Annotated in this window: 52 protein-coding genes and 1 tRNA gene (2 of these 53 only partly in view); 21 read left to right on the top strand and 32 right to left on the bottom strand. The window is 37.1% G+C overall.

Annotation, left to right across the window (positions count from 1 at the left end):
• From thrC to ABVM49_RS13370, 4 genes are all read right to left on the bottom strand, one after another.
• Positions 1-545, bottom strand: the 5' portion of a protein-coding gene (gene thrC / locus ABVM49_RS13385) for a threonine synthase (protein ID WP_405202366.1). 757 nt of this gene lie to the left of the window's left edge; 545 of the gene's 1302 nt are visible here — the first part of the coding sequence; the start codon lies at positions 543-545; the stop codon falls past the left edge of the window.
• Between the two features lie 211 nt (positions 546-756).
• Positions 757-1548 (bottom strand): DUF6503 family protein, encoded by a 792-nt coding sequence (locus ABVM49_RS13380; protein ID WP_405202365.1) that lies wholly within the window; start codon positions 1546-1548, stop codon positions 757-759.
• Between the two features lie 61 nt (positions 1549-1609).
• Positions 1610-1810, bottom strand: coding sequence for a helix-turn-helix transcriptional regulator (locus ABVM49_RS13375; RefSeq protein ID WP_021779432.1), 201 nt, complete (start codon positions 1808-1810; stop codon positions 1610-1612).
• Positions 1803-2261: a hypothetical protein gene (locus ABVM49_RS13370; RefSeq protein ID WP_405202364.1), complete on the bottom strand. Its 459-nt coding sequence runs from the start codon at positions 2259-2261 to the stop codon at positions 1803-1805. Before ABVM49_RS13370 ends, ABVM49_RS13375 begins: the two co-directional genes overlap by 8 nt.
• A gap of 145 nt (positions 2262-2406) precedes the next feature.
• On the opposite strand from ABVM49_RS13370, the gene ABVM49_RS13365 reads away from it, so the two are divergent.
• Positions 2407-3192, top strand: a complete 786-nt coding sequence (locus ABVM49_RS13365) for a TrmH family RNA methyltransferase (RefSeq protein WP_405202363.1) — start codon at positions 2407-2409, stop codon at positions 3190-3192.
• An 8-nt stretch (positions 3193-3200) separates the two neighbouring features.
• On the opposite strand, the gene ABVM49_RS13360 is transcribed toward ABVM49_RS13365, so the two are convergent.
• Positions 3201-3923 carry a peptidylprolyl isomerase gene (locus ABVM49_RS13360; protein ID WP_405202362.1) on the bottom strand — a complete coding sequence of 241 codons (723 nt, stop codon included), beginning with the start codon at positions 3921-3923 and terminating at the stop codon, positions 3201-3203.
• 2 nt (positions 3924-3925) lie between these two features.
• On the opposite strand from ABVM49_RS13360, the gene ABVM49_RS13355 reads away from it, so the two are divergent.
• Both ABVM49_RS13355 and ABVM49_RS13350 read left to right on the top strand, forming a co-directional pair.
• Positions 3926-4573 (top strand): NUDIX hydrolase, encoded by a 648-nt coding sequence (locus ABVM49_RS13355; protein WP_405202361.1) that lies wholly within the window; start codon positions 3926-3928, stop codon positions 4571-4573.
• A gap of 85 nt (positions 4574-4658) precedes the next feature.
• Complete coding sequence (locus ABVM49_RS13350; protein ID WP_021779427.1) at positions 4659-5462, top strand: 1-acyl-sn-glycerol-3-phosphate acyltransferase; 804 nt, start codon at positions 4659-4661, stop codon at positions 5460-5462.
• Positions 5463-5582: 120 nt separating this feature from the next.
• Here the strand turns inward: ABVM49_RS13350 and ABVM49_RS13345 are convergent, their stop codons facing one another.
• The 5 genes from ABVM49_RS13345 to ABVM49_RS13325 form a co-directional block, all read right to left on the bottom strand.
• Positions 5583-6191 carry a hypothetical protein gene (locus ABVM49_RS13345; RefSeq protein ID WP_405202360.1) on the bottom strand — a complete coding sequence of 203 codons (609 nt, stop codon included), beginning with the start codon at positions 6189-6191 and terminating at the stop codon, positions 5583-5585.
• 4 nt (positions 6192-6195) lie between these two features.
• On the bottom strand, positions 6196-6690 hold the full coding sequence (locus ABVM49_RS13340; protein ID WP_038596653.1) for an RNA polymerase sigma factor: 495 nt from the start codon (positions 6688-6690) through the stop codon (positions 6196-6198).
• 212 nt (positions 6691-6902) lie between these two features.
• Positions 6903-9563 (bottom strand): choice-of-anchor I family protein, encoded by a 2661-nt coding sequence (locus ABVM49_RS13335; RefSeq protein WP_405202359.1) that lies wholly within the window; start codon positions 9561-9563, stop codon positions 6903-6905.
• Between the two features lie 344 nt (positions 9564-9907).
• Positions 9908-10321, bottom strand: coding sequence for a DUF1801 domain-containing protein (locus tag ABVM49_RS13330; protein ID WP_405202358.1), 414 nt, complete (start codon positions 10319-10321; stop codon positions 9908-9910).
• A gap of 18 nt (positions 10322-10339) precedes the next feature.
• On the bottom strand, positions 10340-10939 hold the full coding sequence (locus tag ABVM49_RS13325) for a YdeI family protein (protein ID WP_375253089.1): 600 nt from the start codon (positions 10937-10939) through the stop codon (positions 10340-10342).
• 119 nt (positions 10940-11058) lie between these two features.
• Here ABVM49_RS13325 and ABVM49_RS13320 point away from each other — a divergent pair, with 119 nt between their 5' ends.
• From ABVM49_RS13320 to ABVM49_RS13305, 4 genes are all read left to right on the top strand, one after another.
• Positions 11059-13224: a TonB-dependent receptor gene (locus ABVM49_RS13320; RefSeq protein WP_405202357.1), complete on the top strand. Its 2166-nt coding sequence runs from the start codon at positions 11059-11061 to the stop codon at positions 13222-13224.
• A gap of 48 nt (positions 13225-13272) precedes the next feature.
• Positions 13273-13647, top strand: a complete 375-nt coding sequence (locus tag ABVM49_RS13315) for a hypothetical protein (protein ID WP_405202356.1) — start codon at positions 13273-13275, stop codon at positions 13645-13647.
• A 118-nt stretch (positions 13648-13765) separates the two neighbouring features.
• The gene (locus ABVM49_RS13310; RefSeq protein ID WP_375253086.1) at positions 13766-14566 is read left to right on the top strand and encodes a TIGR00266 family protein; all 801 of its coding nucleotides are present in this window, start codon (positions 13766-13768) and stop codon (positions 14564-14566) included.
• Positions 14567-14714: 148 nt separating this feature from the next.
• Positions 14715-14912 carry a hypothetical protein gene (locus ABVM49_RS13305; RefSeq protein WP_021779418.1) on the top strand — a complete coding sequence of 66 codons (198 nt, stop codon included), beginning with the start codon at positions 14715-14717 and terminating at the stop codon, positions 14910-14912.
• Positions 14913-14960: 48 nt separating this feature from the next.
• On the opposite strand, the gene ABVM49_RS13300 is transcribed toward ABVM49_RS13305, so the two are convergent.
• The 12 genes from ABVM49_RS13300 to ABVM49_RS13245 all read right to left on the bottom strand — a co-directional run bounded on the left by ABVM49_RS13300 (position 14961) and on the right by ABVM49_RS13245 (position 27537).
• Complete coding sequence (locus ABVM49_RS13300; RefSeq protein ID WP_038596662.1) at positions 14961-15899, bottom strand: LysR family transcriptional regulator; 939 nt, start codon at positions 15897-15899, stop codon at positions 14961-14963.
• Positions 15900-16034: 135 nt separating this feature from the next.
• Positions 16035-16451: a DUF2141 domain-containing protein gene (locus tag ABVM49_RS13295; protein WP_405202355.1), complete on the bottom strand. Its 417-nt coding sequence runs from the start codon at positions 16449-16451 to the stop codon at positions 16035-16037.
• A gap of 139 nt (positions 16452-16590) precedes the next feature.
• Positions 16591-17559 (bottom strand): Gfo/Idh/MocA family protein, encoded by a 969-nt coding sequence (locus ABVM49_RS13290; RefSeq protein WP_405202354.1) that lies wholly within the window; start codon positions 17557-17559, stop codon positions 16591-16593.
• Positions 17560-17615: 56 nt separating this feature from the next.
• Positions 17616-19331 (bottom strand): sodium:solute symporter, encoded by a 1716-nt coding sequence (locus ABVM49_RS13285; protein WP_405202353.1) that lies wholly within the window; start codon positions 19329-19331, stop codon positions 17616-17618.
• Positions 19332-19442: 111 nt separating this feature from the next.
• Positions 19443-21980 (bottom strand): PIG-L family deacetylase, encoded by a 2538-nt coding sequence (locus tag ABVM49_RS13280; RefSeq protein ID WP_405202352.1) that lies wholly within the window; start codon positions 21978-21980, stop codon positions 19443-19445.
• A gap of 75 nt (positions 21981-22055) precedes the next feature.
• Positions 22056-22634, bottom strand: coding sequence for a mechanosensitive ion channel domain-containing protein (locus ABVM49_RS13275; protein WP_405202350.1), 579 nt, complete (start codon positions 22632-22634; stop codon positions 22056-22058).
• Positions 22625-23737 carry a magnesium/cobalt transporter CorA gene (corA, locus tag ABVM49_RS13270; RefSeq protein WP_405202349.1) on the bottom strand — a complete coding sequence of 371 codons (1113 nt, stop codon included), beginning with the start codon at positions 23735-23737 and terminating at the stop codon, positions 22625-22627. Before corA ends, ABVM49_RS13275 begins: the two co-directional genes overlap by 10 nt.
• Positions 23737-24687, bottom strand: a complete 951-nt coding sequence (locus ABVM49_RS13265) for a septum formation inhibitor Maf (RefSeq protein WP_405202348.1) — start codon at positions 24685-24687, stop codon at positions 23737-23739. Before ABVM49_RS13265 ends, corA begins: the two co-directional genes overlap by 1 nt.
• A 33-nt stretch (positions 24688-24720) precedes the next feature.
• Entirely contained in the window at positions 24721-25305 is a 585-nt protein-coding gene (locus tag ABVM49_RS13260; protein ID WP_405202347.1) for a Maf-like protein, read from the bottom strand.
• Complete coding sequence (locus ABVM49_RS13255) at positions 25298-26215, bottom strand: geranylgeranylglycerol-phosphate geranylgeranyltransferase (RefSeq protein WP_380034867.1); 918 nt, start codon at positions 26213-26215, stop codon at positions 25298-25300. Before ABVM49_RS13255 ends, ABVM49_RS13260 begins: the two co-directional genes overlap by 8 nt.
• 43 nt (positions 26216-26258) lie before the next feature.
• On the bottom strand, positions 26259-26786 hold the full coding sequence (locus ABVM49_RS13250; protein WP_405202346.1) for a KdsC family phosphatase: 528 nt from the start codon (positions 26784-26786) through the stop codon (positions 26259-26261).
• Positions 26770-27537, bottom strand: coding sequence for a Rossmann-like and DUF2520 domain-containing protein (locus ABVM49_RS13245; protein WP_405202345.1), 768 nt, complete (start codon positions 27535-27537; stop codon positions 26770-26772). Before ABVM49_RS13245 ends, ABVM49_RS13250 begins: the two co-directional genes overlap by 17 nt.
• A 116-nt stretch (positions 27538-27653) precedes the next feature.
• Between ABVM49_RS13245 and ccsA the strand changes: the two genes are divergently transcribed.
• Complete coding sequence (gene ccsA, locus ABVM49_RS13240; protein WP_405202344.1) at positions 27654-30953, top strand: cytochrome c biogenesis protein CcsA; 3300 nt, start codon at positions 27654-27656, stop codon at positions 30951-30953.
• Here ccsA and ABVM49_RS13235 read toward each other — a convergent pair.
• Both ABVM49_RS13235 and fumC read right to left on the bottom strand, forming a co-directional pair.
• Positions 30950-32287, bottom strand: coding sequence for a 7TM-DISM domain-containing protein (locus tag ABVM49_RS13235; protein WP_405202343.1), 1338 nt, complete (start codon positions 32285-32287; stop codon positions 30950-30952). The two genes, ccsA and ABVM49_RS13235, sit on opposite strands and share 4 nt — an antisense overlap.
• Positions 32288-32392: 105 nt before the next feature.
• Positions 32393-33778 carry a class II fumarate hydratase gene (gene fumC, locus ABVM49_RS13230; protein WP_405202342.1) on the bottom strand — a complete coding sequence of 462 codons (1386 nt, stop codon included), beginning with the start codon at positions 33776-33778 and terminating at the stop codon, positions 32393-32395.
• Positions 33779-33926: 148 nt separating this feature from the next.
• Here fumC and ABVM49_RS13225 point away from each other — a divergent pair, with 148 nt between their 5' ends.
• Positions 33927-34109, top strand: a complete 183-nt coding sequence (locus ABVM49_RS13225) for a hypothetical protein (RefSeq protein WP_021779402.1) — start codon at positions 33927-33929, stop codon at positions 34107-34109.
• A gap of 137 nt (positions 34110-34246) precedes the next feature.
• Here ABVM49_RS13225 and ABVM49_RS13220 read toward each other — a convergent pair whose 3' ends face one another.
• Both ABVM49_RS13220 and ABVM49_RS13215 read right to left on the bottom strand, forming a co-directional pair.
• Positions 34247-37075 carry a M16 family metallopeptidase gene (locus ABVM49_RS13220; protein ID WP_405203684.1) on the bottom strand — a complete coding sequence of 943 codons (2829 nt, stop codon included), beginning with the start codon at positions 37073-37075 and terminating at the stop codon, positions 34247-34249.
• Positions 37076-37285: 210 nt separating this feature from the next.
• Complete coding sequence (locus ABVM49_RS13215; RefSeq protein ID WP_035325034.1) at positions 37286-38029, bottom strand: bacteriorhodopsin-like; 744 nt, start codon at positions 38027-38029, stop codon at positions 37286-37288.
• An 85-nt stretch (positions 38030-38114) separates the two neighbouring features.
• Here ABVM49_RS13215 and ABVM49_RS13210 point away from each other — a divergent pair, with 85 nt between their 5' ends.
• Positions 38115-38978, top strand: coding sequence for a Brp/Blh family beta-carotene 15,15'-dioxygenase (locus ABVM49_RS13210; RefSeq protein ID WP_405202341.1), 864 nt, complete (start codon positions 38115-38117; stop codon positions 38976-38978).
• Positions 38979-39133: 155 nt separating this feature from the next.
• Positions 39134-39940, top strand: a complete 807-nt coding sequence (locus ABVM49_RS13205) for an alpha/beta hydrolase (protein ID WP_405202340.1) — start codon at positions 39134-39136, stop codon at positions 39938-39940.
• Here ABVM49_RS13205 and ABVM49_RS13200 read toward each other — a convergent pair whose 3' ends face one another.
• Both ABVM49_RS13200 and ABVM49_RS13195 read right to left on the bottom strand, forming a co-directional pair.
• Positions 39941-41308 (bottom strand): alpha/beta hydrolase family protein, encoded by a 1368-nt coding sequence (locus ABVM49_RS13200; protein ID WP_405202339.1) that lies wholly within the window; start codon positions 41306-41308, stop codon positions 39941-39943.
• Positions 41309-41476: 168 nt separating this feature from the next.
• Positions 41477-41986, bottom strand: a complete 510-nt coding sequence (locus tag ABVM49_RS13195; protein ID WP_021779396.1) for a hypothetical protein — start codon at positions 41984-41986, stop codon at positions 41477-41479.
• 267 nt (positions 41987-42253) lie between these two features.
• Here ABVM49_RS13195 and ychF point away from each other — a divergent pair, with 267 nt between their 5' ends.
• On the top strand, positions 42254-43348 hold the full coding sequence (gene ychF, locus ABVM49_RS13190) for a redox-regulated ATPase YchF (RefSeq protein ID WP_405202338.1): 1095 nt from the start codon (positions 42254-42256) through the stop codon (positions 43346-43348).
• Between the two features lie 72 nt (positions 43349-43420).
• Here ychF and ABVM49_RS13185 read toward each other — a convergent pair whose 3' ends face one another.
• A complete protein-coding gene (locus ABVM49_RS13185) occupies positions 43421-43828 on the bottom strand; it encodes a BLUF domain-containing protein (protein WP_021779394.1) in 408 nt (135 codons plus the stop codon).
• 246 nt (positions 43829-44074) lie between these two features.
• On the opposite strand from ABVM49_RS13185, the gene ABVM49_RS13180 reads away from it, so the two are divergent.
• The 8 genes from ABVM49_RS13180 to ABVM49_RS13145 all read left to right on the top strand — a co-directional run bounded on the left by ABVM49_RS13180 (position 44075) and on the right by ABVM49_RS13145 (position 53040).
• Positions 44075-44162: transfer RNA gene (locus ABVM49_RS13180), tRNA-Ser, on the top strand.
• Between the two features lie 235 nt (positions 44163-44397).
• Positions 44398-45648, top strand: a complete 1251-nt coding sequence (locus ABVM49_RS13175) for a site-specific integrase (RefSeq protein ID WP_405202337.1) — start codon at positions 44398-44400, stop codon at positions 45646-45648.
• Positions 45649-45832: 184 nt separating this feature from the next.
• Positions 45833-46096, top strand: a complete 264-nt coding sequence (locus tag ABVM49_RS13170; protein WP_035325026.1) for a helix-turn-helix domain-containing protein — start codon at positions 45833-45835, stop codon at positions 46094-46096.
• A complete protein-coding gene (locus ABVM49_RS13165; protein ID WP_405202336.1) occupies positions 46096-47625 on the top strand; it encodes a hypothetical protein in 1530 nt (509 codons plus the stop codon). Before ABVM49_RS13170 ends, ABVM49_RS13165 begins: the two co-directional genes overlap by 1 nt.
• 447 nt (positions 47626-48072) lie before the next feature.
• Complete coding sequence (locus tag ABVM49_RS13160; RefSeq protein ID WP_405202334.1) at positions 48073-50259, top strand: TonB-dependent receptor; 2187 nt, start codon at positions 48073-48075, stop codon at positions 50257-50259.
• A 2-nt stretch (positions 50260-50261) separates the two neighbouring features.
• On the top strand, positions 50262-50675 hold the full coding sequence (locus ABVM49_RS13155) for a Fur family transcriptional regulator (protein ID WP_405202333.1): 414 nt from the start codon (positions 50262-50264) through the stop codon (positions 50673-50675).
• Between the two features lie 56 nt (positions 50676-50731).
• Positions 50732-51094 (top strand): DUF3703 domain-containing protein, encoded by a 363-nt coding sequence (locus ABVM49_RS13150; RefSeq protein ID WP_405202332.1) that lies wholly within the window; start codon positions 50732-50734, stop codon positions 51092-51094.
• On the top strand, positions 51091-53040 hold the full coding sequence (locus tag ABVM49_RS13145) for a heavy metal translocating P-type ATPase (protein ID WP_405202331.1): 1950 nt from the start codon (positions 51091-51093) through the stop codon (positions 53038-53040). The genes ABVM49_RS13150 and ABVM49_RS13145 overlap by 4 nt, the downstream gene beginning before the upstream one ends.
• An 827-nt stretch (positions 53041-53867) precedes the next feature.
• Here ABVM49_RS13145 and ABVM49_RS13140 read toward each other — a convergent pair.
• A complete protein-coding gene (locus tag ABVM49_RS13140) occupies positions 53868-54617 on the bottom strand; it encodes a hypothetical protein (RefSeq protein ID WP_405202330.1) in 750 nt (249 codons plus the stop codon).
• Positions 54618-54826: 209 nt separating this feature from the next.
• Between ABVM49_RS13140 and ABVM49_RS13135 the strand changes: the two genes are divergently transcribed.
• A complete protein-coding gene (locus tag ABVM49_RS13135; protein ID WP_035325018.1) occupies positions 54827-55015 on the top strand; it encodes a hypothetical protein in 189 nt (62 codons plus the stop codon).
• A gap of 549 nt (positions 55016-55564) precedes the next feature.
• On the opposite strand, the gene ABVM49_RS13130 is transcribed toward ABVM49_RS13135, so the two are convergent.
• Positions 55565-55924, bottom strand: coding sequence for a hypothetical protein (locus ABVM49_RS13130; RefSeq protein WP_405202328.1), 360 nt, complete (start codon positions 55922-55924; stop codon positions 55565-55567).
• 49 nt (positions 55925-55973) lie between these two features.
• A protein-coding gene (locus tag ABVM49_RS13125) for a type I restriction endonuclease subunit R (RefSeq protein ID WP_405202327.1) crosses the window boundary here: on the bottom strand, positions 55974-57671 show its 3' portion. Its footprint extends 1371 nt past the window's final position; only the last 1698 of its 3069 coding nucleotides appear in the window; the start codon falls outside the window, past its right edge — the gene reads right to left on this strand; the stop codon is at positions 55974-55976.

The following is a 57671-nucleotide window of genomic DNA, read 5'->3' as shown; positions in this document are numbered from 1 at the left end:
GTAATATTTTCTCCCAGCGTGGTGAGCTGTCGCTCCTGCACGTCAGACACTTTACCAGAGGGGTAGAGTATGACTACTTTTATACCAGGAACTTTATAAAAACCTCTTGCCACAGCGCCGCCAGTGTCACCACTAGTAGCCACTAGTACGGTTACTTCTTCTTGCTGGTCTTGCTCTTTAAGAAAGTGACCTAAGCATCTAGCCATAAAGCGAGCTCCCACGTCTTTAAATGCCATTGTAGGCCCGTGAAAGAGTTCAAGCGTACCTATATGGCTTGTAATGGGAACGATAGGAAAGTCAAATGATAATACATCTGCTACAATTTCTCTAAGAGTAGTCTCATCCATCGTGTCACCTACGTAAGGTTGCATCACTTGGTAAGCAATTTCTTCTTTAGACAGCTCTTCTATAGTTTCCCAAAACTGCGTAGGTAATGTAGGTATGCGCTCAGGAAAATACAGTCCTTTATCTGGTGCAATTCCTTTTATAACTGCGGTGTCAAAGGTTACCTGTGGTGCTTTATTATTGAGACTGTAATAGTGCATTATTTAGAGAATTACTTTGTTGCTATAAGGTGTATCATTAAAAAGTAAATCTAATAGGTTTTACGGGATTTTTCAGCATTTTCCGGGTAAAAGGATAGATGTTAATATAGAATTATAAACTCATTACTATTTGAATAACAGAGGTTTGTGTGAAAAAATAAACGCTATTCATAAAGAATAGCGTTTGAGATTATATTTTGTTATTGCAAGTTTACTCTGCAAATGTTCCGTCTGCAGGTTTTTCAAATAGATTTTTATCTAGTTGAGTAGCTGTGGCTGTAGGTTTTGTAAAGTTCATTGCGTTGCGCATCTCCGTAGGTTGTCCTTCCTCTACATTATACCATTGTAGCTCACTAGGGAGTTGTAATCCATTTACTTCCTGCCATTTGTCATATTTAATGTAGCTGTAACGCTCGCTCGGACCTTCCTGACCATAGGTAACTGTATATGCTAGCCACGCCATTTGGTTTGTACTAGGATCTCTATAGATGATATAATTATCATCAGACGCGTCACCTACACCGTCTTCAAAGCTAATTTTTGTGCCAGGGTAATCTACACCATCTTTAGATAGGGTAGGAGCCTCACTATACGTGATACCTTCATCACCTAGTACAAATGGCATTGCATAAAAGTAAAACATAAGATTGTGGTAAAAACGTGCTCTTTCTGGCTTAAAAGCAAGACTATCTTGCTTGAGCCATACTTTTTCTCCGTCAAAACCTAATGTATATGCTGGTGTCTCGATACGTGTTTTTCTAGATTTTAAATCTACAGTATGTACTTCTTCTATATCACCTTTAGGAAGTGTAAAGCATAGGTTGTTCATTGCATTCCAAGTGTCAATACCTCCGTGCGCTTTAAAAATAGCGGCTATACCTTCTGGATATTCTCTTAGCGGTATCTCAGCTACAGTTTCTTCTGTAATAGTAGTTTGCTTTGTTTCTGTCTTGCAACTTGCGAGCAGTACGATAGCTGCTAGTACGAGTAGATTGTTTTTCATTTTGAATTGGTTATAATTAGCCTGTTTTGTAGTAAAAATAGGCGATTACTTACAAAGGAGGTTAATCTTCTTCGGTGAGTTTAAAAAAATCGTTTACGGGTTTATTAAAAAGTGCAGATAGTTTTAAAGCAAGTACGGTAGATGGTACGTACCTATTCTTTTCTATTGAGTTAATAGTTTGTCTTGAGACGCCTATTTTTTTTGCAAGATCATCTTGAGTGAGATCTAGTATAGCGCGTTCTACCTTAAGAGTGTTAGTCATTTGCAGCGCTTTTAAAAACGTGAAAAACTAATATCTGGCAGAAGAGTAATACCCATAGCACAAAGAAGTCGTTTACCGGTTTTAGTGTTGAGCCACCATCTACTATAGTCTCAGCACCTAGCGTAATAAATGGCATAATAAGCGTTTGTATCACTCCTAGTGTAAAAGCAATCATATATGACTTCATACGCATACTCTTGATAAACTCATCTTCTATAGGTTCTTTGGCTAGAGAGACCATAAGTAAACCTATGAGCATCGTGTATTTTACAATTATTACTATTGTTGATTTTAGACTTTCATCTGTGATGATTATGCTAGATACAAATAGCGATATAAAAGAAACTATAAATAGTACCCACCCCACTTTTTTAAAATGATGTGGTAGTTGAAACTTGCTAACCTTCTCTAGACTCCTGCGCTCACACGCAATAATTTTCTTTATACTCATACTAATTTTCTTTAAGTAATTATAACTTAACTTTCCAAAATGGAAAGATAATTTGTTATAATGTCAAATATACTTTACATTTTGTAATTATTAACTATTTTGAGCAACTATTTATCTAATCTTCAGAATATTCTACATTTGCGCTATGTCAAAATATATTTCTAGTCTTCAAAACCCAACGGTAAAACGTTTACTTCAACTTCAAGAAAAGTCACGCACTCGTAAGAAGGAAGGTGGTTTTATAATAGAAGGTAAACGTGAGATTGAGCTGGCTATCGCTGGCGGCTATACGATTACTGAGGTGTATTATGACGAGCAACTCATAACGCCATTTTCGGTAGAAGAACTTGTGGGGAGTACAGTACATCTTACGTGCCTAGCAACAGAGGTATACAAGAAAGTAGCTTACAGAGCAGGTACTGAGGGGGTGATCACTTTCGCGAAAGCAAAAAAAACCACATTATCAGAATTACAATTACCAGTAAATCCACTCATACTAGTTGCCGAAGCACCAGAAAAACCTGGTAACATAGGCGCACTACTTCGCACAGCAGATGCTGCCGCGGTCGATGCCGTTATTATAGCAAACCCCAAAACAGATTTGTATAATCCTAACATCATACGTTCCAGCGTGGGGTGTGTGTTTACAACACAAATTGCTACTGGGAGTACGGAGGAGGTTATCTCTTTCTTGCAAGAAAAGGATGTCGCTATATATAGCGCGATATTACAAGAGGCGGTAGACTATGCAACGCAGGCATATACAGGTGGTAGTGCTATTGTGGTGGGTACAGAGGCTACCGGTTTATCTCCAGAGTGGAGAACGGTGGGTACAAATATTAAAATCCCTATGCGTGGTAAAATAGACTCTATGAATGTTTCTGTAGCAGCGGGAATATTAATTTTTGAGGCTAGAAGACAGCGCTCTTAGAGTAAAGATTATTCTATAATCTCAATAGTCATATACACATTTTCTAGTGGCCACTCACTGCCGTCTACTTCGAGTTTATTAATTTCATCTATCACGCTCATACCTTTAGTCACGTGGCCAAAAACGGTGTGATCTCCATCTAGGTGATGTGCACCGCGAGAAGGTTGTACTATAAAAAACTCAAAAGGAGCGGTTGCATTACTTACATTTTGCTCGGTGTATTTAGCAGAAGAAAAAGCCCCTCTAGTATGCGTGTGTGAGGAATTTGCCTCATTAGGAATCAAGTAACTCCCAAAGCTTGACCGGTTGCGCGCAGTACCTTGTGTGTCATTATTACCACCCTGCACAACAAAGTTAGGAGAGACTCTATGAAACTGTGTTGTGTTAAAATAACCATTCTTAACCAGCATAATAAAATTTGCTCTGTGTAGTGGCGTGTCCTCATAAAGTTGTACCTCAATATTTCCAAAACGAGTTGTGATTCTCACCTTACTCTCAGGGTTGTTTTCTCCATAGGTAGTAAAGAAATCAATAACGTCTTCTTGCCCTTTTATAGTAGGCTCTTTTATGGTACCCATATCTGGTGAAGGATCTTGTTCATCAAGAGTTTCTATAGGTGTGATGGTATCTTGTATCACAACCTTTTTGGCTACAGATTTACTTTCAGATTTCTTATCTTGACAACTTGTGCTTAGAGCAAAAATTATAATAATCCAGAGAAAGGTGCGCATATATGAAGTTTGAGTCATTTTTAGAATTAGTTTCAAAAATAAGAAAACTACCGCTTCCCGGGCGTGATGTACAGCTTGAGATGGCACCACAAGAGCGGCTTAAAGAGCTAAAGGAAGAAGATATTGCAAAGCACAACCCTAGACAAGCTGGTGTGATGTCCCTTTTTTACCCTAATAAGGAGGGGGAGACAGAGCTTATACTCATACTACGTAAAACCTATAAAGGAGTACATTCTAATCAGGTAGGGTTTCCTGGAGGGAAAGTTGAGCAAGAAGATAGAGACCTCGCACATACTGCCTTGCGTGAGACAGAGGAGGAGGTAGGTGTTGCTCAAGATGCGGTCACACTCGTGCGAGAACTTACTAATATTTATATACCACCCAGTAATTTTTATGTACAATCATTTATAGGCTACGTGCAACATACTCCCTCTTTTAAAGCGCAAGAAACAGAGGTAGAAGATCTCATCCCCGTACCACTCTCAGAATTCTTGTCTGATGAGGTTGTAATTACCCAGCGCCTCACTACCTCGTATATGGATGAGGTAGAAGTACCAGCCTATATGTTGCAGGGTCACGTGGTGTGGGGAGCTACTGCAATGATGCTCAGTGAGGTAAGAGCTCTTGTTAAGAAATCTTTAATATTGTAAGGTCTTTTGTATATTTACAAGCTGTTTGTAACCAAGTACGCTTTCGCGAAAGCGCACTCAAACGCACACAACTTTAAACTATTAAATGGGGCTATTCAAAAAAAATCCATTTGGACATATTCTATTCTTAAAACGCTGGCTCATTCGTATTGCAGGAGCAATGACACACAGGCGTTATCGCGGCTTTAATGAGCTGCAGATAGAAGGTTCAGAGATACTCACAAATTTACCAGATACTAACGTGCTTTTTGTGTCTAACCATCAGACCTACTTTGCAGATGTGGTATCGATGTTTCACGTATTTAATGCGAGTCTAAGCGGTCGTACAGATTCTATAAAAAATATAGGTTACCTCTGGAGGCCAAAACTTAACTTATACTATGTTGCGGCAGGCGAGACAATGAAGGCTGGTTTATTACCGCGCATACTGGCTTATGCAGGAGCCATTACCGTGAGTCGTACCTGGAGAGAAAAAGGAAAAGAGATAGAACGTCAAGTAAACCTCAAGGATACAGAAAACATAGGTATCGCTCTAGATGATGGCTGGGTAATCACCTTCCCACAAGGAACCACAAAACCGTGGAAACCTATTAGAAAAGGAACGGCGCACATTATTAAAAATTACAAGCCTATTGTAGTGCCTATCGTGATAGATGGTTTTAGAAGAAGTTTTGATAAGAAAGGTTTGCGTATTAAAAAACGTGGCATCTTGCAGTCTTTTGAGGTAAAAGAACCACTAGAGATAGATTATGAGAACGACTCTGTAGAGAAGATTGTAGAGCAGCTAGAATATGCAATAGAGCAACATCCTTCTTTCTTAAAAGTGATCCCTACAGAAGAGATAGAGGCAGAAGAAGCACTCAATAAGAAAAGACAGTGGGAATACTAGCCTAGTCTAGAAGTCAAACTAAAAAAGTAAAGCGAGAATACCAGTAGGTATTCTCGCTTTTTTTATGGTAAGGCAACAGCTTGACCTATTGCCTTGTATAGAAATTTAAACCCCCTACAGTTAAATTTCTAATTTCTTAAGTTCTCTATAATTTCTATTGAGCTTTCTTAATAATAACCCATAAATAATTCTATAAAGTCCCCATAGTAATCCAAGGGCTATAGTTATTACAACAATAAATTTGAGTGAGAGGTAAAGTAAATTCTCATCTGCAAGGGCTGGGTTATTTTGTATCATAATTGCATAAGCAATAGTAGAGGCAATTGCTACAAATGCCATACTAAACCATATGTAGTACTTTACCGTATTACGCGTTTTGATAATATTTTTCATTAATACTTTTGCAGAGTCTGTCGCTTGTATTTTTTTGAAGTTTTTATAAAACCACACGGCAAAAACGACAAGAGCCGTAAGATGCACAACAAGTACGATAGTATCAAAGGTTTGTAACCCAAACTGTTTTTCAAAAGCTTTTGTCTCATTATCGTTAAAAGCAAATGAGAGTACAATCCAAAAAGCAAATTCTATAAGACTTATAATAAATATAAGCTTCACTATAGAAGAAGACTTCTTAAGGAGCATAGGGTACAAATCTTCCTTTGTGTATTTAGGAAGGGTGTCTTCTTGTTTTTGCCAATCTTTTTTTAGCAACTCTAATTCGTCTACCATATGATTATGGGTTTAATATTTTCTTGAGCTTTTTCTTCACTCTATTCATCTTTACTCTAGCATTTACCTCTGTGATACCTAAGGTTTCTGAGATCTCGCTATAATTTTTATCTTCTAGATATAAAAACACAAGTGCTTTGTCTATATCGTTAAGCTCCTTTACGGCGCTGTACATTAACTTTAATTGTTGCTCTACCGTATCATCATACTCCTCAGAAGAGATGCGGAACATCACAGAGTCAAAATCTTGTGTTTGTACCGTTCTCTTAGACTTACGATATAAAGTGATGGCAGTGTTGAGACCCACTCGGTACATCCAGGTACTGAATTTTGAATCTCCTCTAAACTTAGGGAAGGCACGCCATAACTGTATCGTTATCTCTTGAAAGAGGTCATTGTGCTGGTCACGATTGTTTGTATACAACCTGCATATTTTGTGCACAATATTCTGGTTCTCCTCCAGTAGGGTAACAAATTTTTCTTCGGTGGTTTTGTCCAATGGTTGGTGGCTTTGTTATCTATAAGTAGGTTATTCTTACAAAGTGTTACACGCTGTTGTAAAAAGTTTTTTTATTTATTGAAGGACAGTGCGTTGGTGTGTGGTTTTCTTTGTTACGCTTTCGCGAAAACGTACTAATACCTGTTTTCTTAAAAAGAAAAAGCTCCTTTACCCAAGATAGATAAAGGAGCTTTAAAAGTAATTGTTTTTACTTAGTTCTTGATAATCTTCTGGCTTGTGCCATCTTCAAAGTTTACAATATAAACACCTGTAGTAAGTGTACTTATGTCTGCCTTTGTTACTTCCTTAGACGATATTAATACTCTACCTAAAATATCTACAAGTGTAAAGCTTGTGTTTTTTGTAAAGTAAAGTGTGTTACCTACGGTAGGATTAGGGTAGGCAACTGTCTGGCTAGCTTCTGCATTAAAGTCATCTGTTGAGAGTACATCATTTGCGAGTGTGTACACAGATACTGTAGAACTTACTTCATTTGCCACAACTATAAGTCCCGTGTTTGTAGCGTTATCTTCTGGCTGTATGTAAACAATTCCTTCTGGAGCAAGATCACCTGCAGGATCTTCGGCATCTGGTGTTACATCGCGATTATTTACATAGGTTTCAAATACTGGCGCTTCTGGATCTGAAATATTAAATACAGCTACACCACCTATGCGCTCAAGACCTACAAAGGCATACCAAACGTCATCTATCATTGCAAGGGTTACGGCTTCTGGTTCTGGTCCCTTATCATCAGATCTGTTTTTAAACGCATTTTCATCATCTGTAGCGTTAAAGATGGCTCCGTATACTTCATCTTCAGAAGTTATGCGCTCTAGTAAATCTCCACTGTCATAAACAATAGCACCTGTCTCTGCATTAAGAATAGCAAAAGAACGTCCACCATAAGAGTAAATCTGGTCTATGTCTCCATCACCATCTAAATCACCAGTAGCGCTTGTTGTTTTAAGTCTTCCTAGTGTTTCGTCTTGTTGTAAGATACTTGCATTAGGATACGCAATAGGATCAAGGTCAAGATCTTTTACACGCTCTTCTTCGCTGTATCCATCATAATCTCTTGAGTCACCTTCATTTGCAATTACAAGGTATTGTGTGCCATCTACAGTATAATTTGCAATAGCATCTGGTTGATACATTCCTAAAGTTTGCCAAGTAGACATAAAGACAAAGTCTAAGCTGTTTGAAGCATCTATAGCATTTTCTGGTAATTGGTGATCTTTATATCCATAAGGTATTATAGATGTAATCGTTGCAGCAGCGATATCTACTACGGCATATGCGTTGTTTTCTTGAAGTGAAACATAGGCAGTAGCCCCATCGTCACTTACAGTAATATACTCTGGCTCTAAGTCTTGTGATACAGTTGCTCCTGGACCATAAATACGAACCCCAGCTGCTGTAAGTTCTGTAAATTGTGAATCAAAACTCGTAAAAGAAAGTGAAGTCACATCATCTTGTACCACAGCCGCAGCGCCAGCAGCAAGGTCTATAATTGATACTGATCCTTCTGGGTCTACTGTATAATCTGCATTAGGCTCTCCTTCATTTGCTACGAGTACTTTTGATCCATCTGGAGTAAACGTTAACATATCTGGTAAAGACCCTACCATTACATTTGATAAAACTGTACCGTCTGTATCCATAAATACAACTTGACCATTACTTTGGTCTTCTGCACGTACAGCTACCGCTACAACACCATCATATGAAGATACGCTTGTTACCTCACTACCGTACGTGTCCAGAACAATAGAGTTTAGTACAGTAAGAGAAGTAGGATCTGTAAAGTCTAAAATCTCTACAGCAGCATCCCCAGCATTTGATACAAACAGCCTGCTTGATCCAGCGTCAAATGTAATAATCTCAGCTCCGTTTACTTCTATGTTATTTGAGAATACCATACCTAAGGTATTTGTAGCTGTTGGGGCGTGAGCCTCATCATCTACTACATATATTGCGTGTGATACTGTCTCACCCTCTGTAGCACCTGTAATATCTGTTAGACTTAATGATACATAATAGTCTATAGAAAGATCATCATTATCTGTAGGTGTAAAAGTTACTTGCTGTGTCGTAGCCTCACCTGTTACAAAGTTTACAGCATTATCTACTGTAAATGATTCATTCTCATCATTTGTATAACTTACTTCTATGACAGCACTTACAGTTGCAGACTCAGATATTGTAACTTCTAGTGTTACCGCACCTTCATTTTCTGTAAGTTGTGTTTCTTCTTCTGTAAAGGTGATAGTAGGTAAAGTGGTTGTTGCAGCTTCATAAGTAGCTATTGGCCAGGCGTTTGTTGCTGTTGCTTGTGTAGCCATATTATCATCATCATTTTCATTAGGCCCGCTAAAGCTCCAGTTTGCAATTACAAAAGTACTTCCATCTGGTCCTGTTTCATTTACTCTAGAAGCCCATCCATCTAGATATTCCCAAGCTTCTCCGTTTCCATCTACGTTTATATCGCCAAAGGTGTCAATAACCGCATCATTCATAAAAAGCTCTACGGCATCATCTCCATTTATACCAGCAGCACCATTTACATAATCTGGATCAAAACCAAAGAACGTATTAAAGTTAGGTTGCTCAGACGCGATGTATATAAAATCTCCGGCAGCTGCGCTTCCTTCTAGGCTAAGCTCTACACCATCTGTACCGCCTCCATTATTTGCAGAGCCAACACCATATATAGATAGGTCAGAAATGTCATTAAGTACATAAAGCTCTATCGCTTTAGGAGTTCCTCCAGATAGAGGACCGTCATATACACCAGTAATGATGAGGTCTTGAGCCTGTATACTACAGTTCAATAAGAATGTAAAAAGTAATAAAAAGTAATGTTGTTTCATCTGTGTGATTTTTGTGGTTGATTAATCCCTTAAAAGTAGAAATCAACACACCAGATGATGAAATGTAAACGTTAGTAAACCTTTACGATTTGAGAAGTTTATGGCATATTTTACGTCTATAAAACCCTATGATAACCTAAAATTAAAACAAGGTTATTTGAGACTATGACGGCTATTATATTCTGAATTATAAATAATTACGCTTTCGCGAAAGCGTAACCACATCAAACAAAAAAAATCCGCTGCCCTTTCAAACAACGAATCTTTTAAGCAATCTCGAATTATAACTTGATAAAAGTATATCTAGAGTGTTATTCAATTGCAATGTTAAGGTTAAGAATGTATTAATACTTAGCCCTCATATAGGTAATCGCTCGCTCTATAATCTGTTTAAGTATGTCCAGATCTACATCTGCTAGTTTATTTATATACAGGCAGGCTTTACTTGTTTTGTGTTTACCTAATGCCGGCAGAAGATCATCTATAAGTCCAAAACCGGGCATAATATATATGCTTAAATTTTGCTTGCGAGGAGAAAACCCCACCATAGGCCAGTGTGCTTTTCTTCCAGAGGCATACACCATCTCATACTCATCATACCCTACAATACTATCTCCCCACATTACCGGCTTCTTTCCGGTTACGGTTTCCATAAGTTCAAGTAAGTAAAGACTGTCTCCTTTGCGAGTGGTGTGAGCAACAGCATTTATAAAGTCTAGTGGAGACTGGTCATTTTTTTTGGTTTTTACGTCAGACACGATGTAGGTAATTTTAAATTAGTTTTTCTTCCAGAGTGCATCTATTCCTTTACCTTCAAGTATAAATGGGATACAGCGATCTAGTCTCTTGCGCTTTGTAGCCTCTTGCTTTGCCTCATTTATATAATCTGCATAGGCACGTTGTTTTGCTTTTGTGAGCGCGGTAAAATGTAGTTTAAGCTGTGCATCGTTATACAGTTCATTTTTAAGCATTGTAGGCAATAGCACTTTCTTTACAGAGCGCACCACAGGCATTTTTTTACCATCTCGAGCATTTTGTATAGCCTCATCTACATAAGATGTAATGAGTTTTTCGTCTATAATATCATCTTCTGTAAAGTGTAAATGGCGCATTGCCTTGGTTTTTCCTTCTTGTGCATTACGCAATATTTTACCAGCATCTGTAAGATAGACACCTTGATAAAACCATAAGCCATAGTGCTGCTTAAAAGAAGCAACACCTACTACATTATCATTATTAATGGTATAAACTGGCATTCCCCACTTTACATCTTCTACCAGATCTGTACTCTTGAGAAGCGCTCTTATTTTCTTTAAGCTCGCTAGCCAAGGCACTTCTTGATTATAAAAATTATTCAGCTTTTCATCTTTAGTCATAACCTCAATGTACAAAAAATTACAATTGAGTTACAGATTATGACGGTTGGGAGTATTACGCTTTCGCGAAAGCGGGATTCCTTTCATATTTGTCTCACAATCAATCTAACGAACCACTTATGAAACCTCTTTTATCACTCTTACTCATTTTATCAAGTTATTTTCTCACTGCCCAAACCACCGTTTCTGGCATAGTGACAGATCCCAAAGGCGTGCCTATAGAAGGCGCAAATGTATTTCTGGACGGTACTTATGACGGTGCAAGCACAGACGCAAGAGGCGTATTTTCTTTTACAACAACAGAGACTGGCGAGCAGCTACTTAAGGTCACCTTCTTATCATACGAGCCTTATGAGATTTTTATGAATGTAAGCACCTTAAAAAATCTTAACATTAAACTACGAGATGATATAAACTCACTAGACACGGTTGTACTCTCTGCAGGTACTTTTGAGGCTAGTGATAACAGTAAAGTATCTGTTTTAAAACCACTAGATGTGGTTACCACAGCAAGTGCGCTAGGTGATTTTGTAGGTGCTTTACAAACCTTACCAGGTACCACCACAGTAGCCGAAGATGGTAGACTCTTTGTGCGTGGTGGAGATGCTGGAGAGACGCAAATATTTATAGACGGCATACGTGTTTTTACACCCTATACACCTACGGCAAATAATACACCTACAAGAGGCAGGTATAGCCCATTTCTTTTTGACGGGATCACATTTTCTACCGGAGGATATTCTGCCGAATATGGGGAAGCCCTGTCTAGTGTTTTATTGCTTAACACGGTAGATGAGCCAGATCAAAATAAAACAGATATCTCTATAATGTCTGTAGGAGCAGGGCTAGGTCTTACTAGAAAATTTGAAAAGAGTTCGCTCAGTTTGAGCACCTCATATATCAATCTGGCGCCTTATGTTGCGTTATTTCCTAATCGTAATAACTTTAATAAACCCTTTCAAGCACTGGCGGGAGAGGCGGTATATAGATATAGAACTACAGATGGACTTTTTAAACTCTATGCCGCTGGAGATCGCACTAGCTTTGATATCACACAAGAGGATATAAACAACCCAGAAGGATTTAATCTAGGGCTTACTAACAGTAATTTATATGTAAACTCATCATATACGGGTATGCTTAACGACACGTGGAGTATACAAACAGGAGGTAGTTATACGCTTGCGCGAAATGAAGCCAACATACAATCTACAACCCAGGTGCTAGACACAGAAAACAGTGCACACCTCAAGCTCAAACTAAAGAAAAGGTTTTCAAATAGATTTAAACTCTCCTTTGGCGCCGAACAGTTTATCACAGATTTTGATGAAGATGTCACCGTTGCGGTTAATGACAATATGTTTATTGGAAACTATGATTTTAAAAGTAACATCACAGCCGCCTTTGCCGAAAGTGATATTATCTTCTCCAGAGACTTTGCTATAAAACTAGGAGCGAGAGCGAGTTATACAGATTATATGAAAGATGTTACATTTTCGCCTCGAGCGAGTATAGCCTATAAGACAGGAGCAAAGAGCCAACTATCGCTTGCATATGGTGACTTTTATCAAAATCCGCTTAATGATTTTTTGAAGTTTAGTCAAGATTTTGAAGCTCAAAAAACCACACACTACATTGCAAACTATCAATACAGTGATAACGGTCGTATTTTTAGAGCAGAGGCTTATAGAAAGTCGTATAGTGATTTAATAACTTCAACAACAGAGTTTGCTAGCCCAGAGAGTGTTTTTACAAACGAGGGGAGCGGGTATGCACAAGGTGTAGACGTATTTTGGAGAGATAATACCAGTATTAAAAATATGGATTACTGGGTGAGCTATTCATATCTAGATTCAGAGAGAAAATATCTCAACTATCCAGAGCAGGCCAGGCCTACCTTTGCTAGTCCTCATAGTGTCTCTATTGTGGCAAAGTATTTTGTAGAAGACTGGAAATCACAAATAGGGATGAGTTTTCAGCACAGTTCTGGTAGAACCTATACAGACCGAAACACCCCAGGCTTTTTACAGGCAAATACAAAGTCCTTCAATGACTTGAGTGTAAACTGGGCCTATCTTTTATCACAACAAAAGATATTATACTTCTCTATCAATAACGTGCTAGGTTTAAGAAACATAAATGGTTACCAGTATGCAGATACGCCAGACACAGCAGGAATGTTTAACAGGCGAGCGCTTAGACCCGCAACAGATCAGTTTTTCTTTGTAGGTTTCTTCTGGACTATAAGTGATGATAAAAGTAGTAACCAACTTGATAATCTATAAAACGCAACCTTTTTATAAATTAAGTATCTTAGTAAAAAATAACCTATTATGAAATACCTAATTCTTGTCTTTTGCTTTGTAACTTTAATTGCTTGTGGTGGTGATGATGACCAGATGGTACAAGAGCCAGAGGAGGCTTGTAGCACAGAGATTGTTCCTACCTTTAGTATTACTATGCGTGATGCAAGTACAAATGCACTGCTAGAAGATGTTTCTATCACGGTGATGGATCAATCGTTTACAGTTGTATTACCAGAAGTGTCTCCAGGTGTATATGAAGGTCCAGATGAGCGCGAGGGAAGTTATACTTTACGTATTGAGAAAGATAATTATCAAACAATTATAACTGGACAGATTAACCCGCTCACAGATGAGTGCGGTCTAATTACTGAAGTGTTAAGTTATGAACTAGAGGAATTATAAATAATACACACTAATATATTCTAAGCCTGTAACCTAGTTACAGGCTTTTTTTATAGTACCTCTGTAACATAGTATTCTTTTTTACTACCTATAATCACAATCAAAAAAAAATAGAAAAATGAACGCACACGAAATAGATTATGAAATCTTCGGTGAGGAGATGCAGTATGTTGAGGTAGAGCTAGACCCTCAAGAGGGAGTAATAGCAGAGGCTGGAAGCTTTATGATGATGGAAGAAGGGATACGTATGGAAACCATTTTTGGAGATGGCTCTGCAAAGGATACGGGAGTAATGGGCAAGATCTTTGGAGCAGGAAAGCGACTCCTTACTGGAGAGAGCCTGTTTATGACTGCATTCTATAATGACGTTGTGGGAAAAAAGAAAGTAAGTTTTGCTTCTCCATATCCTGGTAAAATCATTCCAATAGATTTAGGAGCGATAGGAGGGAAGTTTGTGTGTCAAAAAGATGCATTTCTTTGTGCTGCAAAGGGCGTATCTGTTGGGATTGAATTTTCGCGTAAGCTAGGTAGAGGACTTTTTGGAGGAGAAGGTTTTATTATGCAGCGCCTAGAGGGTGACGGTATCGCGTTTGTACACGCAGGTGGTACAATGCTTAAAAAAGAACTTGCTCCAGGCGAGCGTCTCAAGGTGGATACGGGTTGTATCATAGGCTTTGATAGCTCTGTAAACTATGATATAGAGTTTGTAGGAGGTATTAAAAACACCATTTTTGGTGGTGAAGGACTGTTTTTTGCAACCTTAACAGGGCCAGGAACAGTTTACATACAGTCCCTACCTTTTAGCCGTCTGGCAAATCGTGTACTAGCAATGGCTCCAAAAACTGGAGGAAATAAAAGAGGTGAAGGATCTATACTAGGAGGACTGGGAGATTTACTAGATGGGGATAATAGTTTTTAGATAATTAACTATTTTTTAAGAAGTTAAACCCACGGTTGTTAACACTTTTGTAGTGCTTTTGTAGTATATTTATAGGGTTGAACAAAAAGCAAACGCATATAGTTGAAAACTACTTATTAAAAGTCTAACCTTTAAAAAACCTTCGAATATGGCGAGAGCAATGTTTGAATACACAAAGACTATTCTTGATAAGGTAAGTTTTGATAGTTCCCTTTTCTGCAAGGAGCTAGAAAAGGCTATTAAAAGATTACTACCTTACGAAATAGATGAATTAAGAATCTGGATTAACAAACTCGTTAAGACAAGGCCAGATCTAGGACAATGTTTAATATATTTAAAACCATAAAAAATGCCCCGTATGACGGGGCATTTTTATATGCTATAAATAAACCTCTTATCTATTAAGTGGACTTATAATCTGTACGTTTTGAAAAGTAATTGCACCTTTTACAACACCAGCTATGGTAGAGCGTAATGCCTCAATGATCTGCATCTTTAATTCACTCTTATGAAAGATGATACTCACTTCTCTAGCAGGAGAAGGTTCTTTAAATTCTTTAAATAACTCTTGCTCCTTTGCTGGCATATCTAGCGTATGTAGATAAGGTAAAAGCGTCATCCCTAGTCCTTCGTTTGATAACTTTACAAGTGTTTCAAAACTTCCACTTTCTAGTGTAAATTTTTCTTTATCCTTATTACGAGGTGTAGTACATAAATTAATCACCCCATCTCTAAAACAATGACCATCTTCTAGAAGTAATAAATCGTGCGTGTCTAAGTCACTAGGTTCAAGTAGATTTTTTTCGCTTAGTCTATGGTTATTAGGTACGTAAGCCATAAAAGGCTCGTAATACAGTGGGCGCTCTTTTATATTGGGGTTCTCTAGGGGTGTTGCGGCTATAGCTGCATCTAGATGTCCTTCCTCAAGACGCTCTATAATTTGATCTGTATTAAGCTCTTCTATTTTAAGCGTGACCTTAGGGTACTTATTAATAAAATTAGTAAGAAACATAGGTAATAACGTAGGCATTACCGTGGGTATTACCCCTAGCTTAAACTCTCCACCTATATATCCTTTTTGTTGATCTACAATATCTGTAATGCGATTTGCCTCATTAACAATATTGCGAGCCTGGTGTACAATCTTTGCACCTATATCTGTAAGCTCTATAGGCTTCTTACTACGGTCAAATATTTGCACATCCAGTTGGTCCTCTAGCTTTTGTATTTGCATACTAAGCGTGGGCTGGGTTACAAAAGTCTTTTGAGCGGCTCTTGTAAAATTTTGATGCTCTGCAACAGCGAGCACATATTTAAGCTGAGTTATAGTCATTGGTAAGATATCTACCACAAAAATAAGAAATGATTAATTATAACCATCTACAAAGCAGGTGAGAAGTAAACTGGGGACAAACAAAAAAGTCTGTGTACGCGACACAGACTTTTGAGTTGTTATATGAAACTAAAATTACATTTTAATCTCAAGTGTAAGATCTTCAGATGCTACTGTAAACTTTGCGTCGTTCCAAGTAGGAGGGCCAAAACCAGCACCACTTCCAGAAATTCCATAATCTTCTTTAGGCATACCATTTGCTTCAAAGTCCATACGGTTATTGCCATTCATATCGTGTAATGTGATAATACCATATTCACCTGGCTTTACATTTTCAAAAACGAGTGTAACTGTTTTATTTTCTGGTGTTGCAGACTGTGTTTCGAGAGGAGCTGCCTTCATAAAAGTTCCTTCTGTGTATAATGAGGCAGAGGCAGCTCCGCCATTATTTGTTAGGTTTGGGATAGTAACGGTTACAGTTACTCCAGATGCTTCTTGTCCAAAAGAAAAAGATGAAACGGCTGCTAGTAATAAAAAGATAATTGTTCTCATAAATGATTAGATTTTTAGAGTTGTTGTTTTTAATTGATGATGTAAATGTATCACCACACTTTCGTGAAAACAATCTGCTGTTACCCAACCGTCATTTTATGAGACTGAGTTGTAATAATCTAAATGTAAGAGCTCATTTTTAATAAGATAACCCTATTTGCGCTCGTATAGTATCTAGCATCATAATAAGTTCTTTACTCTTAGAAAATGTCATCACATCACTCTCAGTCTTTCTTAAGGCAAGCATCTCTTGACAATGTAGTATCTCATAATGATATCCATTTACATCTTTAGGCCTAGAAAATTCTAGTGTTTCTGTCACTCCATTTTCGGTAAGGGTTACTGAGCTCGGTTCGTGAAAACGGCTGTTTATGATAATTTCTCCTTTTTCTAAAATAATATGGCAGCGTGTAGGTGTCTCCTCATCTATCGCCGAAAATAATTGAACCTCCACATCTTGAGTATAACGTAAGTGCATCGAGCAGTTATGATCTACCCCAGTAGGGCCCAGAGTAGCCTTAGCCTCTATATCTTCTGTGTAACCAAGTAAAGAGAGCGCTGCAAAAACAGGATAGATACCCACGTCTAGTAAACTACCGCCACCAAGTGATTTATTGTACAGCCTAGAAGTCGTGTCAAACGGACTATTAAAACCAAAATCTGCCTTAAGTGATTGTATCTCTCCTAAGGTGCCCCCAGCTACTTTGTTAAGTACAAATTTATAATGTGGTAAAAAGTGTGTCCATAATGCTTCCATTAGGAATATTTTTTTCGCTTTCGCGAAAGCTATCATCTCCTCAACCTCTTCAAGATTCATAGCAAAAGCTTTCTCGCAGAGCACAGCCTTGTTATTTGATAAGCACAGGAGCGTATTTTCCTTATGAAACATATGTGGCGTAGCGATATAAACAATGTCTATGTCTGGATCTTGCGCCATCTCTTCATAACTACCATAAGACTTTACGGCTTTGTAGGTATTACCAAAGTTTGCGGCCTTTTCTTTATCACGACTCGCTACGGCATATAAGTTTGCACCCTCGGTGAGGAGGAGGTCATTTGCAAATTTGCCAGCTATCTTTCCGCAGCCTAGTATTGCCCAGTTTGTCATAGTGGTTGTTATTTATAAAAGTATTTTGCTTTCGCGAAAGCGTTCAAAAAAGAAAATTACACATAGTCCTTATCAGAACTTCCAAAGCTTGCCTGTAGCAACATTGCTAGCCCCATCACAAGACCACAACCTACTACGTTAAGCCACAAGTATGGAAACTCTATAATATCATAATGTATCAAGCCGTAAACGATAATAATAATTACCTGCGTGATAAGCGCTGCGATAAATACGGCATTGCTTTTTACAAATTTTATAAAGAAGGCTAGTAAAAATATCCCTAAGATATTTCCATAAAAAATAGAACCTATAATGTTTACTAGCTGTATTAAGTTTTCAAAAAGGCTGGCCGTACAGGCTACAATAATGGCGAGTATACCCCACATAAGTGTAAAACCTTTGGTGCTTTTTACATATAGCGCATCTGTCATCTCTCCTTTGTAGTTGCGCTTGTAAAGATCTACGGCTGTGGTTGCACCAAGTGCATTAAGTTCAGATGCGGTAGATGACATTGCAGCACTTAATATTACAGCAAGAAGCAAGCCTATAAGGCCATTAGGTAAGTTGTTAAGTATAAAGTGTATGAAGACATAGTCTTTGTCATTATTTTCTACCTCTGGAGCAGCTTTTGCGATAATAGTTTTTCCTTTTTTACGTAACTGTTTATCTCTATTCTCATAGGTAGTGATGTAAGATAGCGTCTCACCATCTCGCTCATAAGTGTCAAGAGTAGGGTCTTGAGCATAGTTAAATGCTGCTTGTTTTTGTAGTTCTTGGTTTGTAAGAAGTTGTTCTTCTAGCGAGGCAAATTCACTTGCATAAATAGATGATTTAACTGCATCTGTCGCCGCAGGATTAAAGTGTAGTGGTGCACTATTAAACTGATAAAAGACAAAAACCATCACACCTACCAGTAGTATGAAAAACTGCATCGGGATTTTAAGAGCGCCGTTAAAGAGAAGACCCATTTGCATTTCCTTTACATTTTTACCAGAGAGGTAACGCTGCACTTGACTCTGGTCTGTTCCAAAGTAAGAGAGCATTAAAAAGGTACCTCCTAACAGACCTGTCCAGACCGTATATCTATTACTAAGGTCAAAAGAAAAATCTAATAGGTTCATTTTTTCGCCAGCACCGGCGATACTTAGCGCATCTGTAAAGTTTATGTTTTCTGGAAGTTTGTCGAGTATGAGGTAAAAAGCAATAGCCATCCCTGCAAAGATGACTGCCATTTGTTGCTTTTGTGTAATACTTACTGCCTTTGTCCCACCAGAAACGGTATAGATAATCACAACGATACCTATAAGAATATTGAGCATTGTAAGATCCCAACCTAATACGGCAGAGAGAATGATGGCAGGAGCATAGATAGTAATACCTGCTGCAAGACTACGCTGTATTAAAAAGAGGATAGCAGCTAGTGAGCGTGTTTTAAGATCAAACCTACTCTCTAGATACTCGTAAGCAGTAAAGACCTTAAGCCTGTGGTATATAGGGATAAAAACAAGACATATAATGACCATTGCAATAGGCAGTCCAAAATAGAATTGTACAAATCCCATTCCATCATAAAAACCTTGTCCCGTAGTAGATAAAAAAGTGATGGCACTCGCCTGTGTTGCCATTACAGAGAGACCTACGGTCCACCATTTTGAGGAGTTACCGCCTTTTATATATTCTTCGGCATTTTTACTTCCTTGTGTTTTATAGGTTCCATAAACCACAATAAAAATTAAGGTAAATGCAAGTACAGCCCAGTCTATAGTTTCCATATTATGAGAATGAGGTCATTAAGAAGTAGAAAGCAATAAAGTATGCTAGATTAAGCAATAAGATGATTGTGTATTTCTTCTTCCAGGTGTACGAGGATGGCTTGTTCATAATTACTGTTTGATATCTTGCTGCTCTTGTTTACCTACACTAAGCATATTTGCAAATAGCTTGTATGCCCCAGACACTCCAGCTGGTAACTCTCTAAAAAAGCTTAAGCCAGTGTAGATATAATGTCCTTTACCATATGCTGCGATGAGAAGACTTCCATCTTTTGCAGTTTCTCCCTTATCGTTCATAGATAAAATAGGCGTGTACTCACTAGACCATTTATTTGGAAAATAAAGGCCTCGCTCTTGTGTCCATCCTTGAAAATCTTGTTGAGATAACTTGTTAGGAAAATTCATAAGCGGGTGATCTTTTGCTAGGATTCTCACCTCGCTATTTTCATCTGTCACACGGTCTCTAGAAAGTGTAAGCTCATACGGAGCTCCTATTTTTGTGTTGCCCCAGCGTCCAGAGGTGTTGTATTGTGCGATAAGTGTTCCGCCATCTTTTACATAATCTAGTAGCAGTGGTTGTTTTGCTTGCATCTCATCTACCACATTATAAGCACGTATACCTACAACTACAGCGTCAAACTGTGATAGCAACTCTGGTGTTATGGTCGCAGGGTCTATCACTGCAACTTGATAACCTATCTGCTCGAGGTTATCTGGTACTGCATCTCCAGCTCCCTGTATATAGCCTATGTAGTTACCCTTGCGTGCAATGTCTAGTCGTACAACACGTGCTTTATTAGGCAAGAATAATGACTGCAGCGGGATGTGAGCGTAGTCTATTTTTATAAGCTCTTTAGTATACGTCTTTCCACCAGAAACCACACGCGGACTCAAATCACCCTCGCTATCACCAGCTGGTGGTGTTACTGTAAATACAAACTCTTTTTCTTCTCCCTTATTTGCTATAGAAACATCATAACTAGCAGGCGATACCGTCCATCCAGATGGTTTGTCTAGCATAACCGTTCCTGTAAAATTAGCTTGATGTGCTGTGACTGTTACGGGTATTTTTTTTGATTCCGCTTTCGCGAAAATGATCACCTTAGACTCTAGTCTGGATGACACAGCTGGTACAATTTCAAAAGGCTCATACACTTCACCTTTTACTCTGTCATTGTATTTATAGACGATAGGTTTTGTGATACTTATAGGCACTCCCGAAATGATAAGGTCAAATGTGACTGTGTTTTCTTGTGGTGTTTCTGGCTTACCTATCATTTGCTGGTCTGCAACCTTGTACATACCTAAAGTACCTTCTTCTCGTAACCAATAAGCTGAGGTTTCTTTAAAATCATCACTTACTGAAAGGGTTGTTGATGTAGTATAACGCTCATTATTTTCTAGTGGTTGATTAGACGCCACTACGTTATCTGTAACTGTTACGGTAGCTTTTTTGAGCATCACAGACTGAGTACTTCTATTTATAGCTTCTATATCTAGTTTTATTGAGCTGCCTGTAGTTGCATAATTAGTATCTGCTTTTGCTTCTAGGTAAAGCCCTGTCACTGCAGTGATAATTGTCTCAAGTTCTTTAGACTTTATGTTTTTCCAGTGTGTGTCTTCTAGTTGTTGCACGAGGGCATATGCCTTCATAAGTTGTGGTATACTCTTATCTGGCGCAGTAAAGTCATAGGTTGCAACTAGGTTGTCTAGTATTGTCTTTATTGCTTTTCCTCCTTTAACACGTGTCCAAGTGGTGTTAATACCTTGAAAAACATCATCGTTAGTAGGCATTTCTCCACGTAATAACTCAAAATAAGTATCACTAGTACCACGCGAGCCCGTATTACCAAATCCTTGAGACTTATGCTGGCTTCTACTAAGGGAAGATATCTCTGTATTTGATAACCCTAAACCAGGGTAGAAGGTACCTACATCTACTTTCACAAGGTTAGACTTATCTGCCGCTTCAAATTTTTCTCTACTTCCATAAAACCACCAAGAGGTATTAAAGAATTGTCTTTGTGGTGACCACGTATCTGTGTATTGTAATTGATCTGAATATTTTGAGGCGTCTCCAGCGAGATCATATGCCTCTACAGAGAGCATTGCACTAGAGGTGTGATGCCCGTGTGTGCTTCCTGGTGTTCTGTGATTAAATCTATTAATGATTACATCTGGCTTAAAAGTACGTATTGCCCATACTACATCACCCAGTACTTCTTCTTTGTTCCAGATGGCAAGTGTCTCATCTGGGTGTTTTGAGTAACCAAAATCGTTTGCACGTGTAAAACGTTGCTCTCCACCATCTGTTGCACGAGCAGCAAGTAACTCATTAGTGCGTATTACTCCTAAAAGTTCCCTTAGTTCTGGCCCTATAATATTCTGGCCACCATCACCTCTTGTGAGTGATAAGTATGCCGTTCTTGCTTTAACAGTATTTGCAAAGTAGGAGATAGCTGTTGTATTCTCGTCATCTGGGTGCGCGGCAACATATAGTACAGATCCTAAGAAATTTAGCTTTTTTAGGTCTTCATAAATTTCGCTAGCTGTAGGTTTACTGGGCTGTACAGTGATTCCTTGTGAGTACGCTTTCGCGAAAGCAAAAAAAGAAATCAGAACAAAAATCACATAGGATTTGCGTGTCATATTGAGCGTGTTGGTATCACTCAAATATACCTAATATCAATGCCTAGGAGGTTTTCTTTAAGTTTTCTTTAACGATTATACAGGCTTGTTAAAATGCTCATTATCTTGAGTGCCATCTACGGGATCTACTATGCGGGTGGCGACACCGTCTTGTACTAAGGTGACTCCTTTTTGCATAATAAGACTGTTGGGATAGGTATGCAGGCCGCCATCATCTGTGCGCAAATTCATATGGAAGCCTTTTATGTCTTCTATGATGGCAATTATGGGAAAATCTTTGTCGTGTATTTTTATACGATCTCCTATTTTATAAGGAAGTGTAAAAAATATAATAACACCAGAAGTCATATTACTTAATACAGACCATTGTGCAAAAAAACCTATACCTATAAGAGCAAAAACCGAAGAGGCATACACGCCTATATCTCTAGCATTAAGACTCCAGATAAGAAAAGCAAACACAGAGGCAATGAGGATAAGAATAAAATCTACATACTTCATTACTAGATTTGCACGTTGCTTTACCTTATTTTTTCTATCTGAAAAACGATTTACAAAGTAAGAAATCACCATACGTAGGCCTATCATAACAACCGCCACGATGGCACTTTCTATAAGTTGCTCTCTGTATAAGTTTATAAATTCTACAGCCATTTTTTGCGCTTAAAATATATGATAGAACCTATAAATATAAAAACCATAGCTCCCCAGAAGTAGTAGTAACCATTTTGCATTTGTAACTCTGGAATATGTTGAAAATTCATCCCATAAATTCCTGCAAGAAAAGTCATAGGTATAAAAATAGTAGCGATAATAGTAAGCACCTTCATCACCTCGTTCATACGGTTTGCGATGTTTGTTGAGTTCATATCCATTAGTCCTGCTATGGTATCTCTATAAACTTCTACAGTCTCAATTACCTGTATGGTATGATCATAAAGATCACGTACAAAGACTTGCGTTTTTTTAAGTATGAGGTGATTATCTACTTTTTCTAGCTTATTTACAACCTCCCGTAACGGAAATATTGACCTGCGTACTTGTATCACCTCTTTTTTGAGCTGTTGTATCTCTTGTGAATAGTTTTCTGAAGGGCTTGTATATATCCTTTCTTCTAGATCTTCTATTTTATCGCTTAGGGTCTCTATAATTATAAAGTAGTGATCTATTACAGCATCCATAAGTGCATACATTAGGTAATCTGCCCCAGTAGTGCGCACGCGACCTTTAGATAGGCGTATACGATCTCTAATCCCGTCAAAAACGTCACCATCATACTCTTGCATAAGCAAGACATAAGACTTGCCCAGAATAAGACTTATGTGCTCCGTGTTTAATTTACCATCTGTATCGTGATAGAGCATTTTAAAAACAATAAATAAATGATCTGGATACTCATCTAGTTTGGGTCGCTGGCTGGTATTTGCCACATCTTCCATCACCAGTGGGTGTAGGTCATACTTGTGTGATATATCTGTAAGAGCTTGTGTGTCAGAAAGACCATTTACATTTACCCAGGTAACCGTTTTTTCGTCTGTGTCTTTTGTATAGCTGGATAACTCGTGTACTGTTTCTTCTTCTACAAAGGTTGCATTGTAGTCAAAAACATCTATGAGGACATCTTTTATCTCTTTTGAACCAGTATAGACCACGTGACCTGGGGCGTGTGACATTTGTTCCTTTATCACATCCTTAGACATCACATTTGCACTGGTAAATGGATTGACTTTTTTAAGTTGTTTGCGTAGTCTTTTCATTAGTCTAGTTGTAGTTCTGTACGCAAAGCTTCATCTGCAATACTTTTTTTACCCCAGTATGCACTTTTAATTGTCTTTATTTTGGTGGCAGTTGTTGTCATAGGCGTGCCGTCGCGCCCTTGAGGAAATGTCTCTGTCCAGCCTTCTATAGTATATGGAAATTGAGGAGAGAAGTGTATTACAACACTGCGTTGTAGGCTAGGGTAGGTAATAGTATACGTCCCATTTTCTATGGTTGCTGTTGCATCATATGCTCTAAGTTCTTTATGTGAGTTACGTATATATTCAAGATTAGGTATTGCCTTAAAAGATCCGGTAGGGAGCGAGGTTGGGTCAAGGCGTATCTGAGTCCATAATTCATTTTCTAGTATATCCTTTGGGAGATTCATTTCTTGGTCTGCCTCAGATTGAAAGTAGGAGTGAGAGGTCACTTCAAAGTCTCCTCTGTTATTAAGTTGTGCATATACGTGACCGCACCATTCTTGTGTGCTCTGTGATACTTTTACAGCGTGTTTTTTTTCGGTAACGGGATAAAATGTGCTCGTCATTATGGAGTAAGGGTAGATGCCTGTCACAAACTTTTTGGTAGCATTGAGCTTGAGTACAGGGATGTTGCTATCGTTTTGGGCATCTGCTTTTACTTGTTCTTTTGGTAAGAAATCTTCAGTTACATAAATCAAGACTGCTGTGCCTGGTCTTATCTCGTCATATCGTGCTTGATCTAGTTTATAAGAAGAAATTTCGGCAGTGCCGGCATACCAGTAATCTTTCCACTCTTGAGATAAATTACGTTTTTCTGCGGTGTTTTTTTGAATTGAGTCCGCTTTCGCGAAAGCGATATCATCCCCAGTCTCTTTTTTACAACTTATAAGCATCGCAAGTAACGCAATAGCCACTATAAAAAAGAATATAGCACGCTCTAGGGCAAACATTTTTTTTAAGAATCCCATAATTTATTTTTAATTAAAAGTACAGAAAAGTAACTACTCTGCTAGCTGCATTAACGTTTCGTAAACTTTATGTAGGGGCATACCCATCACATTAAAGTACGAACCCTCAAGACTTGTTACGGCTATGTAGCCAAACCATTCTTGAACGCCATAACCGCCAGCTTTATCATAAGGCTGGTAATTATCTATGTAGTAATTAATCTCTTCTTCTGTAAGCTCTTTGAAGGTGACGGTGGTCGTATCGTTTATCACGGTCTGACCTTCTTTTGTAGTAAAAGCTACAGAAGTAATAACCTGGTGGCTATTACCAGAAAGGGCAGCAATCATCGCATAGGCCTCATCACGATCTTCTGGCTTATTAAGTGAAACGCCATTAAACCATACTATGGTGTCACTGGTTACAAGTATATCTGTAGCTTGTAAGTCTGTAAAGGCTGCGGCCTTAAGTTTTGCTAGATAGTCTGTAATTTCTGCACCCTGTAAGTGATCTGGAAAAGTCTCGTCTACCGGTTTGAGTTGTATGGTAAAATCTAGGTCTAGTTCTTTAAAAAACTGCTGGCGTCTAGGAGAGCTAGATGCAAGTATGAGGTTGTGATTTTTTAATTTTTCTTTAAGCATAGTAAATAGCGTGTATAAGTAATGGGATAATACATATACCTACAAACATAATTACTTTAAGAATGAGTGATACGTGTGAGAGTTCACTTTTTTTAGTTGCCTCCCATAATTTTGAACAGCAATACCCAAGCGGACCAATGATAGCAAAGAAAACTGTCGCAACAGCTATTTTATAATCATAAAGAAAAGTGAATGTGTACCAACTTATAAATGTAATTATTATAAGTGTGAGTACGACAGAAAATCGCGCTGTGCGCTGCGCACCTAAGACTATAGGTAGCGTTTTATAACCCGCCACGTGATCACCTTGTATATCTTCTATATCTTTTACAAGCTCTCTTATAAGTGTGATAGCAAAGGCAAATATCCCTACAGAGATAAATACCATAAAAGCACCTAGTTGCTCCTCATTGTTACTTGTATTTATAGCAGGTACAAGCTCAAAAAGGGGTACCAAAATAACTGAGAGCCCCACTAAGATGCTTACGAGCAAGTTACCTATAAAAGCATACTTTTTTATAAACCTAGCATAAAGGTATAAGGACCCTGCACTAAGTAAAAAGTAAATAAAATAGATAGGGTGTGCCATTAAGTTTGTGAGTATAAAACCTAAACCTAATCCCGTAAATGTAAGAGTAAAGTAGATGAGCTTTGCTTGTTTTTCATCTACAGAAATACCTACTATACGTTTTTTTGCTTTATTAATTTTATCTGCTACCACATCATAAATGTCATTTATGACGTAACCTCCGGCAGCAATGAGTACAGTTGCTAGTATGAGAAATAATAGCCCTAACGTGCTTAGTGTGATATCAATATCTTCTATTTGAGCAATGGCATAGCGTATGACACATTGCATAACAATGATCATAATAAGATTTTTGAATCTTATAAGGTTTAGATACTTCAACTAAGGGGTTAGGTTGTTTTAATTAAAAATACACAATATCTCGTTAATGAGCTGCTGCATCTATATTTTTCATCCAGTTGCCTTGTACTTTAAGTACTTGCTCTATCACATCTCTCACACAGCCCTGACCACCATTTTTATGTGAGATGTATTTTGAGATATCTTTTATCTCTTTTACCGCATCTTGCGGGCAGCAGGGGAGACCTGCAAATTGCATAACGGGATAGTCTGGTATATCATCACCCATATATAAAATATTTTCTGGTGCTATCTGCTTGTCTTTGAGGTATAGCTCTAGGTGTTCCATCTTGTTGTGAGCTCCCAGAGCAACGTCACTTATACCTAGTTTTAGAAGCCTTGAGCGCACACCCTCATCTGTGCCACCACTTATAATACATATATTATATCCAGCGTCAAGAGCTGCTTTTATAGCATAACCATCTTTTACATTCATTGTACGGTGCATTTGTCCCTCTGTAGTAATGTGTAGTTTACCATCTGTGAGAACACCATCTACATCAAAAATAAAGGTGGTTATGTCGTGTAAATATTCTTTATAGCTTTTTTCCATAGGTAGTGTATATTGCTTTTGTAAGGGTGTTGTAAATATCCTTGTGATCTGGGTTTTCTAGTAAATCTAGTTGCTTGTTTATGACTTCCTTGTCACCTCTTTTTGCTGGGCCCGTTTGACTATTTCCAGGGCCATTTTCTAAAGCCTTTTGTGCCGTTTTTAAAATAAGTGGGTGCAGGGTTTTTACATCTACTTCATATTGCTCGCAGATTTCTTGAGCAACGGTATAGCAGTGGTTTGTAAAATTATTTGCAAACACGGCAGCAAGGTGGAGCTGTCTTCTTTGTGCACTGTTTATTACTTGTACTGTATCAGAAATCATACTGGCTAGCTCGCTTAGCGTTTTTTCGTCTTCGTCATTTTCTGCCTCTATTAGAATTGGTATTTCGGCAAAATGCAAAGAGACATCGTCTTTAGAAAAACTTTGTAGTGGATAGAAAACTCCTTTTTTATGCTTTCGCGAAAGCGTACTCATAGCCGTATATCCAGAGGTATGTACCACAAGTGTGTTGTCAAAAGGTATTTGCTCAGAAACCTCTGCAATCATATCGTCACTTACTGCGATAATAGTAACATCTGCAGCTGTCAGGTTATTTATAGTTACGGTATGGAGCGCCATATGCTTAAAGGGATCAAGGCTGGCTTGTGATCTCCCTGCCACTTGCATTACAACGGCGTTGTTTTGTGCACCTAGTGCCTTTGCAAGATGCCAGGCCACGTTGCCTGTACCCACAATGTTTACTTCAATCATACTAGCAAAAATAGGCTTTTTTAAAACTGTTGAGCTTTCATATTTTATGAATCATTGTGCTAAGGTTTTTAGGCCCTCGTGGGTTATCTTTGCAGTCGTAAAAATTTGCCTGAATTATGCAAAAGAAAATTGCTTCTATTTTATTCTCCACACGCTTAATGGGGATTCTCTTTATAGCCTACTTTGTTGCAATGGCAGTAGGAACGTTTTTAGACCAAGGTCAAGAAACGTCACCTACACCATACTCAAGATACTGGATTTATGATGCGTGGTGGTTTACTCTTATACACATCTTATTTGTTGTGAACTTTATAGGGAATATATTCAGGTACAAACTACTGCGCAAAGAGAAGATAACTACGCTTATTTTTCACCTTTCTTTTGTGCTTATCCTAATAGGAGCGGGTATTACAAGATATATAAGTTATGAAGGGGTAATGCCTATAGAAGAGGGTGCCTCAGAAAATTCTTTTTTAAGCGAGAAAACATATCTAGAAGTTTTTATAGATGGTGAACAAAACGGACAGCCTATGCGTCGCGCTGTAGAAAAAGAACTCTCACTATCACCAAGGCTAAACAATAACTTTACGTGGACAGAAGATTTTGTGCACGATACAAATAACAGAAGTGATAAGACTACATTTACGTTTGATTTTAACAAGTTTATAGATGGTGCACAAGATGGTTTTGTAGAAGATGAAAATGGACTATGGCATCTTAAAATAGTTGAGACCGGTACAGATAACCAGCGTCACGAGCACTTTCTAGTAGAAGGTGAGTTAGTAAACATACACAATGTACTCTATGCTTTTAATAAACCTACAGATGGTGCAATAAACATAGGTTTTGATGGAGAAAACTACACTTTTAAGTCTCCATTTGCAGGTTCTGTAACTGTAATGGCAACACAAGATGAGAGCGAAGTACCAGAAGATGTAGAGCAGCCACTTAAACTACGAGCACTATACAACCTGGGAGGTAAGTTACTTGTGATACCAGACCAAGCTATACGCGGTCGTACTGGTATTGTTGCAAAGGAGGTAAAAGAAAAAAATCAAGAAGATGCACTCTTTGTAGACGTAACCGTAAACGGAGAGACTAAGACTGTGGGGTTACTAGGCGGTCGAGGTTATAGCAATGATAAAAAGCAAATAGAAGTAGGTGGGCACAAAATTTATTTAGCATACGGTAGTAAGGCTATGCCGCTACCATTTTCTATAAAGCTTAATGAATTTATAGCGAGAAGGTATCCTGGTACACAAAACGTATACTCTTCTTTTGAGAGTAAAATTACTGTAGAAGATACAGAAGAAAGTTTTGATTACGACATCTATATGAATCACGTACTAGACCACAAGGGTTTCAGGTTTTTTCAGGCGAGTTTCTTTCCAGATGAGTCGGGTACCATACTTTCTGTAAGTCACGATTTCTGGGGTACCTGGGTGACATATATAGGTTACTTTTTATTGTATATAGGTATGATGATGATATTATTTGATAAGGGGTCACGTTTCGGTGAGCTCAAAAGACGTCTTGATAAAGTAAAACTTAAGAAGTCTAAGCTTATGATGATTGTGTTTTTGATTGCTTTCGCGAAAGCGGGATACGCACAAGAAGATATATCTGATCAAACTACCGAAGTAAGTAACGGAAACGTAGTCGTACAAGATTCCGTTTCTGTAACTGGCGAAAACATAGGTGATATACTTGGTCTAGAAAGTCATACCGGACCACAGCACGACCAGCGTATGCCATCTCAAGAAGAGATTAAAAAACTCATCGTTGAGAATGCCATACCTTTAGAACACGCAGAAAAATTTGGACGTCTTATCATACAAGAAGACGGGCGTATGATGCCTATTAATACATACTCAAGTATGCTACTACGTAAGTTAAGTAGAAGCGATACTTATGAAGGGCTTACGGCAGACCAAGTAATGCTCTCTATGATGGAAAACCCACAGATATGGAGCTTTGCAGAGATTATTTACTTACCTAAGGGTAACGATAGTTTACGTAATGTGATAGGAGTACCGTCAGACAGGAAGTACTTTAAACAAATGGATTTCTTTACTTCAGATTTCAAGTATAAGCTTTCTCCATTTTTACCAGATGCTTATGCAGAGGCAAACCCGACTAAAATATCAAAGGAGTTTATAGACGTCTCTGAGCGTATGAATCTTCTTGATAGAACGCTTGTAAAAGAGGTATTAAGAATCTTTCCAAAACCTGATGATTCAAATAATACCTGGATATCACCTATTCAAGTTAAAGATGTACCCTATAAGGCGACAGACTCTGTAATAGCAAATCAAATTTTTCCAGCATATTTATTAAGCCTCAAAAAAGGTAGACTAAGCGGTGACTACTCAGACGCAGATAAGGTATTGCAGGGTATAGAAAAATTTCAACGTAGTCACAGTAATGATATTATGCCTTCTGTAGAGAAGCGTGATGCAGAGATTTTTTATAATAAATATGATGTTTTTACAAAACTGTACTGGATGTATATGCTGGCTGCAGTTTTTATGATGGTATTTGTAATAGTAGCTATTTTTAAGCCTAATAAGTTCGTTAGTATAATGACTAAGCTTGGAGCTGCAGCTATTGTTGTGCTCTTTATCGTTCATACTATAGGTTTGATATGGAGATGGTATATCGCGGGGCACGCACCGTGGAGTAATGCGTATGAGTCTGTACTTTATGTGGGATGGGCAACAGTTTTCTTTGGTCTTGCCTTCGGGAGAAAGAGTCAACTTACTATAGCCAGTACCGCATTTGTAGGTGCTTTTATACTTTGGGCAGCCTCAATGAACTGGATGAATCCAGAGATTGAGAATTTACAAGCTGTATTAGACAGTTACTGGTTAATGATTCATACTGCTGTAATTGTAGCAAGTTATGGTCCTTTTACACTTGGAGCTATTCTGGGTATTGTATCATTACTCCTTATGATATTTACTACAGATAAAAACCGAGAAAAAATGGATCTCAACATTAAGGAGATCACTATTATTAATGAGCTTGCTCTTACCGTAGGGATGGTGTTACTAGCGATAGGTACTTTTTTAGGAGGGCAATGGGCAAATGAAAGCTGGGGGCGTTACTGGGGATGGGACCCAAAAGAGACTTGGGCGCTTATCTCACTTATCGTATATGCATTTGTGATACATATGCGTTTAATACCAGGTTTACGCAGTAAATGGCTGTTTAACTTTGTATCTATCATCTCATTAGGAAGTATACTCTTTACTTACTTTGGGGTAAACTATTACCTCTCAGGATTACACTCTTACCAAAGCGGTGGAGAGATAGCAGATCAAAAAATTCTAATCACAGCAGCAGTTCTTACGGTCTTTGGCGCTATATCTTACATACAGTATAGAAAACACTATGTCAAAAAGAAATCTGCTTAAAAGGCAAGATTTTGTAAATCACTAGAAGTCTCTAAACCAAGTTTGGTATAGAGGCTTTTTGTTACCTGGTTTAATCGATCTGTAGTAAGGTCATATTTTGAAGCGATAGCTTCATTACTTAATCCCTCGGCAATGTCATCTAGTATTTTTACCTCTATATTTTCTAGCTTAAACTGGTAAATAAGAGACTCCAGATAATCATCATCTGTTTCTTGTATATTTCTATAGGTATTTAATTCTTTGAGTTCTTCTACATACCTTTTTATTTTATGCTTCATTATTACACCCGTAGTTTGTATCCCATAGAAAGAGAGTAATAAGAGTACGGCGATTAGTGTAAAGTTTAGCGAAGCAATTCCTGCTCCGTCAAAAGTACTGCGTTCAAGTAGTGTGATACCTAATAAATGAAATACAAATACATTCACTAAGAAAAATAGGTTTACAGAGTAAATTAATGATAATACATAGCGTTTAGGTCCTTTTGCAATTCTTAATATAAGTATCCAGAGAAGAGCAGTTGCTAGAATAGAGCAAGAGTTTATGAGGATAAGAGCCCATAGCATTTCTGTAAAAATAAAAAAGAATAATGAAAAGGTGGAAATCGCTACTATTGAGAAAATAGACCACTTAATCCATTGCTGGTTGCTGCGTAATTTTAAATAGAAAACCATAAAGAACATTGCCATAAGCCCTACAGAGTAGTGTCCTAAAGCTTCTAAGTAAAATGTATTACCAATATTGATACCTAAAAAGTTGAGAATATTGTCTTGTGCAATAACGCTCAAAAGAATACCGGAAATGATAAAAGCAAAGAATATAAACTTTGTATTCTTTACGATAAAGAAAAAGATGAGTGTTGCGATAAGTAGTGCGATACTTGTTCCATAAAAGAAGCCTATACCCAGCATATTTACACGATCATTTTTTGCATAGACACCTTCATTAGAAATCGTGATGGGGAAAAACGCCTCTAGTGGAAAATCACCCTTTAGATAAAGAGGGAAGCTGTGTAAATCTTTACTTATAAAGTAAGAAGGAAATCTTGTGTCCTTCATAATAGGTACAAGAGTACCATTATTATCATATAACTCTAACGTAGTTACGTGAGAAGTTTGTAGCTCTAATATCGCTCTAGGTTGAGAGATATTATTTATTTTAAACCAGTAAGTACCATTATCTACTCCTAAGTTTTCTGAATGCAACTCTGTAAATTCCGCGCGTTTTACACTTGTAATGGTGTGCGTTCCAGAAGCATCCTTAAGATGATAAATGGTCTCTGGTGGTAGGCTCACACTGCATAGCAGGAAGCCTAAGAGAACCAATAGTAGTTTCATTTATTATGATTTGGGATGGTAAATATATGTTAAACTACTAATAAAAACAAGTTAATCGATGAATTTGTGTATTTCATCGATTAACTTGAATATTTAACATAAGAATTACACCATATCTTCAGGTCGTACCCACTCGTCAAATTCTTCGGCAGTTACGTATCCTAGATTTACAGCTTCTGTTTTTAATGTTGTACCATTTTTATGTGCTGTATTTGCTATTTCGGCAGCTTTGTAGTATCCTATTTTTGTATTTAAAGCAGTTACTAGCATTAATGAGTTATCTAGCAATTCTTTAATCCTAGCATCGTTTGGCTCAATACCTGAAGCACAGTGCTCAGAAAAAGAAACACAAGCATCACCTATAAGTTTTGCAGATTGTAAAAGGTTAGAAGCCATCATAGGTTTAAATACGTTAAGCTCGTAGTGTCCCTGCATACCACCTACACCTATAGCCACATCATTACCCATAACTTGTGCACAAACCATTGTAAGTGCTTCACATTGTGTAGGGTTTACTTTTCCTGGCATAATCGAAGATCCTGGCTCATTTGCAGGTATGGTAATCTCTCCAATACCACTACGTGGTCCAGATGCCATAAGGCGTATGTCATTTGCAATTTTATTAAGAGATACCGCAAGTTGTTTTAACGCACCGTGAGTTTCAACGATTGCATCGTGAGCAGCAAGTGCTTCAAACTTATTATCTGCCGTACGGAACGGGTGACCAGAAAACTCTGCCATATACTCAGACACACGCTTTGCATATCCTTTAGGAGTATTAAGACCAGTACCTACAGCTGTTCCTCCTAGAGCAAGCTCTGCTAGGTGATCTAGTGTATTTTCTAGTGCTTTAAGTCCGTGATCTAGTTGTGATACGTATCCAGAAAATTCTTGACCTAGTGTAAGGGGAGTGGCATCCATAAGGTGTGTACGACCTATTTTTACCACGTTTTTAAAGGCATCTGCTTTCGCTTTAAGCGTGTCACGTAATGTGCGTACTCCCGGTATTGTGTTTTCTACAATCTTTTTATAACCTGCGATGTGCATTCCCGTAGGGAACGTATCGTTTGAAGATTGTGATTTATTTACATCATCATTAGGCGCAAGTGTTTTATCACCTTCACCTATTGTTTTTCCTGCAAGTTGGTGTGCTCTATTTGCAATCACCTCATTTACATTCATATTACTTTGTGTTCCAGATCCAGTTTGCCAGATTACTAGTGGGAACTGGTCATCGTGCATACCTGTAAGTATCTCATCACATACAGCAGCGATAAGATCTCTCTTTTCAACCGGTAGTACACCTAGCTCACAGTTTGTATAAGCCGCTGCTTTTTTAAGAATCGCAAAGCCGTGTACCACTTCAATAGGCATAGAGCCAGGAGCTCCTATTTTAAAGTTATTGCGAGAGCGCTCAGTTTGTGCTCCCCATAATTTATCTGCGGGTACTTTTACCTCGCCCATTGTATCTTTTTCGATTCTATATTCCATTGTGATTATGTTAGAAATTAGGAAGACAAATTTAAACATTTGGCTTCATTTTGCATCGTTGATAAGGTGTCAATAAATCTATTTTTTCTCTTGTGTGACATATATATTATCAAGTATCTTTGCTACAAATTAGAAAAGACACCATCCTATGTTCGATTTTGACCAATATTTAGGTTTTCTCGCATTTTTAACCATCCTTACTATAGGATTTTGGTTAATGATTTTCCTTCTTACTTTTGTAATCCCTTACTGGGTAGGAGGTTCATTTATTGAATTTATGAAAGAAAAAAGAGAAGAACGTAAGCTTAAGAGAGAGCAAGAGAACAACTAGTATCTCTCGCTTTTACGATATGTAACCTCCTGCAATAACTGTAGGAGGTTTTTTTATGCGCTTTCGCGAAAGCGTACTCATACCCACAAAAAAAGAGCCTCCGAAGAGGCTCTTTTATAATTTATAATGTATTGTGATTATTGCTTCACCTTTGTAAGGTCTACTTCATTACCATCTTTGTCTAGCATTTTTACTTCATCAAAGCCCATATCTTTAAACTGAGCAAACTGCGTGGCAGCATCACCTACTACTAGGTATGCCATCTTGTTTTCATCAAGATATTTATTTGCTAATGCTTTGTGCTGGTCTAGTGTCATATTTCTAATAACATCTTCTTCCTTCTCAATATAATCTGTTGGAAGGTCGTAAGCGCTACGCTCTTGAAGCATACCTAGAAGGGCAAACTGCGTCTCAAAGCGGCGTGCATTAGATTTGATAAGGGCATTTTTTGTAAAGTCAAGGTCATCTTGTGAGATACCTTCTTTATATGCCTTGATCTGGTCTCTAAAAATCTCAACAGATTCTCCTGTTGTATTAGTACGTACGCTAGATGATGCTGTAAATGTACCTGGTATTTTTGATCCATTAAAGTAAGTACGTGCTCCATAGGTATATCCTTTTTCTTCACGTAAAATAAGATTTACAGCTCCAGAGAAAGATCCTCCCAGTTTATAGTTCATTACCTCTGCAGGGTAGAAATCCTTGTCTGTACGAGCCATCCCGATATACCCTATATTTATTACAGATTGCTTTGCATTAGGAATGTCTACAAATAGGAGTGAAGACTTATCTCTATTATTCGCCACTGGATACTCTGGTATGGTAACTTCTTTTGCTTCCCACTTAGACTCAAGGTCACTTAGGGCTGCAAGGGCATCGCTCTTATCTATTTTACCTACTATATGAAAACGGCTCACAGATGGTGAGAAGTTATTTGCATAAAAATCTTTAAGATCCTGCATTGTAATTGCTTCTACCGAAGCTACAGTACCGCTAGTAGGGTATGAGAAGATGTGATCTTCACCATAAAGCACTTTGTTATATACGTTGCTTGCCACCGCATTAGGGTTTGCAGAGCGACGTTTAATACTGTTTATAGTAGCTGTTTTGATACGACCTAGTTCTTCTTCATCCCAGCGTGGCTCAAACAGAATTTCTTCTACTAGATCCATAGTTGCGGCAAAATTTCGCGTAAGCGTGTTACCTTGTATTGTAATAGCTTCACGAGAAGTGTACATATTAATACTTGCTCCCAGTATCTCGATAGCCTCTTCAAGTTCTTCTGGAGTTTTATTTGCAGTACCTTCCATCATAATATCTGTCATAAGGTTTGCAACCCCATTCTTTTCCATACTATCTAGTAGGTGACCTCCTTCTATTACTAGGTTAAAGTTTACGGTAGGAATCTCATTTTGAGAAATACCATATACATCTATCCCGTTAGACAGCTGTGCTTCCCAAGATTCTGGAATACTTAGTTTTGGCGCATCTCCTACTACTGGTGGCGTAGAGCGATCTATTTTTGAAGGTGTTTTTACAATTTCCTTCGCTTCATCTTCTACAACCTTAGTAACATTCTCTGTGATTTCTTCTTCTACCACCTCTGCTTTTACAGAGTTTTCTACGATGAGATCCATCTGTCCTTTAGGCACAAAACTAGTTTGTACAAAAGGCTTGCCTTTTATGTAGGTGTTATACACACGCATTACATCTTCTTTTGTAACGGCTTTTATATTTTCTATATCTTTTTCTATAAAGTCTGGCTCGCCAGCAAATACATTGTAACTCGCTAGTTGAAACGCTTTACCATTTACACTACTTATACCATTGTAAAACTGAGTTTCAAGCCCAGCTTTAATACGCTCTACATCTTTATCTGTAACGCCCTCTGCTTCAAACTTTGCAATACCTTCATCTATGGCAGCCTCTACTTGGTCTAGATCTACACCGCTATTTGCAGTGATGATGATATGAAACTCACCCGCAATCTCTTGACTATTATTATATGCAATTGTTCTAGAGGTAAGGTCTTTATCTTTTACTAGCACTTTATATAAAGGTGCTTTTTTACCACTTGAGATAATTTCTGCAAGAAAGTCTAGCGCATATGCATCGTCTGTATACTGCTGTACTGTAGGGTACACACGGTGTAGTTGTGGTGCTTGTGCAAAGTTATCTTCGTGGTATAGCTTCTTTGTTTCTGCGATTGTTACTGGTTGTGCTTCAAGCGGTTCAACCTCTTGACGTTTTTTAATCTCACCAAAGTACTTTTCTATAAGCGCCTTTGCATCTGTAGTTTTAAAATCTCCTGCTAGTACGAGTGTCGCATTGTTAGGACCATAAAACTTGTCATAAAACTCACGTACATCATCTACCGTAGCATTTTGTAAATCTTCTAGCTCACCTATAACTTGCCAGTTATACGGGTGACCTTCTGGATAGATGTTTTTATCAAGAACCCAACTTGTATGCCCGTAAGGATTGTTATCTACACGTTGTCTTTTTTCGTTTTGAACAACCTCTTGCTGGTTTTCAAAGGCACTCTCTGTTACCGTATTAATTAAGAATCCCATACGGTCAGACTCTAGCCATAAAATAGTCTCAAGTGCATTATTTGGTACCGTTTCATAATAGATTGTACCATCTTTCCAGGTACCACCATTAAGGGTTCCTCCTGCGTCTTGTACCGTTTTAAAGAATGAGTCTTGTGGCACATTTTCAGACTCTTGAAATAGCATATGCTCAAAAAGGTGAGCAAAACCGGTGCGTCCTGTTTTCTCGCGGTTAGAACCTACCGCATACTGTATCGCGAGTGATACAATAGGGTCACTACTATCTTGATGTAAGATCACGTCTAGACCATTCTCCAGCTCGTACTTCTCATAATCAATAGATAGTTTTGCATCCTCTACTACGGCGGTATCTTTATTACCCTCGCAAGAAGTACATAAGAGAGCAGTTGCCATCACGGCAACGGCAATCATTTTAAAACTGTTTGATTTGATCATTTTTAGTGTTTTTTGATAATCCTCTAAGATAATAAGTAAGTAGGTACCGTCTCTTAATAAAATGTTAAAGAGTTAACAGTGTGGTTGTTAATTACGCTTTCGCGAAAGCAAAAAAAAGGGAGATCGCTGTACACGATCTCCCTTTAGTAATGATTTATTGGTTTCTAATTATGCAGTCTCTTCAAGAGATTTTGTATTAGAAGCTATGGTAGCTAGATTGTATACTACTAGACCAAAACCAATTTTATTAATAGCGTCACCTAGGTTGTAAACTACATCTAGAGATAATCCTCCAAAGATGCCTTCATACCATCCCGGTGTTCCAGCCATATACCCTATAGGGTAAATTGCCCATCCCACAAGTACAAACCAACATAGGGTTTTGTGTGCGCTTAGTACAGCTCCACCTGCTTTTACAGCAAGCTTTTTTGCGCTTCCTAGCCAGATGTCATAAACAATTACAAAGTAAGCCGCTCCAGAGATTAATCCCCATAGCCACGCATTATCTCTGTCTACAGCCTCACCTATGTATCCGGTTACTAGCATTACGACAGATAAGAAAATCAGTCTCCACATAAGTGACTTTTTAGCTCCTGCAACTTTTAGTATTAGGAAAAACTCAACACACATAAGTGGTACTGTAAGAACCCAGTCTACATACCTAAAAAATGTAGGTGACTCAGCATTTGCTTGCCAGTAATCGCGCATATACCAATAATGGACGGCGGCAATAAATGTAATCAAGCCCGACACCAGAATGGATGTTCTCCATTTACGGTCAAAGCTGTTCATAGATAAAAAGAAAAAGGCAGCTGCGGCCATCATAGCCATAGCTCCTACAAAAAACGTGAATGCAACATAATCATCTGATGCAATTTTGTCAAGTGCAGTACTTAATAGTAATAAATTCATAGCAATTAATTTTTTTGTTTAACCAAAGTTAATAATAATTAAACAAATTATCTTAAAACTATTATTAAATATTTAATTTTATATCGTGAAAAATATCAGAATCGTAATAACTTTCTTTCTTTTATGGCTAAGTATTCAATTTGACTCTGCTGTAGAAAATAGTATTGCTTATGTAGCCATCTTTACATTAGGCCTTGTACACGGAGCAAATGACATTAAACTATTAGAAAAAAACGTGTCTTCTTCTCTTAACAATACATATGTGATTTTAGGTCGATATGTGTTATTTGTGCTCGCCATAGCGTTCTTATTTTATGCATTGCCTACACTTGCTCTTATCCTCTTTATTATAGTGAGTGGTTTTCACTTTGGAGAGGAGCACTGGGACAAGCTCCTTATCATACAGAATAAAGGTCATTATGTGTTCTTCTCAGCATATGGTCTCCTTATTTTGTTTCTTATTTTTTATTTTAACAGTGAGGAGACTACAGAGATCATAGCTATCATCACAGGGATTACTTTAGATAGCTACTATTACCTAGTGGGACTTGTATTTTTTGCTATCATAAGTATCGCTTCCTTTATGATAGGTAAAGTTCAAATGAATGCCGTAAGCTCCATACTAGAAGAGTTTGTGCACCTTATTATACTCGCCATCGTGTTTAAAATGGCAACTTTACTATTGTCATTTGCCTTATACTTTGTGGTATGGCACGCCATTCCTTCTATGAAAAGTCAGATTATCTATCTATACGGTAATACGAGCCAAAAATCTATTGTAGGCTACCTAAGGTCTTCGCTAGTTTACTGGTTACTGGCCATTACTAGCATATCAATATTTTATTATTACGTAGGTGATAAGACCTATCTTTTTAATGCCATATTCTTTGCATTTTTGGCTGCTATTACATTTCCTCACGTTTGGATTATTAATTCATTACGCAAGTAGCTGTTACAGTACATATCCTATTAGCTTGCTTAAAAATGTATCATACCATCTGTGATATTATAGATAACTTTGATTATTAATTATAGCATTCACTAGCGCTGGCTATCACAATGAGTAGAGGAGGTAGTTGCTGTAGGATATATGAAAATTAGTAAATGAAAAAGATAAAAAAACCGCTCATCGCCATATTCATCATTGCAAACTTATACGCCATCCTTTGTGGCGGACTGTATTTTTTCCAAGACAACCTCATTTTCCACCCGCAGCAGTTGCCGCAGGAGTATGCTTTTACTTTTGATAGTGATTATAAGGAGGTTTGGGTAGATGCACCAGATGGAGCTCGGCTTAATGGCTTGCACTTTACGGTTACAAACCCAAAGGGCGTGATACTTTATCACCACGGTAATGCAGGAAGTCTCGCGCAGTGGGGGCAAATCGTTCAGCCATTTGTACAAAAGGGCTACGCGGTTATTATTATGGATTACAGGCAGTATGGTAAGAGTGGGGGAGCACTCACAGAGGCGGCGCTTTATGATGATAGTTTGCTGTGGTACGCTTTCGCGAAAGCGCAATATCCCACAACTCCCATAACGAGTTACGGCAGGAGCCTGGGGACGACCTTTGCAACCTATGTGGCGTCAAAAAAAGAAGTCACTAAGCTGGTGCTCGAGACTCCTTTTTACAGTATACTAGACGAGGCGCAATCGCGCTTTTCGATTCTTCCGGTAGAGAGATTGCTCAACTATAGATTGCCTACGTATAGCTTTATAAATGAGGTGACGGCTCCTATAACCGTGATACACGGCACAGAAGATGGTGTAGTCGCTTATGAGCACGGTAAAGCTCTTTATGATAGCATTACGACAGCAGCAAAGACTTTTGTTGCTGTACCTGGCGGTGATCACAATAACCTAAGCGAGTTTGAGGCATATCAAAAAGCAACGGCTGCGCTTTTTGAGTAGTTAGTCATTGGTATGCTCTTTAATCCACTTTGTGATAAAGGCAAGTACCTTTGGGGCCATAGTTTGTTCTATCTCTGAGTATTCAGATAGGGCACCGGTGGTGCTTTCTTGAAAGAGGTGATTAAGATCGTCAAAGGCAACAGTTCTAGCATTATCATTATTTCCAGCCGCAAAGGCTTCTTTTATAGCCTCAATATTTTGCTCATAAGGAACTTGAAAATCTTTCTTACCATTGAGCGCAATGACAGGTGATTTTATAGCACTCAGGTAGCTCGCTGGTGTAGCTTTAAGGAGGCTTACTATCTCTGGAGTGGTGATTTGATCTGTAATAGCTTCTACCTGCTGTATGGGAACCATAGGTCCCAGTTTCTCTTTGAGAGCGAGATTTACAGCATCTTTAATCGCTGCATTTGTACCGTCATTTTGTATAATAATATCATAAGCATAACCTAAGAGGTCTTGACCTTGTTTAATTTGTGCTTCAGGGACGTTTAGAAGGCGCTCCATCGCTTCTTTTTGGGAGAGCATAAGTTCATTACCAGGTATGCCAGGTCCTGCAAGCATAACGGTAAAAGCCACATCTGTATTTGTAGCTGCTATTTGAGGAGCAATGATACCTCCTATACTGTGACCTATAAGACCTACTTGAGAATATTTGGTTTTCTTATACTTCTTTAAATAAGCGATGGCTGCTGTGGCATCACTCGTAAACTGTGCGATACCTGCCGTTTCAAAAGTGCCTGTAGATGTACCCACGCCACGCTCATCATAACGCAATACACCTATACCGTTACTTGATAGGTAGTCTGCAAGTACGTAGTATAGCGAGTGGCCAAACATATCTCCATCTCTGTTTTGTGGGCCGCTACCACTTATAATCACCGCGATAGGTGGGTTTTTTATACCCTTAGGTAAGGTAAGTGTGCCAGCAAGGGTAATATTTTCTTCTTTGTTTTTAAAAGTTACCTCTTGTACATCATAATTAAAAGGAGCATTAGGTTGCTGTGGTCTATTAAGTACGAGCGCACCTTTTACGAGATGAAGCGGTACGGGAAAGTTATTCTGTATCAAGTTACCTTGTATACTATCATTTTTAGTCACGCCTATGTAGCGCATTTTAAACTGCGGAAAGTCTACCTTAAGGGTATCGTTTGTATAAGTTGTGTTTGCTGCTTTACCACCTGTAAGCCCTTGACTCGGGATGTCCATTGTGGTGCGTAGGCTATCTTGCTGCTGCGTGATGTGAAAGGCAAAGTCTATGCTTTGACCTTGAAAATTTACCGTTCCCTTCCAGTCGCCTGTGACGTTTTGGGCGTGCGATATAAAGCTAGTAAAGAATGTAACGGCTAGAATGATAAGAGTCCTCATAGGTATACTGTATATAAGTCTATGACTAAGGTAGTTGTTATAATTGTGTTTTTAATATAGGAAATACATTTTCGCGAAAGCGTAAAAAAAGAAACCCGAGGCTCTCGCACTCGGGAATCTAACCAACCAAAGTTGTGTTGCGTTTAATAACGCAGTGGGGGAAATGTATTACTTATACATCTTATCTTTTGGTTTTGCTTTATAGGTGATGGTTGTTACCGTATCATCTTTGTCATTATACTTTTCTGACACCATATTTCCGTCTTTGTCAAAATAGTTTACAGAGATACCCTCTTTGGTTTTCATAAGATATACGTCACCTTTTGCCAGTTTACGCATAGTTCCATACTCAGAGGTATTATTTTCTCGTGTTCTTTTAATAGTATATCCGTTTGGTGATTCCTCTAGGCGAAAATCTGAGTCGTTATACGTATAAGTAACTTCTCGCTTCACCATTGTTTTGCCACGCTCTAGTGACTGGTTAAGTTGTCCCGCCTCACTATCTGCTAGTGAAGTAGGGGTTACCTCAGTTTCCTTTACCGTTTTATATACGGTCTCATTACCTAGTGAAGACTTTACGGTCGTTCTAGTTTTTGTGATCTTTTCTATTTTTTCTTGTGCTTGTACGGCTGTTGCGGTACATACAGCTAGTGCTGCTATGATAAGTGATTTTTTCATCGGTCTTGTTTTTTGTTTCTACAAATTTAAGGTCCTTTTCTGCGTATGATAGCCAACGGGATGGTAAGACTTTATTAAGCCTTTCCCAATATTACTGGGCTCACAAGGCGATTAACTTAAATTAACACAAAAGTGATGCTTTCTGTGGCTCGTCGTATAAGCCACTCGGTAGATCAATAAAATAGGATTATCTTTGCACCCTAAAAATAAAGTGGAAAGAATGGTTTTCCGCTTTCGCGAAAGCGTACTACTAATACATACTATTATATGAAAGCTGGAATCGTAGGATTACCTAATGTAGGGAAGTCAACCCTTTTTAACTGTCTGTCTAATGCCAAAGCGCAGAGTGCGAACTATCCGTTTTGTACTATTGAGCCTAACGTGGGTGTGGTAAATGTACCAGATAACAGGCTAGCAAAACTAGAGGAGCTCGTAAGCCCAGAACGTGTGATCCCTGCTACGGTAGAGATTGTAGATATTGCAGGTCTTGTAAAAGGGGCAAGTAAGGGAGAAGGACTAGGAAACCAATTTTTAGGAAACATACGTGAGACAGATGCGATACTGCACGTGCTACGTTGTTTTGATAATGATAATATTGTGCACGTAGACGGGAGTGTAGATCCTATACGTGATAAGGAAACGATAGATATAGAGCTGCAACTCAAAGATCTTGAAACAGCCGAAAAGAAACTAGAAAAGGTAAAACGTGCCGCTCGTACGGGTAATAAAGAAGCCCAGGCAGAAGAAGCAGCTTTACTTAAAATAAAAGAAGGTCTAGAAGCAGGTATCTCTGTACGTGCGATAGATATAGATGAAGATACACGCGAGGAGTTTGTAAAGCCTTTACAGTTTATTACAGACAAGCCAGTGATGTACGTATGTAATGTAGATGAAGATGCCGCTGTAGCTGGTAATGAGTATGTAAACAAGGTACGTGAGGCTGTAAAAGACGAAAATGCAGAGGTGATTGTACTTGCCGTAGGTACTGAGGCAGATATTACAGAACTAGATGATTATGAGGAGCGCCAGATGTTTCTTGCAGATATAGGTCTTGAAGAGCCAGGAAGCGCCGTATTAATACGCGGAGCTTACAAGCTGCTTAACCAGCAAACGTATTTTACAGCAGGAGTAAAAGAGGTACGTGCCTGGACAGTAAACATAGGAGCAACGGCACCACAAGCTGCCGGAGTGATACACACAGATTTTGAAAAAGGTTTTATACGTGCAGAAGTAATTAAGTATGATGACTTTGTCGAGTACGGTAGTGAGGCAAAGGTACGTGAGGCTGGTAAGCTAGGCGTGCAGGGTAAAGATTATATTGTAAATGATGGTGATGTAATGCACTTCTTATTTAACGTATAATCACTGCTATATATAATTTAAAAAAGCCTTTCTCGTCATAGAGAAAGGCTTTTTTTATGGGGTAAACTCTTTTTAGTAGGTGAGCATCTCTACGGTGTTGAGTAACCTTGCGATTTTATCTGAGGTAGAGGAGACCACTGCGTGCTTTTTTACATAGGTTTTAATATCATTAAGGGCATCGCTGTCCTCTATGGTGAGAAAACGCGAACTGTACGATGTAAATACGGGGTCGCTACCTTCTTTGTGTATCACCTCAAAAATGCTGTGATGCCTCGGGTCTTTTTTAATTCTATTCTCATAAAGGTCTGTAAGATATGCCTCATCACCTTCTAGCACTTGAAAAAAATTACCCATAGTATGCAGCAAGATACCACAGATGCCTTTTTTATTGTTTTGAGCATAGGTGTGATCAAAGATCTCTTGTATTTGGGTTTCTGTAAGATGTGGTGACACTTTGCTTAAATAACAGATGGTATACATAACAGGTTGGCTTTGGATTGTGATTTAAAAATAATAATAATCTATTTATTTGTCTAACATATTTTAAAAATAGGTAAACAAAATTTCTAATTCGTTTATATTGAGTAGGCTATGTATAGCGTAAATAGTGATGTGTTGAGGGATGTATAATTATTTTCAAAAAAACTCATTAAAAGGTTTTGGTAATTAAAAAAGCGCTGTATATTTGCACCCGCAATCAAGCAGATAGCTTGGTGAGACACTCAAGGAGAAATGGCAGAGTGGTCGAATGCGGCAGTCTTGAAAACTGTTGAGGGTCACACCTCCGGGGGTTCGAATCCCTCTTTCTCCGCCAAGATTTATTCAAAATCGACGAAAGTCCTGTAAACTCAATGTTTATGGGACTTTTTAGTTTACCCAAAACATCAAAATATGTATTAAAAACCATTCTGTTGGTGACCTATTAGGTGACCTTTTTATAACCTTAATTAGGTCACCTAATTGTTTATAACTGTTTATAAATCAGCAATATAAATCAATTAAAAGACCTCAATATTTTGTAAATTAATGTATAATTAAAGGTCACCAGAATGAACAAAACATTTGGATTATTATTCTACTTAAAAAAGAGTAAAGTAGATGCACAGGGCAAATGCCCTATTTACCTGCGTATTACCATAGATGGTAAGCGCACAGAGATTAGTACAAAACGTACCATTGAGATTGAGAAATGGAGCGTTGAAGCCAATAAAGCTATTGGAAGAACAGAAGATATACGAGAACTAAATGCCTATTTAGATTCACTTACTACAAAAGTATATCAAAGCCAAAGAGACTTAATTCAAGATAACAAAGAGGTTACAACCGAAACCCTTAAAAACAAGTTTTTGGGTGTTGAGGAAAAACAAAGAACACTCATCACCATCTTTAATAATCACAACAAGCAAGTTGAAAAATTAGTTGGTAGAGAGTTTTCAGCAGGAACTTTAGAACGTTATAAAACGGTGTTTAAGCATCTACAAGAGTTTATGCAACATCAATACAATGTAAGTGATATACCTGTAAACAGAATAGACCACAAGTATATTACAGATTTTGAGTTCTATTTAAAAACGGTTAGAAACTGCGGACACAATAGTACAATCAAGTATATCAAGAATTTTAAAAAGATAGTACGTATTGCAATTGCAAACGATTGGATTAAAAAAGACCCATTTCTAAATTATAAAGTGCGTTTAAAAGAAGTAGAACGCCAATTCCTTTCAGAAGAAGAAATACAAACAATGCTCGAAAAAGAATTACACACTAACAGGTTAGAGCAAGTAAGAGACATTTTTATATTCTGTTGCTTTACAGGTTTAGCGTATAGCGACGTTAAGAAGCTCTCAAAAGATAATTTGGTATTTGGTATTGATGGCGATAAGTGGATAAAAACAAAGCGTACTAAAACTGATACACGAAGTAATATTCCACTACTTCCAACCGCTTTAGAGATTATAAAAAAATACGAGAACCATCCAGAGGCAGTAACAAAAGGTGTATTACTTCCTGTATTGAGCAATCAAAAGTCTAATGCCTATTTAAAAGAGATAGCAGACCTGTGTGGTATCAATAAAAATCTAACCACCCATTTAGCTCGTCATACATTTGCAACTACGGTAACGCTCTCTAATGGTGTGCCAATGGAATCAGTTAGTAAAATGTTAGGGCATAAATCACTTAAAACGACACAACATTATGCTAAAATATTGGATAGAAAAGTGAGTGATGATATGGCAATTTTAAAACAAAAGTTTGCAGACAAAAGTAATATTGACGCTTCCAAGAGAATTGCTAATTAGAGCATAAATACAAAATATATAAGTATATGCTTAAACCCTTGTTTTTACAGGGGTTTTTCTGTTGAAAAAAGAGCCCTTTTTGTTTACAACTGTTTATAACTTCATTTTATAAAAGAATCAAATTGTCGTAAATTAACATAATATAAATCAGGTGTTTACACCTTTTAATACGTTTTAATACAGAATGACATTTGAAGTAATTACAAAGGATGATTTAAAGACTCTAAAACAGGAAATCATTACAGAACTTAAGACAATTTTAGGAAGCCAAACAGAGCAAAAAAAGTGGTTAAAATCAGCAGACGTACGTGAGCTATTAAATATCTCACCAGGTACGTTGCAGAATTTACGAATCAATGGTACACTACCCTTTACCAAAATGGGTAAAACGATGTACTATGAGTATGACGATGTAGTTAGAATTTTAACCCAAAACAAGAGTGCTTAATGAGATTATACATACCAGAGAATTTAGACATAGACCAAATTGTTTATGATTATCCACCTAATTTTAAGAAATACAAACACAAAAGAGATAAGCTATTATATGTTATTCACTTAATAAATGCGCTTACACTCTACAACAAAGATTTAATGTATGATGACTTTGTATCTATAAGTGCAAAAATCTTACAGGACAAAATCTCTAACTATAAAGAGTACTTAAACTATCTTATCAATGTTGCAAAAATTATAGAAACGGATAATCAATACTTTGTTGGGTCAAAATCAAAAGGGTTTAGACTTACTGAAAAATACAGATGCGAAGTAGCTATTCATTCTATTAGCGACCAAACATTTCACAGGAAATTAAAAGTTGAGCGTAACAATAGAGCAGTTTCAGTAAAGCATCTAAACTACCTAACAAAATGGTTTGATGAAAAATTAGAAATTGATATTGATTACGTCAACAAGTTTTTAGCCGAAGAATATGCGTTGAAGAAAGACAACAAATCTTTGTGGCAATCCAAAAAGGTTAATAACTATGGTAAGGTCGAAGTCAAATATAAAAGACCTATTGACCAATTAAACCACGCAAAAATTAGCGCAGAAAAAATTAGCCGTAAAGATTATTATTTGTTGCACGATGATAATGTGTATCGCTTCCATTCCAACCTTACTAATATGCGAAGCGTTATTAGAAATGCAGTAACGTATGATGGCCAAAAATTAATTTCGATTGATATTAAAAATAGCCAACCTTATTTAAGCACCATATTGTTGAGTCGCTCGTTCTGGATTGAGCAAAAAAATGAGCCAAATGCACCAAATGAGTTATCAATCACCTTTGACGAGCCCAAAAAGTCGTCATTTTCTTCTTTTAATAATATAAATAAGAATAATTACAAGGGTGATGGTAGGATTGATGAAAGAATGAGTATATCTCATATCAAGGTACACGATACTGATTCTTACATTATGTTAGGAGATATTGATAAAACCCTTATGAATAATGAGTTTAGCCAGTATATAAATCTTGTGGTGAGTGGAACACTTTACGAGTTTTTAGAGCAACAATTTAGTCTTCGTTTAGGGGAAACATTCTCAAACCGCAAAGAGGTTAAAACAGCAGTATTTCAAGTGCTATTTACAGATAATAGGTTTTTAGGGCAAGAGGATGCAAAACCAAAGAAGATATTTAAGGAGATGTTCCCAAACGTATATGAGGTTTTTAGACAGATTAAGAGTAAAGATAAATCACTACTTCCAAGATTGTTGCAGAGTATAGAGAGTTACTTAATGATAAATGTTATAGCAAAACGTATAGCAATAGAGTATCCAGATGCACCAATATATACAATACACGACAGTATTTCTACAACAGAAGAATATGTAGATGTGGTTGAGGCTATAATGACAGAGGAATTAACCAAAGCGATAGGACACACACCTAAATTAGAGCCAGAGGTATGGTGTAAAAGCAATATGGTAAAGCATCTTGAAACTTTAAAGGAGAAAGCAAAGGTTGTCGCTTAAATAAAATAATTGCACAACCATTGCATCATTAAATTTTTATCTTTGTAATTGTGAAATTTGTAACAATCATATTATCCTTAATAATACTATTGCTTTCAGCAAAGCCTTGTTCTGATGATCTAAATATAGAAGACCAGCATCAAGACGAAATAAGTACAAATCACAATCATCAAGACGAAATAAGTACAAATCACAATCATCAAGAAGATAGCGACGATTCTTGTCCTGTAACTTGTATTTGTAATTGTTGCGGTATGACAATTACTTACGAACCAATCAAGACATTTGATTTAAAACTCAATGTTGAAATCTCAACGGAGTTAATTTCTACATATCAGCCTATTTACGGGTTTAATTTCCTTTCCAATATTTGGCATCCGCCACAAGTAATAAGCTAAAACAAATCGATTTTATATCAATTATTTAGTTAATTACAAATACAATTCAATGAATAAATATCTATTGAGCATAAAGCTCATATTAATACTTTGCCTATCGTTACAGGCACAAACGTCAGACATACAAATAAAAGTCCTAACAGAAGCTGAAAACGAGCCTTTATTGGGTGCTACGGTTTACTTTGAAGCATTAGAAAAAGGAGCAGTAACCGATTTTGATGGTATTGCAACTTTTACAGAAGTTCCAGATGGTCAGCATCAAATAATAATTTCCTTTTTAGGTTTTGAAACATTGGAAACCACAATTCAAATTCCAAGTAATTCAACGTTAGTCTTTAAATTAAAAGAAGGTGGCAATCAATTAGATGCTGTAGTACTGCAATCTTCAAGAAGTACAAGAACCGTAAGAAAAATACCGACACGTATAGAGTTTATAGGTGCAGAGGAATTAGGAGAAAAAGCAATAATGAATCCTACTAATATTTCTATGGTGCTTCGAGAAAGCACAGGAATACAAATGCAACAAACATCATTAAGTAGTGGGAGTACCAATATTCGTATTCAAGGATTGGATGGTAGGTACACACAGCTTTTAAGAGATGGATTTCCATTATATGGTGGTTTCTCAAGTGGTTTGAGTATTTTACAAATACCACCTTTAGACTTACAACAATTTGAAATTATAAAAGGAAGTTCGTCAACACTTTACGGTGGAGGTGCTATTGCAGGATTAGTAAATATGGTATCTAAAACACCAGACTTTGAACCTGCATTAGACATAATGCTTACACAAACACAAGCGTTAGGAAGTACAGCCAATGTATTTTATAGCAAAAGAAATGAAAAATTTGGTATTTCACTTTATGGCTCTGGTCATTACCAAAAAGCATACGACCCAGAAGATGATGGCTTTAGCAACCTACCAAAAACAACATCAATTTCATTTAATCCTAAATTGTGTTATTACCCATCAGAGAAAACAACACTTTGGTTTGGATTAAACGGAACGTATGATGATAGAATTGGTGGAGATATGACAAAAATTGAAAGTGGAGAAAATGGCATACATCAATATACTGAAGAAAACAATTCAAAACGATTAAGCAGTCAATTGGTATATCAAACACAATTAGATTCTGTTAGTTCATTAGAGTTTAAAAATAGTGTCTCTTTTTTCGATAGGAATTTAACAGTTCCGGATTTCAATTTTGATGGCAAACAGACAAATACCTTTACTGAAATCACATATAATACAGCATCAGAAAAAACGGATTGGATAGTTGGAGCTAATCTTTATACCTCAAATTTTGATGAAAATGATAACGCAGCACTACAGCGAGACCAGAAAGATGTGACCTTTGGCGCATTTGCAAATAATATTTATGACTTATCAGATAATTGGATATTAGAAACAGGATTAAGAGCAGATTATAATACTGATTTCGGTTTCTTTCCACTTCCAAGAATTTCATTACTCTACAAAAATGATAGTGGGTTTTCAAGTAGAATTGGTGGAGGTTTAGGGTATAAGATTCCAGATATTTTCACAGAAGAAGCAGAGTATATTAACTTTGAAAATGTCCTCGCCATAGATAAATCAACAATAGATGCAGAACGTTCTTATGGTGTTAATTTCGATGTAAACTATCAAACACGATTATCTGATGAGATTGGTTTTTCTATAAACCAATTATTCTATGTTACTGCAATAAATGATGGCTTGCTCTTAAATTCAACTAATAACGGTTTATTTCAGTTTGAAAATGCACCAGATGAAATCTTTAGCAAAGGAGCAGAAACCAATATAAAATTTACTTACAAAGACTTTAGATGGTTTTTAAACTATGCGCTTATTGATACCAAACTAAATTATTTACCTGGTAATCCACAGAAGCCATTAACCGCAAAACACAACGCAGGTAGTGTATTAATGTACGAATCTGAAAAATGGCGAATTGGTTACGAAACCTTTTATACAGGAAAACAGTTTTTATCTAACGGAACAGAGACTACAGACTTTGTAACTATGGGTTTATTGGTTATGCGTAACTTTAAATTAGGAAGTGTATTTGTAAATTTTGAAAACTTTACAGATAGAAGACAAAGCAGATTTTCACCTTTGGTTTTACCACCACACGACAATCCTGTTTTCCCAGAGATATATGCACCTACAGATGGTTTTATATTTAGTGTAGGACTTATTATTAAACCATTTGGAAACGAAGACCACGATTAAATATGGAAACAATAGAACAAGTATTAGAGTCAAAAAATATTCGTGTTACAGCAATGCGTATGTTAATTTATAAGTTTCTTGCAGAAAAAGAGATAGCGGTAACATTAAGTGATATTGAAAATGCTTTTGAAAAAGCAGATAGAACTACCTTGTACAGAACTATTAAAACCTTTGAAGAAAAGGATATTGTGCATCAAATTGACGATGGTACAGGGATTACAAAATATGCGTTATGCGAAAAGGGATGTAATTGTGATATAAAAACCGATTTGCACTTACATTTCCATTGTAACAATTGCAATGAAACCGTATGCTTAACAGAACATAAAATACCGCAGATTAAAGTACCTGATGGTTTTGTGTCAGAGAATGTAAATTTGGTGGTAAAAGGTATTTGCGATAAGTGTAGTAGCTAATTATTGCACTTCCATTGCACTTACTATTAAAGTACATTTATCCAAAATTAGAGGATATGAAGTTTAATACTAAAATACCTAAACATCTAAAACAGGCGTATAACCAAGAATTAAAACAATACAGTTTCTGTTTAGAAAATAAGCAGTTTGGTAATGCTTGGCATCATTTAGAACGTAGTCATATAATAGGACAATCTTATCCTATAGAACATACCTATTCACATTGGCTTATGCTAAAGTTTGGATTTAGACAAAAAGATACGAAAGAAGTAATAGGTCAAATAATTAGGTTGGCTGTGGGTGGCTGGAAATCATTTATAAATCACGTTCCACTTGGTAATACAGGTGGAGCAAACGTGCCACCATTAAAACGAATGCCTATTCCCAATGACATTGAAAAATTATTAGATATTAAATGAAAAAAAAGAAAGTCAATTTAAGAGATTTAAAACCAAATTCAGAAGAACAACATTCTCACGATGATGGTCACGACCACGGAGATGGAAGTGCATTCAAGACATACATTCCTGCTATTATAAGTTTTGTTATGTTAATGGTAGGTATCGCTGTAGATTATTTTGATGCGATTCCTCAATTTGAAGGATGGATTCGAGTAGTTTGGTACACTTTAGCATATATTCCTGTTGGATTTCCAGTAATTAAAGAGGGTTGGAATAGTATTAAAAAAGGTGATGTTTTTACAGAGTTCTTTTTAATGTCTATTGCTACAATTGGTGCATTTATAATTGGTGAATATCCAGAGGGTGTTGCAGTTATGTTGTTTTATGCAGTAGGAGAATTATTTCAAAACGCAGCAGTCAATAGAGCAAAAGGAAATATTAAAGCCTTGTTAGATGTTAGGCCAAAAGAAGCCAATGTATTTCGTGATGGTGATTATGTTAGTGTGTCGCCAGAAAATGTAAATATTGGTGAAAAAATACAAATTAGAGTAGGTGAAAAAATTCCATTAGATGGTATTTTATTATCCGAAAAAGCATCGTTAAATACAGCAGCTTTAACAGGAGAAAGCAAACCAGATTCTATTCAGAAAGAAGCAAAGGTTTACGCAGGTAGTATTAATTTGGAAAGCGTTATTGAAGTTGAGGTAACCAACAAGTTTGAAGATAGTTCTATTGCGAGAATATTAGACTTGGTTCAAAATGCTACAGCACGTAAATCTAAAACAGAATTATTTATTAGACAATTTGCTCGTATCTACACACCAATTGTTGTGTTTTTAGCTATTGGTGTAACTTTTATACCTTACTTTTTTGTAGATGATTATGTATTTAGAGATTGGTTATACAGAGCATTAATATTCTTGGTAATATCTTGTCCTTGTGCGTTAGTGATTTCAATTCCATTAGGTTATTTCGGTGGTTTGGGAGCAGCTTCAAAAAATGGAATATTATTTAAAGGCGCTTCATTTTTAGATGCTATGACCAAAATAAATACTTTGGTAATGGACAAAACAGGAACCGTTACCAAAGGTGTTTTTAAAATCAAAGAAGTAAAAGCAATCGGTTGGAATGAAACCGAATTTATGCAATACTTAATGGCGATGGAAGAACAATCCACGCATCCAATTGCTAAAGCCATTTTAGAGTATAAAGCAGAAGGAGAAGATTTTGAAGCTACCGAAGTTTCTGAAATTGCAGGTAAAGGTTTAAAAGGCATTGTAAATGGTAAAACAGTTTTAGTAGGAAATAAAGCCTTAATGACTTCGAATAATATTGATGTTCCAACGGAAACAGAATCTATTGTAGAATCGATAGTATTAGTTGCAATCGATGATCAATTTGCAGGTTATGTAGTCATAGCAGATGAATTAAAAGAGGATGCAAAAGAAACTATTACAGCATTACACAAAGTAGGTATCAATAATATTATGATGCTTTCTGGTGATAAAGATTCGATTACTCAACAAGTCGCTAAAGAATTAAATATTGCAAATGCTAAAGGTGGTTTACTACCAGAAGATAAATTAAACGAAGTTGAGATTTTAAAGAAAAACTTTGAAAACAAAATAGCTTTTATAGGTGATGGTATAAACGATGCACCTGTTTTAGCAGCAAGTAACGTTGGTATTGCAATGGGTGGTTTAGGTAGTGATGTTGCAATAGAAACCGCAGACGTTATTATTCAAACAGACCAACCTTCAAAAGTTGTTAGAGCCATTAAAATAAGTCGTTCTACACGAAAAATAGTTTGGCAGAATATCATTTTAGCTTTTGGTGTTAAAGTCATTGTCTTAATATTAGGAGCAGGTGGTTTAGCTACAATGTGGGAAGCAGTTTTTGCAGATGTAGGAGTAGCATTATTAGCAATTTTGAATGCAGTTAGATTACAACGAATGAGTTGGTAATTGTCCCCACAACCCAAAACCCAGTTTTTTCGTACCTCAAAATCCTCTGTCTTTTGTGTTGTTCCGCTCACCTCACAAGTTTAGCGTTTTTTTGTCTTTAAGGTAATAGCATATTACAGCTTTGGTTTTCATAAAATCAAACCAAACTGCAATACGCTATTCTGTTATTATTCTATCATAAAACCCTAAACTCACCCAAGCTATGTTACATAATACAAGTTATAGTAGCAAAAATCCTTTCAAGGGTTTGCTGACGCAGTATTATTATATTTTCGTAGCTATAACTGGTATTATGTAAAATATCCGCTTATCCCACGCTCACATTGGAACACACAACCACATTTGGAACTATAATGAAGCAGTAGTAAGATAAAGTAGGTGAGAGTATTAGTTATCTCATTCATCTGCACAAAACCATCGTTAAGTCCAAGTATTCCTTACCTCAAGTCTTTGTTTGTTTCATTTCGTTAACAAATATCAATAAACATAGTACTAAAATTGAAAGTCTTCAGATTGTACTAAACTTGAAAATGAAGTACATAAAAAAATAAAAAAGAAAGCAAATATAGGTAGCTTCCTTCTGCCAACGCTCAATATTGTAAAGGTCAAGCCCTACGGGTTTTGAATAAAACTTTTTTATGAAGCACTCGTAAAAGTATCAAGATTTTAGAGTAAAAACTTTTACTCAAAAACCTTGACAGCATCATCCACGCTACCTTTAACATTGGCTGTCTTTTTTCTTTTCTTCAAAAAAATTATGGCAAAAGAAAAAGCCCTACAATAAAAATTATAGGACTCTTTCAGCTTCAAAGGTCAGAATGAAACTTTTATGCTACTTCTACGATATTTAAAACGTTATATGCGCCATTTTTAAGCGGATACTGAATACCGTTAATCTCTTGGAAGAACTCTACTAATAAAACGAATATATCGTTTCCTGTGCCTGTTGGAACACCTGCTGGAGTTAGTGTTTGAGTTGCGGAGGTTGAATCAATCGGAATATTTACAGTTGGACTGTATTCTATTGAATTATCTGTAGTATCAAAGTCAACTTTTAGAAATGCTGAACTTAAACTTACGTGTGTTGCGCCACTTGGATATGCAATATCATTTGCAGGCGTTAAATTTGGGATAGTAATTTCGCCAGTAGCACCATCGACAGTAAACGGAGCGAATAAAACAGCACTTAAAATGGCTCTATTATTGAAATCCAAGCCTTTTAATGTGGCTTTACCTTCTGGTGTTGCTAATCCTGTAGCTACATTTCTTTGTCCTCTTACAGAGGTTGTATCAAAGTTTTTAATTTGTGTCATTTTTTGAGTAACACGACTTGAAACTCGATTGTCTTTTGCTCTAATCATTAAGTTTCTTACAGATGTTCTCAATAGTTTACCAGATGATGCTGATCTTCCAAATTCTGAACCGTTTTCACGAGTTCTTTCAAATGCTGGGTCATTTTGAATACGCTCTTTAGAAACACCGCCTTTAGTTTTTACTAAATAACCCTCTTTTGCTTTGTAAAAAGTTAGATTGTCTAACGTTCCTTCTAACTTAATAATACCTTTTAATTTTGCCATAACTAATACATTTTTTGATGATAAATATCAAATATACGAGCTATTGACTATCAATATATTAGAGTGCTTCCGTAGTGTTTATAAGTTGCCAAAACTTCCGTTTTAGTTGGTTTTTTCAATGGGATATTAGTCGTATATTGTATATAAGTGCTTTATAGCAACGGTATAGATAAAGTATAGTTAGAGTATTAATTTTAAATTTAAAGTGAATGAGTAGAATCTGTATTTACCCTAAAGACGTGCAGGTAGTAACAGGCAAGAGTGAGCGTTATGGCAGAACAATAATCAAAGCGATTAAAGAACGCCTTAACAAAGAAGCTCATCAGTTAGTTACTATCGATGAATTTTGCGACTTTATGGGCTTTGAAATCAGTAAAGTACAAGGATTAATCAAGTAAATTCCTTATCTTTACTACAAGGTATAAAGGTGACCTATTAGGTGACCCAACAATGGTACAGGACTGAAACAGTAATAAATAAAGGCACTACGAAAGAGGTTCACTTACCTCTTTCTCCGCAAAAGAAACCTGTAACGTATGTTACAGGTTTTTTGTTTTATACTCATACGTCAAGCTTGCTTGTAAGTAGGGGGATAAAACAAAAAACCAACGAGCACAGCTCGTTATGGTTTTATGCTTGCAAAGGATACCCACCCGGGATCACCTTTAGGTAATCCCATTGTAACTTTTCTTAGTAAAACAGAGGTGATAGAATTTCGAATCTCGAATAAAGAATTTCGAATAACGACCACAAATAACTAACAGCTAAGAACCACCGACTATTGAATATCGATTAAAGAATATCGAATGTAGAATGTTGACTATAAAACAGCTCACAGCTTAAAGCCAAAAACTAAGAATCACCATCTGCCGACTACAAACTACTAATAGCCAACAGCTAAAAAATACCGTCTACCGCCTACCAACTACCGTCTACTAAAAGCCTCCTCAATTAAGCACCTCCTTATGCGTTCCTTTTCTATAGCAGCGTTCTTCACCTAGGTATAGCGGATTACCGTGTTTTTCTGACCAGAAGCCTTCTAGTAGATCTTTGGTGATGCATTGATAGACCACGACACCTTTGTAGATGGTCTCGTTATCGCCCTCATAATTAAAATTAATCACCAAGATGTTGTTTTTAAAAAAGCCAGTTCCTTGTTGGCGCTGATCACCACTTATTAGCCAAGTAGCAACGATTCTCTTATGCTCATCTAGTGCTAGTGTGAGTTCGCCCTCATAGCCTGCGGCATCTGGGCTTTGGTTGCTTCCTGTGATTGTGTATGTGCCTGCTAGTTCTTCTATGGTCATTGGGGATTGTGCAGTTTAGGAAATCAAGTCTTTTTAATAAAACCACCTGTTAAGTTTGAATCATTCTTTTTAGAGAGTCAAATAACGCTTGCTGAAATGCTGTGTCCTGAGAGTGCATCTTATAAATATCCAAATCATTTCTACGGTTTTTGGCAAGCATATCAAAAATCATTTTCTTTAAAGCAATATCACTGTTTTGACTATCAGGATTGTTTAAGACCTTTTGCTCAAAGCCTGGGGTAGATTCCAATAAGTTTTTATATATCAGCATTTTAAGTTTTCGTTCCTCCTCGGTCTCTCCCATAACATTGAAAAACCTATCATTAAATGATTTTATGATATTCTCTAATTCATCTTCTTCATTTTCTCCGTGCGCGGCTCTAACGGTTGGATTGGCAGGGTCTAATTCTGTCTCATCTGAGTCAAGCTTGATTTTGGCTCCAATTTTATCCCTTTGTTCCAATCCATAGGTATCTAAGTCTACAGCGTCTAATAAGCGGTCTAAATCATCGATATTTGGATCACGTACAACCATTTTAGGAATTAAAAACTTTAAAAACCAATACAGCATTTCCCACTCTGGATTATTGAACTCCAATAGTGCGGCTACTTGGGCATAAATCTTTACAAACTGCCTTGCTTTAATTTTATAATCTGCTTTTTGCTTGTCCTCATATTCTAACTCTACGTCAAATCTATTTTGAGGCTTACTTAAAGCAGCTCCTAATGATTCTGTGTCTGCATTAGCAAAAAATAATTCGTTAAATCTAACAACTTCACTCCATTCATAAACACCTTCACTATCAAGTAATTCTTTAGCGTCGTGCAACACATTGACATCTGTAGCGCTGCTAAGTGTGGTAATTGTATAGTAAGGATCAAAAGCATTTTTTAAATCTTCTTTATCATTAAAGAAGTCTAACACAAAAATATCTTCCGTTTTTTTACCCAATTTAGGTGCAGACCTATTGAGGCGTGACAATGCTTGAACTGCAAGAACTCCTTGAAGTTTCTTGTCTACATACATTGCGCATAATTTAGGCTGATCAAAACCAGTTAAATACTTATTTGCGACTACAAGAATTTTAAACTCGTCCATATCAAAATAGCGCGCTATTTTATCTTGAATGTAGCCGGGGTCATTAGGTTTTGCAGTATCAAGATTTGAAGGTAAATCATTTACAATTTCTTCAGTTAATGGGATACCATCTATTTCTTTTTCACCAGAAAAAGCACATATGGCTTGAAAAGGTGTACCTCTTTCTTCAAGAATACGTTGTACAGCTCTATGATAACGTACTGCAGATTCAATACTCTGTGTGACTATCATTGCTTTCGCTTTGCCCTTGAGCTTTTTCTTTCTGTAAATCTGACTCATAAAATGGTCAAGCATTACTTCAGCTTTACTGTCTATTGTGCGTTGATCTTTTTCTACAAATGCTTTTAGTTTCTTTTGGGCTTTCTTCGTATCAAACGAAGGGTTTTCTTCGGCAGATTTTGACAGTCTATAATAACTTTGATAGGTTGTGTAATTTGCAACGACGTCGTGTATAAACCCTTCTTCAATAGCTTGTTTCATTGAGTATAAGTCAAATGGCGCAAACTTTCCATCTTCAATAGGAGTTCCAAACTTTTCTAAAGTGCTATTTTTTGGAGTAGCTGTAAAGGCGAGATAAGAGGCATTAGATTGCATCTTGCGCGAAGTCATTATTTGCAAGATTTTGTCTTGAATATCTGATGAGTCTTC

This window comes from Dokdonia sp. LLG6352-1, assembly GCF_045055815.1.
GTDB lineage: Bacteria > Bacteroidota > Bacteroidia > Flavobacteriales > Flavobacteriaceae > Dokdonia > Dokdonia donghaensis.
The sequence above is the reverse complement of the archived record's forward strand: the minus strand, read 5'-3'. Positions and strand labels throughout refer to the sequence as shown.

Bases quoted from the DNA above. Each gene is read 5' to 3' on its own strand.
- ABVM49_RS13380 (WP_405202365.1), bottom strand. From the start codon at position 1,548: ATGAAAAACAATCTACTCGTACTAGCAGCTATCGTACTGCTCGCAAGT.
- ABVM49_RS13375 (WP_021779432.1), bottom strand. From the start codon at position 1,810: ATGACTAACACTCTTAAGGTAGAACGCGCTATACTAGATCTCACTCAA.
- ABVM49_RS13370 (WP_405202364.1), bottom strand. From the start codon at position 2,261: ATGAGTATAAAGAAAATTATTGCGTGTGAGCGCAGGAGTCTAGAGAAG.
- ABVM49_RS13365 (WP_405202363.1), top strand. From the start codon at position 2,407: ATGTCAAAATATATTTCTAGTCTTCAAAACCCAACGGTAAAACGTTTA.
- ABVM49_RS13360 (WP_405202362.1), bottom strand. From the start codon at position 3,923: ATGCGCACCTTTCTCTGGATTATTATAATTTTTGCTCTAAGCACAAGT.
- ABVM49_RS13355 (WP_405202361.1), top strand. From the start codon at position 3,926: ATGAAGTTTGAGTCATTTTTAGAATTAGTTTCAAAAATAAGAAAACTA.
- ABVM49_RS13350 (WP_021779427.1), top strand. From the start codon at position 4,659: ATGGGGCTATTCAAAAAAAATCCATTTGGACATATTCTATTCTTAAAA.
- ABVM49_RS13345 (WP_405202360.1), bottom strand. From the start codon at position 6,191: ATGGTAGACGAATTAGAGTTGCTAAAAAAAGATTGGCAAAAACAAGAA.
- ABVM49_RS13335 (WP_405202359.1), bottom strand. From the start codon at position 9,563: ATGAAACAACATTACTTTTTATTACTTTTTACATTCTTATTGAACTGT.
- ABVM49_RS13325 (WP_375253089.1), bottom strand. From the start codon at position 10,939: ATGACTAAAGATGAAAAGCTGAATAATTTTTATAATCAAGAAGTGCCT.
- ABVM49_RS13320 (WP_405202357.1), top strand. From the start codon at position 11,059: ATGAAACCTCTTTTATCACTCTTACTCATTTTATCAAGTTATTTTCTC.
- ABVM49_RS13315 (WP_405202356.1), top strand. From the start codon at position 13,273: ATGAAATACCTAATTCTTGTCTTTTGCTTTGTAACTTTAATTGCTTGT.
- ABVM49_RS13310 (WP_375253086.1), top strand. From the start codon at position 13,766: ATGAACGCACACGAAATAGATTATGAAATCTTCGGTGAGGAGATGCAG.
- ABVM49_RS13305 (WP_021779418.1), top strand. From the start codon at position 14,715: ATGGCGAGAGCAATGTTTGAATACACAAAGACTATTCTTGATAAGGTA.
- ABVM49_RS13300 (WP_038596662.1), bottom strand. From the start codon at position 15,899: ATGACTATAACTCAGCTTAAATATGTGCTCGCTGTTGCAGAGCATCAA.
- ABVM49_RS13295 (WP_405202355.1), bottom strand. From the start codon at position 16,451: ATGAGAACAATTATCTTTTTATTACTAGCAGCCGTTTCATCTTTTTCT.
- ABVM49_RS13290 (WP_405202354.1), bottom strand. From the start codon at position 17,559: ATGACAAACTGGGCAATACTAGGCTGCGGAAAGATAGCTGGCAAATTT.
- ABVM49_RS13285 (WP_405202353.1), bottom strand. From the start codon at position 19,331: ATGGAAACTATAGACTGGGCTGTACTTGCATTTACCTTAATTTTTATT.
- ABVM49_RS13280 (WP_405202352.1), bottom strand. From the start codon at position 21,980: ATGACACGCAAATCCTATGTGATTTTTGTTCTGATTTCTTTTTTTGCT.
- ABVM49_RS13275 (WP_405202350.1), bottom strand. From the start codon at position 22,634: ATGGCTGTAGAATTTATAAACTTATACAGAGAGCAACTTATAGAAAGT.
- corA (WP_405202349.1), bottom strand. From the start codon at position 23,737: ATGAAAAGACTACGCAAACAACTTAAAAAAGTCAATCCATTTACCAGT.
- ABVM49_RS13265 (WP_405202348.1), bottom strand. From the start codon at position 24,687: ATGGGATTCTTAAAAAAAATGTTTGCCCTAGAGCGTGCTATATTCTTT.
- ABVM49_RS13260 (WP_405202347.1), bottom strand. From the start codon at position 25,305: ATGCTTAAAGAAAAATTAAAAAATCACAACCTCATACTTGCATCTAGC.
- ABVM49_RS13250 (WP_405202346.1), bottom strand. From the start codon at position 26,786: ATGGAAAAAAGCTATAAAGAATATTTACACGACATAACCACCTTTATT.
- ABVM49_RS13245 (WP_405202345.1), bottom strand. From the start codon at position 27,537: ATGATTGAAGTAAACATTGTGGGTACAGGCAACGTGGCCTGGCATCTT.
- ccsA (WP_405202344.1), top strand. From the start codon at position 27,654: ATGCAAAAGAAAATTGCTTCTATTTTATTCTCCACACGCTTAATGGGG.
- ABVM49_RS13235 (WP_405202343.1), bottom strand. From the start codon at position 32,287: ATGAAACTACTATTGGTTCTCTTAGGCTTCCTGCTATGCAGTGTGAGC.
- fumC (WP_405202342.1), bottom strand. From the start codon at position 33,778: ATGGAATATAGAATCGAAAAAGATACAATGGGCGAGGTAAAAGTACCC.
- ABVM49_RS13225 (WP_021779402.1), top strand. From the start codon at position 33,927: ATGTTCGATTTTGACCAATATTTAGGTTTTCTCGCATTTTTAACCATC.
- ABVM49_RS13220 (WP_405203684.1), bottom strand. From the start codon at position 37,075: ATGGCAACTGCTCTCTTATGTACTTCTTGCGAGGGTAATAAAGATACC.
- ABVM49_RS13215 (WP_035325034.1), bottom strand. From the start codon at position 38,029: ATGAATTTATTACTATTAAGTACTGCACTTGACAAAATTGCATCAGAT.
- ABVM49_RS13205 (WP_405202340.1), top strand. From the start codon at position 39,134: ATGAAAAAGATAAAAAAACCGCTCATCGCCATATTCATCATTGCAAAC.
- ABVM49_RS13200 (WP_405202339.1), bottom strand. From the start codon at position 41,308: ATGAGGACTCTTATCATTCTAGCCGTTACATTCTTTACTAGCTTTATA.
- ABVM49_RS13195 (WP_021779396.1), bottom strand. From the start codon at position 41,986: ATGAAAAAATCACTTATCATAGCAGCACTAGCTGTATGTACCGCAACA.
- ychF (WP_405202338.1), top strand. From the start codon at position 42,254: ATGAAAGCTGGAATCGTAGGATTACCTAATGTAGGGAAGTCAACCCTT.
- ABVM49_RS13185 (WP_021779394.1), bottom strand. From the start codon at position 43,828: ATGTATACCATCTGTTATTTAAGCAAAGTGTCACCACATCTTACAGAA.
- ABVM49_RS13175 (WP_405202337.1), top strand. From the start codon at position 44,398: ATGAACAAAACATTTGGATTATTATTCTACTTAAAAAAGAGTAAAGTA.
- ABVM49_RS13170 (WP_035325026.1), top strand. From the start codon at position 45,833: ATGACATTTGAAGTAATTACAAAGGATGATTTAAAGACTCTAAAACAG.
- ABVM49_RS13165 (WP_405202336.1), top strand. From the start codon at position 46,096: ATGAGATTATACATACCAGAGAATTTAGACATAGACCAAATTGTTTAT.
- ABVM49_RS13160 (WP_405202334.1), top strand. From the start codon at position 48,073: ATGAATAAATATCTATTGAGCATAAAGCTCATATTAATACTTTGCCTA.
- ABVM49_RS13155 (WP_405202333.1), top strand. From the start codon at position 50,262: ATGGAAACAATAGAACAAGTATTAGAGTCAAAAAATATTCGTGTTACA.
- ABVM49_RS13150 (WP_405202332.1), top strand. From the start codon at position 50,732: ATGAAGTTTAATACTAAAATACCTAAACATCTAAAACAGGCGTATAAC.
- ABVM49_RS13145 (WP_405202331.1), top strand. From the start codon at position 51,091: ATGAAAAAAAAGAAAGTCAATTTAAGAGATTTAAAACCAAATTCAGAA.
- ABVM49_RS13140 (WP_405202330.1), bottom strand. From the start codon at position 54,617: ATGGCAAAATTAAAAGGTATTATTAAGTTAGAAGGAACGTTAGACAAT.
- ABVM49_RS13135 (WP_035325018.1), top strand. From the start codon at position 54,827: ATGAGTAGAATCTGTATTTACCCTAAAGACGTGCAGGTAGTAACAGGC.
- ABVM49_RS13130 (WP_405202328.1), bottom strand. From the start codon at position 55,924: ATGACCATAGAAGAACTAGCAGGCACATACACAATCACAGGAAGCAAC.